Origin of the sequence: Candidatus Njordibacter sp. Uisw_056 (assembly GCF_047730085.1) — a bacterium.
GTDB lineage: Bacteria > Pseudomonadota > Gammaproteobacteria > Pseudomonadales > Balneatricaceae > Njordibacter.
Genome location: NZ_CP159830.1, coordinates 2,887,521 through 2,945,191, shown reverse-complemented (window position 1 = coordinate 2,945,191; position 57,671 = coordinate 2,887,521). Strand labels below are relative to the sequence as shown.

Below are 57,671 nucleotides of genomic sequence, written 5' to 3'. Positions count from 1 at the left end.
ATCATAAAAACAGATACTATGCTGGCGCCCGTGGCTGATATTTTACCAGGCGCAACAGTTCAGTTACTTTATGGTGAGGAGCGGCAATTAGCGGCAGATGAAATATTGCCACAAGTAATTTATTTGCCCGTGTTTGAGACTGATATCTTTCTTAAAGAACGCAGTTTAGACCACTTGGGGCAGCCTTTTACCCTTTCGATACAGCAACCTGCAGGGCTATATGCTCACCATTTAAAATTTATGGGAGTTGTGTTGTTAGCGATGTGTATTGCTTTTGGTGCCTACTATCGTAGGCTAAATCAGGAATACGGTCTTAAACTACAACGGGATGATGCGTTGGTAGAGCTGAATCAGCAGCACGCTACTTTAGAACGCATGGTCGTAGAACGAACCAAAGAACTTCAGAAAAAGAGTAACGAAAATACAAGTTTGGCACAACAGCTGATCCGAGTGCAAGAGGACCAAATTCTTCACATTGCTAGGGAACTACATGATGAGTTTGGCCAAACCCTCACCGCCATTAAAATTAACGCCCATATACTAGAACATGCAAAAAGCATAAACGAGGTGGCAACCTACGCCCAAGACATTACCTCTCAAGCAGATGCGCTGTATGAGACCATGCGTGATATGATTCAACGGCTAAGACCAGAGGCATTAGACATGTTTGGCTTAAAGGTAGCCGTTGAGCAGTGCATTCTAGCCTTCCATCTTGATGAGCAACATATTGAACTAGACCTTAATATTGATGATTCGGTAAATGGTATGGAGGAAATATATACCATTGCAAGCTATCGCATAGTGCAAGAATTAGTCAACAATGCAGTGAAACACGCTAAGCGAATAACTAAATTGAAAGTGCATTTAGCGGTGTATGAACAACACATGGTGATTAGGGTCAAAGATAATGGTATTGGCTTTGACCAACAAAAGAATAAGTGGGGTTTTGGTTTGTCTGGAGTGGATGAGCGTGCGCGTTCTTTGGGTGGTACCCTTGATATAGATACTTCAGTTAATAAAGGTGTAAAGGTTAGTGTACGTATTCCCTTAGTGGCAAGTTAGATCACACAAGTATATGGAGGAAGAGCCTTGGATTTAGGTGTCAGATTAAAAACCATTCGTAAGCGCCTAGGGCTTTCGCAACGCGAGTTGGCTAAGCGTGCAGGGGTGACTAATAGCACTATTTCTATGATTGAAAAAAATACCGTGAGCCCTTCTTTTAGCTCTCTGCTTAAGGTGCTCAAAGGTTTCCCTATGGGGGTGGAAGAGTTTTTCACCACCGACCTAGTCATGAGTAATCAAGTTGTTTTCAAGGCGGGTGAACAAGCAGATATGAGCGCCCAGGGGGTAGCTATAAAGCTTATTGGCCACAGCGTTGCAGATCGCAACATTTCTATGCTCAGCGAAACGTATCCGCCTGGCGCTGATACGGGTGAAGATATGATCAAGTACGATGGTGAGGAAGCTGGCATTGTTGTGCAAGGTGAAATTGAGCTCACTGTAGATCAGAAAGTTTATCAATTAGTTACTGGAGACGGTTACTTTTTTCACACCCACCTTCCGCACCGTTTTCGTAACCTAGGCGAGGTAACAGCTAAAGTTGTTAGTGCCAACAATGGTATCGTATCTCACTAATTAAACCCAACCCATCGGTTACTAAAGCATATCCCGTAAACGGTACCAAGCCATAGCCAAAACAAGGGCTGGGGTCTTAAATAATGTACCACCGGGAAAAGGCAAGTGGCTAATTTTATCAAACAGATCAAACCGTTCAGTTTGTCCTGCCACCGCTTCAGCTAGCAGCTTCCCAGCTAAACCTGTTGCAGCAATACCATGGCCAGAAAAACCTTGAGCAAAATATAAGTCTTTGCCCAGGCGACCAAAGTGAGGCCCACGGTTCATGGTAATGGCAACGTTACCACCCCAAGAATAGGCCATGGTAACGTCTGCTAACTGTGGGAACACCCCTAACATACGCTGACGCATAGAGTTTGCTAGGTTTGGGGGCGCTAAAGTGGAGTAGCTAACTCGGCCACCAAATAGCATCCGATAGTCAGCAGACATGCGGAAATAATCCAAAACAAAATTAATGTCAGCAACAGCCATGTTATTGTTTATCAAGGCCTCAGCCCGTGCCTTTCCAAGCGGTTCTGTCGCACCAATGTATGTGCCAACTGGCATTATTGTGTTGCTAATTTCAGGCACCAACTTGCCCATATAGGCGTTACCACAAAAAAGCACCTGCTCAGCAGTAACTTGCCCCTGTATAGTATGGCAAATATTGGCCTTAGATTTTCTGGTTACCTTAGTGACGGCAGAAGCTGTGTAAATGGTAATGCCTGCATCCAATGCCGCTTTAGCTAAGCCTAAGGTGTAGTTGAGGGGGTGAATATGACCTGAGTTAGCATCATATAGTCCACCTATGTAACGCTCACTTGCCATTTTTGACTGCACTTGCTGTTTATTCCAAAGGCTTAAGCTGGCATAGCCATACTGTTGTTCTAAAGAGCCCTGCCATTCTTCAAGTTCCCGCATTTGCCTTGGTTTTATTGCAGCATGCAGGTGGCCTTGCTGGAGGTCACATTGAATTTGATGCTGGTCTACACGCTGGCGCAGTATATCAATGGCCTCTACAGACATATCCCACATTGCTTTAGCTGCGATTTGCCCCGCAGATTTTTCGATCACTGACATATCGCAACCAAACCCAAAAATCATTTGCCCACCACTACGTCCAGACGCACCCCAACCTACTAAGTTGGCTTCCAAAACAGTCACTTTGTAACCTCGTTCTGCCAAATTTAGCGCAGCGCTAAGCCCAGTAATGCCGGCACCTACAACGCATATGTCGGCTGCATGGCTACCTTGCAATGTGGAGCACTTAATCTGCTGATTAGCACTGGCAGCGTAGTAAGAGTGAGTGTGTGCTTGGCTCATAAAAATCCTGCAATTTAAAGGGTGCGTTGATACCAATCAATTTCTAAGCTGCTGACATGGCGATTAAACTCGGTGTATTCTTGCTGCTGAACCTGGGTGTATACCCACAGGAAATCCGCACCAAAGGCGTTTGCAGCAAATTCACTATTGCCTAAAATACCGTAGGCATCTGCCCAATTCAATGGCAAGCTAGGTGCTACTTTCTCGGCCCCATTACCCGTCGTTTGGGGGCCTAATATTAGCTTATTGTCAATGCCATGAAGAGCACCTGAAAGCATTGCGGCCATGGCCAAATAGGGGTTGGCATCAGCACCAGCGACCCTGTGTTCAATGCGTGTTGCAGACATAGAACCGTTAGGGATTCGCAAAGCAACGGTGCGGTTGTCTACCCCCCATGTAGGTGCCATGGCCACAAAGAAGTCAGGCTGAAAGCGGCGGTATGAATTAATCTTGGGGCACAGCAGGGCCATAGTTTCAGCCATGGTAACCTGCAAACCTGCTAAGGCGTGGCTCATTACAGCATTAGGTTGCTGATGATCACAGGCAAATACATTTGTTGCGGCATCATCCAGTAAGCTCATATGGATGTGCATGCCACTGCCAGCCTGGTTGGCATAGGGTTTAGCCATAAAAGTGGCATCAAAACCATGTTGCCGGCTCACACTTTTGACAATGCGTTTTAGGAGTATGGCTTGGTCACATGCCAATACTGGGTTTGCAACGTGTTGCAGGTTTATTTCAAACTGCCCAGGGGCATATTCTGCCACCGCTGTAGATGCGGGTATGTTTTGCGCTTGTGCAGCCATCATGATGTCATCTATGAGTGCGCTATAATCATCTAAATTGTCTATCGCATACACTTGAGTGTCAGACTCACGATGGCCTGTTATGGGGGCTATTGGGGGTTGTAACAGGCCTGATTTAAGGCGCTTGGTATCGGTGAGGTAAAACTCCAGTTCAACCGCAACTACGGGGGTTAAGCCCTGGATTTGATAGCGATCACATATTTGATCTAAAACGTGGCGTGGATTGGCGAAATAGGCTTCACCAGGGCTTTGTTCCATAGTGACCAAACACTGTGCCATAGATTTTGTTTGCCATGGCACTAAGGCTAAGGTGTTCGGAATGACCCTGCAGGGCTGGTCACAATCACCTGTATCAAACCCAATGCCGGTGCTTTCTACAGTGTTGCCATTAATATCAAGGGCGAACACTGAGCCAGGTAAATAGAGGCCCTGCTGATAAACCTTAAGTAATTCTTGTGCAGGAATACGTTTGCCACGCAAAACACCATGCTGATCTGGCAGTAATAAATCCACACTCACAAGGTCTGGGTGAACGGCAAGAAATGCTTCAGCTTCGCTACTTGATGCGATGGCATGGGACATGGGCTAAACTCTCATTAAGGGGTCTATGTAAGATGGTAGCAGAAAGGGAGGGATAGACAAGCTTCGAATAGTAAATGTGTGGAATAATATGATTATTTATTAAAAATAATTATAAAAATACCCATACAAAACTCATTTTTAATTTATTTATGTATATAAAACAAATTGTTAGCAAGTATTTTTTCACCTGCCAGTCGTTGGGTCTGAGTGTTCATAATAACATACGCTTTACTTGAAGGTTAAAACTGCTTTATGCTACTGTTAAAGGCTTCATGCTATGTTTCTTTATTACTACTTACGTCTGCTTAATTATGTCTAAACCTCTTATTGGTCTTGTGTGTGAAGTGAACCAAGACGGCTTACACCCCTACCACCGTGTGAGTGAGAAATATGCTCGTGCTGTGGTTGATGCAATGGGCGCGGTACCGGTGTTAATCCCAGCCTTATCTAATAGTGATAACCAAGTTGATATGGACCTAAACGCCCTATTAGGTCACCTCCATGGCGTATTATTACCGGGTGGTTATAGCAATGTAGAGCCATGCCACTATGGAGAAACCAGTCGTAAAGGCACTCAACATGATAAAGCCAGAGATAGCCTAGCATTGGCGTTAATTCCTGCGGCTATAAAGTGGGGGGTGCCCTTACTTGCTATTTGTCGAGGTTTTCAAGAAATGAACGTGGCCTATGGCGGCAGCTTACACCAGCATGTGGAAGAGCTAGGCGATTATAATGACCATCGGGAAAATAAAGCAGACGCTATAGAAATACAGTATAGCCATAGCCACAGCATTACCTTAGCTAGTGATGGCGTGCTAGAACAGTTGTATGGTAAGCCAAAAGCACGAGTAAACTCATTACATGGCCAAGGTGTTAATAGGGTTGGCAAAGGCTTAAGGGTTGAAGCAATTTCTGAGGATGGTCTAGTTGAAGCCTTTACAGACCCCAATAGCCAAAGCTTTAACTTAGCAGTTCAATGGCATCCAGAGTACCAAGTGACTGAGGATGATCTCTATCAATCTATTTTTTCTGCCTTTGCTAGCGCCTGTAATAAGCGCCTACAAAGCCAAGGTAGTCGGTGACCTATGACTAACTTTAATGGCCTAAAAACATGGCTAAAAGAACACAAAATAACAGAAGTTGAATGCATTGTTAGCGATCTCACAGGCATTGCCCGCGGTAAAATTATGCCTGCGTCTAAGTTTTGTGATGACGCGGGCATTCGTTTGCCAGAAGGTGTTTTGGTCGCCACTGTTACGGGGGATTATCTAGACGACTACAGTATGATCGATCCAGCTGAAATTGATGTCTACCTAAAGCCAGATCCTAATGCAGCACACTTATTGCCTTGGGCCACAGAGCCAACAGCCCAAATCATTCATGATTGTTATGATATTCACGGTGAGCTGGTTGATCTGGCGCCCCGAACGATATTGCGTAAGGTGCTTAAGTTATATGCAGACATGGGCCTTACGCCCATTGTGGCCCCAGAGGCTGAATTTTACCTTACCCAAAAGAGCTTAAACCCAGATTCGCCACTGCAGCCACCTGTAGGTAGAACGGGTCGTGCCGAAACTGGCCGGCAGTCGTATAGTATCGATGCTGTAAATGAATTTGATCCGTTATTTGAAGATGTTTATGACTATTGTGAAGCCCAGAATCTTGATGTAGAGACCCTCATTCATGAAGAAGGTTTAGGGCAGATGGAAATTAACTTCCGCCATGGCGAAGCCTTGTCTCTTGCTGATCAAGTGTTCCTATTTAAGCGCACCTTGCGAGAAGCCGCTTTCAAACACAACCTATCAGCCACCTTTATGGCTAAGCCATTACAAAATCAGGCTGGCAGTTCCATGCACATTCATCAAAGTGTGTTGGACGCTCACGGCAATAATATCTTTGTGGGGGAAGATGGAGGCATTAGTGAATCACTTAAACACTATATCGGTGGCTTACAAAAATACACTAAGGCGGTCACTGCATTATTTGCCCCCAATGTAAATTCCTATCGACGCTTTTTGAAGGACGAGTCAGCACCAGTTAATGTGCATTGGGGTTTTGATAACCGCACTGTGGGTTTACGAGTGCCAGAAAAAACAGGCCCTAATATTCGTGTCGAGAACCGAGTAGGGGGAGCTGATGCAAATCCTTATTTAGCGATGGCAGCAACCCTAGCATGTGGCTATTTAGGGATGAAAGAACAGCTGGAGCCTAGTGCTCCTGTGGAAGGCAGTGCCTATGATAAAGGCACTAGGGAACTACCCCGTAGCCTCACCGAGGCGCTCATTCAGCTAGATCGGTGCGAGCCATTACGAGAAATATTTGGTGACCGGTTTGTGAAAGCGTATATAGCCGTAAAAGAAAAAGAAAATGATAATTTTATGCAGGTCATCAGTTCATGGGAACGTGAATACCTGCTGCTAAGTGTGTAATAGGAAATTAATAAAATGAACGCAAAACAACACGACACTAAAGCCCTACAGGAGCTAGATCGCCAGCATTACATGCACCCGTTCACTGATTCAAAAGCCATGCATGAAAAGGGCACACGTATCATTACTGGAGCTGATGGGTGTTATATATACGATTCTGAAGGCGGCAAAGTACTGGATGGTATGGCAGGCCTTTGGTGTGTAAATGTTGGTTACGGGCGTCATGAGTTGGCGGACGTTGCCGCCAAGCAAATGCGCGAACTGCCCTACTACAACAGCTTTTTTGGCACTGCCCACCCTCCTGTTATCAAGTTAGCTGCACAGCTCAAAAAGCTAGCACCTAAGCACATTAGCCACGTATTTTTTACAGGTTCTGGGTCTGAGTCTAACGACACTAATGTGCGTATGGTGCGCCATTATTGGCAAGCCAAGGGTCAGCCAAGCAAGCGCATCATCATTTCGCGCGATAATGCCTACCACGGCAGCACAATGGCCTCTATGAGCTTAGGTGGCATGAAAGGTATGCATTCCCAAGGTGGAATTATTGACGGTATTGAACACATCATGCAGCCCCACTGGTATCACGAAGCCTTTGCTGGTGAAACGGAGGAAGAGCTGGGTTTGCGTGCAGCGCAAGCGTTGGAAACAAAAATTATTGAGTGTGGTGCAGAAAATGTGGCAGCCTTTATAGGTGAACCAGTGCAAGGTGCTGGTGCTGTTATTGTGCCACCATCAACCTACTGGCCAGAAATTCAGAGGCTATGTAAAAAATACGATATATTGCTTATTGCAGATGAAGTAATCACAGGTTTTGGGCGCACAGGTAATTGGTTTGCATCTGAAACTCTAGGCATTGAAGCCGACCTTATGACCATAGCCAAGGGCCTGTCTTCTGGCTATATGCCTATTGGCGGCGTACTAATTAGTGAGCGTGTAGCCAAGGTTGTGATCGAGAGTGGTGAGTTTGCCCACGGTTATACTTATTCTGGTCATCCAGTTGCAGCAGCGGTGGCATCAGCCAATGTTAGTATTATTGAAAATGAAGGCATGATAGAGAAGGTCCGGGATGTGACGGGGCCCTATTTACAGCAACGGTTAGCAGAATTAGTGGATCACCCACTAGTAGGACAAGTTCGTGGTATTGGTCTAATGGCGGCGATAGAGCTTGTGCAAGACAAAGAAAGTCACTCTAACTACCCTAAAGAAGTGGGTATTGGTGGTATTTGCCGTGACTATGCCTTAGCCAATGGCCTAGTTATGCGTGCCGTAGGGGATAGTATGATTATGTGCCCTCCGTTGATTATTAGTAAATTAGAAATTGATGAACTGATTGAGAAGATAAAAAAGTCTCTCGATCAGACCTTAACCCAAGTGGAAAGGTAGACTTTTAAGTGCTAGTAAGTCCCAGTAAGAGCTGGGCTACTGCAGTTATACAGTTTAATGCATACACAACACCCTGCTGAAACGGCTGAGCGACTAAACCTATAGGTTAAGATCAATGACTTGTTGGTTATTTCCATCCAGTTGAAACCTTATGCCGTCGCATTTTGGTGGACCAAAATTAGGTGTCGCATTGTTGGAAAATCCGCAGGGCTCTTTTGGCATGCTCACAAAATTTGCGTCTAACTCGCCATTGCCAGTGAGGTCATGCATTACCCGAACGCCATAAAAACCGGCTGGCAGATCGACTATGGTAAAGCGCCCTTTTAATGCCTCTGCTGTGAGCATAAAAATATGTAATATGATGTAGGCCAAAACATACGATTGAGTCGCCTAAAGAACCTAAAGGCATCACTAATGCTACTCATTAGAACTCGTTAGCCACAACTAAACAGCAGGAAAAGTTAAATATGAGCGTTAGTGCATGTTTTTGCAGCATCATAGTGCAAATGATAGAATTCAGTTAACCCATTCAACGCTGCGGCAAGCTAAAGGCAAACATGAGTTTGAAAAATAAGCTAATTGCACTGATATTTTTCATGAGCGTTATACCAGCTCTAATCGTCGGGGTAATCAGTCTCCAATACTCTAGCCACGCATTAGATACGCTAGCATTAAAGCAGGCAACAACGCTTCAGAAGATCAACGCTAATCAAACCACGCAGCACTTCATTGATATCCAAAATAACATCGAGTCTCTAGCAGACAGCCTTTCCCTGCTAATAGAAAAACAAGGCTTAGAGACGGCCATCGTCGACGTAGACCCATATGGACAGTCGCTGTTTAGTCGTTACATTGAACGCAACAACTATGATGACTTGTTTTTACTCGACCTAGAAGGATACTGTTTCTACAGTGTTACTCAACAAGCAGGCTGCCAAACTAATCTGGTTTCTGGCAGATATAAAGACTCTGGCCTTGGTGAAGTAGTGCAAAAAACCATAGCTCATAGCCGATATCATATGTCTGACGTAACTTCTTTATCGGCAAGCAATACTGCCCCTGAAGCATTTATTGCTGCGCCAGTTTCAGTACAAGGTGACGTTGTAGTTATTTTAGCCATGCAGTTATCTGCTGCCAGCATGGGCCATATTACCTCTGAACGCTCTGGCATGGGTAATATAGGTAAAGCTGATCAGTTAGGCGCACTTGCTACTGCAAGCGTATTAAAAACCACGACGTTAACTATGGCTACTATAGGCATAGTGGTGGTTGCTCTTTTAGCTTTTATCTTCGCCGATATTATTACTAAACCCATGCATTTGTTGGCTAGTGTTATTCGCAAAATTGAGCGCACAGGCGATCTCTCAATTCGTTATCCAGATTTTACTAGAGACGAGACTGGTCAAACAGGGCATGCCTTAAATAGCCTATTAGAGAGCCAACAAAAAGCTATCGAACAAATTCATTTGCTTATGGGAGCTATTGCTGTTGGTGACTTTACTGCGCGAATAAAAACGGCATCACAGGGTGATTTAGGTCACTTAGAGCAGACCATCAATCAGTCTGTCAGCACCTTAGAGCTAGCAGTACAGGAAATAACGAGGATGGCCTGGGTAATGAGTGAAGGCGACTTAACCCAAGTCACACGTAACGACTTAGAAGGCGAGTTTGATAATATTGCCCTGGCACTCAAGTGTGTCAGTATTAGTGTAGAAGGTATTGTAGATGATGTAAGAGCTATTGCCGAAGACATGAAACAGCGAGGGGAGGCAGTGGGGATATCTACCAAGCACGCTATAGAGCTTAATAACCTTATGAAGTTTTTTAGCACTAATGCTCAAGATCCAAGTAGTGTCAAAGCCAAACAAATGTTACAAAGTGAAGAAATAAAACGCCTAGTCTCCGACCTTAATGGTTAACAGTGTGCCCGCTTTAATACGTATGAGAAAAGATTAAAAAATGAGATTAATGCCAAAATTTTTGTCAGTTAAAGAAGTCCCATCACTTTTCTGGAGTTCGCCAAAAGCACTGACCTTAAGACCCCCTTTAGTTTCTGTTTTATTCCTTATAATGGGGCTTACTCTTTTTGGTGTAGGAGAAGCGTTGCTTGTCGCTGCAGGTGTTGGAGTTAGCCCTTGGACAGTGTTAGCTCAAGGCATTATGCACATTACTGGGTGGAGTATTGGCTTTGCCACTTTTATTACTAGTTTTGTGGTTTTAGTTTGTTGGATACCACTTAGGCAAACACCAGGCATTGGAACAATTCTAAATGCTGTGATTATTGCCTTAGTTCTTGAGTTCTTGCTCCCATTTTTACCTACCTTTGATCACGTTATGCTTCAGCTTGGCGAAGCAATACTTGGTGTGTTAGTGACGGGGTTTGGCGGTGGGCTATACTTAATTGCGAATTTAGGGCCAGGGCCACGAGATGGATTAATGACTGGCCTCCAAAGAGTGACAGACTTACCTATTGCATGGGTTCGAAGTGGGCTTGAGCTGTCAGTGATCGCAGCTGGGTGGGTATTAGGTGGCACGGTTGGGCTTGGAACGGTGTTATTTGCATTAGGCATTGGCCCGTCTGTAGCGGCCAGCATGTACGTTTTAAAAAAGGTGTTTAGGCAGGATGTAATCACCTGTTAGGTATAGCAACACCGGCCTAATGCTTAGTCACTAAAAAGGCAGTAAAAGGAACACATGCAATCAATAAAGCAAGCAACCAAAACGCCATGGGCAAACTCATTAAATCAGCTGCAAAACCGATCATAGCTGGCCCTACCAAAACGCCAGCGTAAGCTATTGTTGTTACTGAAGCGATAGCAAGGCTAGCGGGCATCAGTGCTTGCCTTCCAGCAGCACTGAAGAATATCGGCACTAAATTAGCAGACCCTAAGCCGATTAGTACGAATCCACCCAAAGCGACTAAGGGTAAATTTGCAACTAGAGTTGTGGCAATCCCTAGGATCGTTATAATGCCACCCAAAATAAGTACCCATAACTCTCCTAAAGCAGCAACAATACGATCTCCCGTTAAACGCGCAATCACCATGGCAGCTGAAAATAGGATATACCCTACACCAGCACTTTGTGGTGTCGTTAATTGGCGTTCGATGATCAATAAAGCGCCCCAATCTAGCACAGCACCTTCAACTAAGAATGCAATGGCAGCGAGCAACCCTAGCAAAAGAACAATGCCGTGAGGGAATACAAACCTGCTCTGTTTTGCAACTTTGACATGTAAAAGTCTTGGGATGGTTAGCAGCATCGCCAAAAGGGCTAATGTAGCCCCTATGACTGCAGTCATCACTAGTGGTACGCCCACTGATAAAAGCAAGGTCATTAACCCAGCGCCAAACAGCCCACCAATGCTAAATTGAGCGTGAAAATTTGACATTAAGGAGCGATCTTCTTGAGCCTCTACAGCCACACCATGGATATTCATCGCCACGTCAATGGTGCCAAGTGATGCGCCAAAAAGGAATAGAAAAGACCCAAGTGCAAAGGTCGTTTCAGCCATTGTTAAAGTAGGAAGAAAAATGATCAGGCCAAAGCCACCCAATAACACCATAGACCTAGGGCCATGGCGTGCCGCTACAAACCCAGTAAGTGGCATGGCAACAATAGAGCCAAGCCCAAAGCAAAGTAACAGAAGGCCAAACTGGGTTTCATTAGCCCCAACATTATTTTTTATAAATGGAAAAAGTGGGGCACAGCAGGCCATTGTAAACCCAGCAGTAAAAAACGTAAGCCGAGTGGCAAGTCGTGCAGGCGCTGTTGCAGAAAATGTGGCCACTATAGATCCTATTGATGGTCAAAATTAACGAGGCAAAACAGCCAACAAACATCCCATCAGAGGGGCACCAAGAAATGAAATCCTTGGTACCTAGCCTAATGGTTAATTGAGTATCAACGGTTTAGCGAGTGATAATCTCTGGACCCATAAAATAGGTGGGTAAGAACGTCGACAAGGCAGGGATGTAAGTTACCATAATCAAGAATATAAACAAGATTCCAAGCCATGGTGTGGCAGCCTTCACGACCCGCATCACAGACATTCCCGCCACCCCTGATGTTACAAATAGATTAAGGCCTACGGGAGGGGTAATCATGCCAATTTCCATATTCACCACCATAATAATGCCAAGGTGAATAGGGTCTATGCCTAATTCTATGGCAATGGGGAATACCAACGGAGCCACAATCACTATGAGGCCTGACGGCTCCATAAATTGACCACCAATCAATAAGATCAAATTCACCATAACTAAGAACATAATCGGGCCTAAGCCTGCTGCTAACATCGCAGTAGCAATAGTTTGTGGAATTTGTTCGTCTGTTAGTACGTGTTTTAGGATTAAGGCATTGGCAATAATGAACAATAATGTGACAGACAAGCGGCCAGCATTGTAGAGAGTTTCGCGTGTATCCGCATGAAACCATGCGGTAAAAAGCGCCTGAGGATTCTTTCTAAGTGATAACGGATTTTTACCTTCTGCTGTTTTTAGTGGGCCCATATCACGATAAATAAAAACCGACACAATAAAGGCATACACAGACGCCACCGCCGCGGCCTCTGTAGGGGTAAAGTAACCGCCATAAATACCCCCTAAAATGATAACTACTAAAAATAAGCCCCAGCTGGCTGCTCTTGCTGCACTAAATACTTCGGCCCATCCGGCCCACTGACCCTTAGGCATACCTTTATAGCGAGCGTAAAAATAGATGCTTATCATGAGCATGGTGCCGGCCAATAGGCCTGGAATGACACCCGCCAAGAACATACGCCCTACAGAAACGTCTGTGGCGGCGGCATATACCACCATGACTATGGACGGTGGTATTAAGATCCCTAAAGTACCAGCATTACAAATGACACCTGCAGCAAAATCTTTGCTATAACCCACCTTTGTCATAGCCGCAATGACAATAGAACCGATGGCAACCACAGTGGCAGGAGATGAGCCTGACAGGGCCGCAAACATCATGCAGGCAAAGACTCCAGCGATAGCTAAACCGCCATGGAAATGGCCTACACAGGCGATGGATAAGCGAATGATACGTTTAGCCACCCCCCCAGTAGACATAAAGCTAGACGCTAGAATGAAAAATGGAATGGCAAGTAAGGTGTAATGGCCTTCAAAGGCTGAAAATAGGGTTTGCGCAACAGACGCTAAAGAACTGTCTGAATAAACCAATAAAAACAAAATAGAGCTCAACCCTAGGGACACAGCAATTGGCACGCCCACTAAGAGTAATAAAATCACCAATACAAATAAATATAAGGCTTCCATGCGTTAATCCTTGTCTGCTTGTGCTGCAGCCTGATCAACTAGGTCTTCAGCTTCGTGGCTTGCAATAATCATGTTAGCTTTGCCTCTTACTATGTCACTGGCAACGCGAAGGTAACGCCACAACAACATTGTTATGCCAAGTGGGAGTGCAAAATAGGGGATAAAACGTGGAATTTTTTCGTATTCTTCGCCATCATTGAACCAGTCACTTAAAAACTGACCCCAGTTGGGCATCACAATGTCGTTGACTTCATAATAGCCTTGGCTCAAGTAACGCGCTTTGAACCCTTCTGGAATGATACGTCCTTCTGTAGGGGGCAAGTTTGCAAAGGGAGCCCAGTAGTCCCAGCTGCCTTTAAGTAGCAACAAGGTATAGAGAATGCATGCACTTATGGCAAATAAGGTCGCCACTTTTCGCCAAGTGGGAGACATGTAGTTAAGTGCTACATCGACGCCTAATTGGGCATTGATCCGCACCATATAAGCGGTGCCAACAATGCCTAGCCAAGCAAAAAGGAATACGGTGGTTTCTAATGATTGTAATCCGAAGGTAGATAAAGGTTCGGCCCAAGGTTCAAACCAATCACTGCGCCAAAAGTCCATTTCTTGTAACTTGCGAATCACCACATTGGTGAAGGTGATCATGGTCATTAGCCCTAACAAGAGGGCAATAAAATTACGCTCAATACGGTCACCTAGGTTGATTTTTAGCAATGGTTGCGCATTCATAATGTCACCTTAAGGCCATTAATACGGGGTCTAACAACAAATTAAAAAAATCAGGGCCCTAAAAATTAGGGCCCTGATTTTAGTGGATTACTATAGAATTAGTACTGAGCGTTGATGGCTTGCGCCGCATCAATATTTTCTTGGCCCACGTCATCTTTAAACTCATCCCACACAGGTAGCATGGCCGCTTTCCATTGGGCGCGCTGCTCATCTGTTAATACGTGAATGGTCTTGCCTGTAGCTAAAATAGCTTCTTTGTTAGCTTCGTTTACTGCAAACGATTGAGCGTTACGTGAAACAGTCACCTCACGTAAAATAGTCTCTAACTGATTACGGATGTCATTAGGTAAACCATCCCAAAATTCTGTAGATGTGACTACCATGTAATCTAAAATGCCATGGTTTGACTCTGTTACGCTATCTTGGACTTCGAAGAATTTTTTACCATAAATATTAGAGTAAGTATTTTCTTGACCCTGAATCGTGCCAGATTGTAACCCTTGATACACTTCACTAAAGGCCATTTTTTGAGGTACAGCATCAAGGGCCTTAAACTGAGCAACAAGTACATCTGATGCCATTACGCGAAACTTCATGCCAGCAGCATCAGAAGGCGTTAGTAGGGGTTCAGTAGCTGATAGCTGCTTCAAACCGTTGTGCCAAAACTCAAGTCCTAAAATCCCACGCTTCACCATGGCTGATTTCATTTCCTGGCCAGTTTCTGATGATTGAAATGCATCAATGGCGTCCATATTTTTAAACATAAAAGGCAAGTCAAACAAACGATATTGCTTGGTGTACTTTTCAAATTTTGACAAAGATGGCGCCGCCATTTGAACGTCACCCAATAACATGGCTTCTAGAACTTTTCCGTCACCATATAAAGTTGAATTAGGATAGACCTCCATACAAACCTTGCCGTCCATTTCACTATTAACACGCTCTGCTAAGGCGGTTGCCGCGATTCCCTTAGGGTGCTTGTCGGTATTAGTTACATGGCTAAACTTAATGACGATTTCGCCATCTTGACACACTTCACTAGCCTGGGCTGGAGCGGACACAAGAGCGACTGCCATGGTGCTTGCCAAAGCAGTTTTTAGAAAAAATTTCATAATGAACCTCGTTATTACAATTATTAGTGATTCTGTAGTTAGACTACTGATCTCTTAACTGCAACTCTTGTGCCAAATATTAACCATTTGATACGTATGGCTATATTTTTTAATATTGATCAATAGTGTAGTGCAATCTATACATTAATTTAGGCGAGTGTGTAGATATCTACACACTTATTTAGGCTCCCGCAAGTGGTGAACTAGGTAACATTCAATAGCTCCTAATCATCCATAAACCGGTGACGATCAAGGCCATACTTGGCTAGCTTGTCATACAAAGTTTTGCGGGCAATGCCTAAGCCTTGGTAGGTGCGTTTAATTGAGCCTTGGGCTTGGGACAGCGCTTCTTCAATGAGCCGCTTTTCATAGTGCTCCAAACGATTAGGCAGGCTGCTGCGGCTGCTGTCAGATTGCCAGTTAGCTAAGGAGCGCTGATCAATAAGTGTGTCTGTTAGCACAAAACGCTCGGCCACATTAATAAGCTCACGCACATTTCCAGGCCAACCATGTTGCATCAAGGTATCAATCACGTGCAAGGACAAGTCAGGAGCGACAATGTTAAAACGGCTACTAGCCTGGCTAACAAAGTAGCGAAACAGTAGCACAATGTCTTGGTCCCGTTGGCGTAATGGCGGCAAGTGCAGCTCAACTACGTTAAGGCGATAGTATAGATCTTCCCTAAAAGCACCTTGTTCAGATAGCTGTTTGAGGTCACTTTTAGTGGCCGCAATGACCCTTATATCAATATTAATAGATTGGTTTGAGCCTAGCCGCTCTATTTGGCGCTCTTGTAATACACGTAATATTTTTACCGCCAATGATAAGGGAATACTTTCCACTTCGTCTAAAAAAATGGTGCCCTGGTGTGCGTACTCAAATTTACCAATGCGGGCTTTTTTTGCGTCAGTAAAAGCGCCTGCTTCGTAGCCAAACAACTCTGCCTCCATCATTGACTCGGGCAATGCTGCACAGTTGATTGCCACAAAGGGGCCTTTATTTCGGTCGCTTTGTTCATGCAGGCTCCTCGCTGCTAATTCTTTACCAGTGCCTGTTTCACCACAAATAAGCGTATTAACATCTGCTTTAGCCAGGCGGGTAATTTTTTCTTTAAGGCCATTAATGGCAGTTGAGTGGCCTATAATTTTTTCCTTGTACTGAGCTGCAATAGTATCTTTTAGTTGTCGGTTTTCACTAACCAGCTGCCGCTTATCTAGCCCGCGTCTAACGACTTCTAATAAATGCTCGCGACGGAATGGTTTTTCTATAAAATCATAAGCACCGCTGCGGATAGCACTAAGAGCCATTTGTACATCGCCATGGCCAGTGATTAATATGACCGGCAAGTCTGAATCTAATGTTTGTAGTGCTGCTAATAACTCAAAGCCGTCCATTTTGGGCATACGAATATCGCAAATGACGATGCCCTGCCAGCTCCGGTCAAGAGTTTTTAAAGCATCTTCTGCGCTGGCAAAGGCAACAGCCGCATAATCTGCTAGGTGCAGCATTTCAACCAATGCATTGCGGATATCTTGATGGTCGTCGATTACACAGATAGTGGGTAGGTTCATGTATTTTCTCTAGTGGCCATCATGTAGTGATGCCTAATGTCTATTTCGGGCCTGCAATTGGATAGCGAATACTGCACCCTCAGTCGAATTTTCAGCACTAAGTTCGCCGCCCATAGTTTTTATAATACTGTACGAAATTGTGAGACCTAAACCTAATCCCACGCCCACATCTTTGGTGCTAAAAAATGGATCAAATAAGTGATGTAAGTGCTCACTATCAATTCCAGATCCTGTATCAGTGACATAAATGGTGGCTTTTTTTAATTTATTGGGTGAGCTTCTTTGAAAGTATATCCTAATAAGCTTGCGAGGACTTTTGTGCATAGCGTCCAAGGCATTGGTTAATAGGTTAATAAATACTTGTTCCAGCCTCACGTCATTGGCCATCACTTGTATGCAGGACATGTCTTCCAAAATAGTTTCAACCCTTTCGTGACTGATACGAGGTAAAAGCAAAGATAAAGCATTGTCCAGGGCAGTTTGAGGGCACACCCATTCAGTTTTATCATCAGTTTTGCGGCCAAATGTTTTTAAATGAGCCGTAATGAGGCCCATTTTGTGGGCTAAATTTTTTATCTGTAAAAGTTTTTCCTGTGCTTTTTCTGGTTGTGATCTTGCCAACCACTGTTCTGCGTTGTCTGCAGAGGCCATGATCGCAGTTAATGGCTGGTTGATCTCATGGGTGACGCTGGTGGCTAACTGGCCAAGCGCTGCAAGCTTAGCTGAGTGAATAAGTTCTTGCTGGGTTTGCTTGAGTTCTTGGTTGCTTTGTTGCAGGGCTTTTGTGCGCTCAGCGACACGGTATTCGAGTTGATCCTTAGCTTGTTGTAGGCGGTTTTGATTAACTTCTCGACGGTTTAAAGTCTCCAAAAGTTGAAGGCGACGCTGAGTGACCACGTAAGCTAAACTGAGTAGCAAAGCCCACAATAATGATGAAATGGCTACACCTTGAAACACACTCTTTTTTGCGGCTACAAGATCACCTTGGCCATAAATGGTCCAGTTTAACTCTGGCATCCGCTTGGTAACTTCTAACACTCGCTTAAAGCCAGCCTTTGGTAAGCTTATAATTTGGCCATAAGGGGTATTTTTATGCACCTGTGTTTGTAAGAGAGGAAAAGAAACCATTGGGTATTTGCTGCTTGCGCGAATGGCCTGTTTTTGTATGTCCGTCAGTGGAGAGCGAGTAAGGAATAGCCAGCTAGGTATGCTTGATGCGATTACTACGCCATATTCGTCGGTAATTAGCATCGGTGTGGCTTTATTGAGCCAGGTACGCTCCAGGCGCGCCATATTTACTTTTACTACAATAACGCCAACCACTTCACCGGTTTCAGGTTCAAATAAAGGTTCGCTAAAATAGTATCCCCGTATGCCTGCATATAGGCCTAAAGTAAAAAAACCACCGGACCCACCAGCCTTAGCTGAACTGTAAAAGGGACTATTCTCATAACGATTACCAACATTATCTAGGTTGGTTGAGTCAACTGTAGTGCCAGTAGAATTCATGACAAACACTTCATCGGCATTGGTAGCTTGGCGAATATGTTGCAGATGTTGGTTAGGCAGGCTACTTGCAGTTGCTAAGTTGGGGTTAGATACTTGAGCTACGAGGCTGGCGTCAAGCATGAGTACTTTGGGGATGAATCGGTATTTTTCGAGTTCACTATTGAGGCTTTCAGCAAACAGTGACAAGTCGTCGTACACCTTTTGGTGCAGGTCTTTATGGGCTTGTTCATCTAAAGTTATCCAACTAATCCACAGCCAACTTGGTAGCGTCACTAAAAGGGCTGCTAAGTACATAAACTTTACATTTCTTTGCAACCAACTTGGTTTTCTGTAAATGATGTCGTTTTTGTCTACCATAGTAAATTAGGTTCTAAGCCCTTTAAATAGTCGATTACAGCTGTTTTTGCCTGCCATCAATGAAAAAAAATGTGGCGGTTTTGTATTTGACGCCTGCATAACTTCATGGTTAATATGATGGATGTTAGATAAGAGTATATCGTTTGTGTCGATATACTTATATCTCTCATCGCATGATTAATGCGCTAGTGACCTTAAAATAACAACAAAAAAGTGGAGGGAGACAATGACTCCTGAAGAAATGCAGGCAGCAATTGAGGCGTTACAGGGTTTAAGTAACACTAACCTCGAAATATTTTATTATTGGTGTACCGCCATAATGATCTTAATCCATGCGGGCTTTCTCATGTACGAGATGGGCGCTTCACGAGTAAAACATTCGTTGGCTTCTGGTACTAAAAACATTCTCGCATTTGCGTTTATGATTCCTACGTTTTATATGTTTGGCTGGTTAATCTACTTGTCTATGTGGCAGGGCTTTACCTACGACCCTGTTTGGGGCGAATTTGGCTTACCTATGTCAGCTATTATGGGACCTAACATGGCAGACCAAGCCACAGGTGTATTCTGGGGTGCGTTTACTCTGTTTGCCTGTACTACGGCTTCCATCTTGTCAGGTGCGGTTATTGAACGTATCCGTATGGCATCCTTCGTTGTACTAGCAGTTATCTTGGGTTCTGTAGTTTGGAACTTGGCAGCGTCTTGGGGCTGGCATCCAGCCGGTTGGTTGGTAACTGAATATGGTTATCACGATGCTGTGGCTTCTGGTGTGGTACATACAATCTCTGGCTTCTTTGCTTTAGGTGTGTTGATCAACCTTGGCCCACGTATTGGTAAGTTCAATGCAGATGGCAGTGCTAACGTCATCCGTGGGCATAGCTTACCTATGACCATTACCGGTTTGATGTTGATCGTTGTAGGTTTCTTCGGCTTCATCGGCGCATGTGTGCTGTATAACTACGGTGTAGGCGGTGGCTGGACAAACATCTACGGTGGTCCCACCACTCTTTCTGCATACCTCTTTAACACCTTAATGGCTGTTGCTGGTGGTATTATCGGTTGTTACGCCTGTACCCGTGATCCTTTCTGGATGATGTCTGGTGCTTTGTGTGGTGTTATCTCCGCTGCAGCTGGTCTTGACTTATGGTACCCACCATTGGCATTTGCAATTGCCTTCGCTGGAGGTTACTTAGGGCCTTGGGCTGCTAAGCAATTGGAAAAAATGGGCATCGACGATGCTGTTGGCGCTGTATCTGTGCACGGTGTGTGTGGTGTCTGGGGCTTATTGGCTGTTGGTATCTTCCTAGGCGGTTACCCAGGCTTTAGCTCTTGGGACGGCTTTGAAATTCCACCGATCAACATGACAGGCCAAGTTATTGGCGCTGCAGTAATGATCGCCACAGGCTTTATCCCGGGTTATGTTTTATCTTGGATCTTCAACAAGTTGGGTGTACTTCGTGCTGGTGACGGCGTCCAACGTGACGGTATGGATAACGAGTTGGAAGGCGTTGCCTATCCAGAAGAGATTCGTTCTCAATAAAGTAAGTTGTGCAAGCTAAGCCTATTCAGGTTTAGCTTGTATCCATTAAGAATAAGAGGATATACCTATGTTTAATTCATCACCAATTACCAGCTGGGAAGGTGCAGAAGCCATCTTCAGTTATGCTGACAGCCCTATGGGTATGGCGGTATGCTTTTGGATAATGACGGCGATGCTTATCATTCCGCTTGTTGTGTCTTATAACGCGGAAGAGAGAGCTGAGATTGCTCATCAGTAAATAACGATCAGTACCATGGTCTAAAATAAAGGCCTAAAAAAACCGCCCTTTGGCGGTTTTTTTGTTTTAGCCAAATGCTAAATCAGACTAAATGAGAAATAGCATCGCGCTCTTCTTCTAGCTCTTGGCGAGTCTTATCGATGTAAGTTTGGCTTGCAGCATCAATTGATAGGCCTTGAACAATGCTGTATTCACCGTTCTGGCAAGTGACAGGGAAAGAGAACATTAAATCCTTTGGGATGCCGTAGCTTCCGTCACTGGGGATGCCCATGCTGGTCCAATCACCATTTTCTGTGCCGGCAGCCCAGATACGCATGTGGTCAATTGCTGCGTTGGCTGCAGAGGCTGCGGAAGACGCACCACGGGCTTTAATGATAGACGCTCCCCGTTGAGCGATTACTGGAATAAAGTCTGTGTCGATCCAGTTTTGATCCACTAGGTCTGTTGCTGCCTGGCCCTTCACTGTGGCATTAGTTACGTCGGCGTACATAGTGGCTGAATGGTTGCCCCAGATGCATAGGTTCTTCACGTCACTTACGCCAGCATTAGTTTGGTTAGCAAGTTGGGTAAGGGCGCGGTTGTGGTCTAAACGAGTCATGGCTGTAAACTGCAATGGGTTTAGATCTGGCGCGCTCTTCATGGCAATATAAGCATTGGTGTTGGCAGGGTTGCCAACAACAAGCACTTTAACGTTGCTGTTAGCGTTGTCGTTGATTGCCTTACCTTGGGCGGTAAAGATGTTTGCGTTAGCTTCTAGCAAGTCTTTACGTTCCATACCTGGGCCACGTGGACGAGCGCCAACAAGTAAACAATAATGAGCATCATTAAAGGCCACTGCCGCGTCATCGGTAGGCGTGATAGAGTTCACTAACGGGAAGGCGCAGTCTTCAATTTCCATAACCACGCCATTGAGTGCGCCAAGGGCTGGGGTAATTTCCAATAACTTTAGGTTTATTGGCTGATCGCTACCTAACATTTCGCCTTTGGCGATACGAAAGATAAGGGAATAAGAAATCTGGCCGGCGGCACCGGTGATAACAACGTTAACTGGGCTCTTCATTAGATACTCCGAAGCGTGGACCTTTTGATTGACTGCTCAGTGACAGGTAAAAGGTATTGAAATAGACCACAATGTCGCATTAATGCGGCTTTGGGTCTTAAATGAAGCGGCATTATACCTAACATTGTTTAACTTCGGTATGCGACAAAGGGCTATTTAACTGATACAGATTATTAAGGAGTAATTTACATGCATTATGTCACTACCAAACGCGGCCGTTTAGGTGCTGTTATCCAGGGCTGCTTAATCGATATTGATGCGGCCAGCAGCGCTTTAGGTTTAGCGGTTCTGTGCCCCGACATATGGTCTTTGCTGGATAGCCCCAAAAACGTGCAGGATGAGTTTGAAAAACTGGCTAATATGGCTTATGTAGAGAATGTTGCCTGTGTTACTTACATGCCAGAATTGGTGGGTTCACCGCTACCGCAGTTGCGCCGTAACGTATTTTGTATTGGCAAAAACTATGCTGACCATGCGTTAGAAATTGCTGATAAAATGGGAATTAGCGCCGATCTACCAAAATATCCTATAGTATTCAGTAAGGCAACAAATACGCTTATTGGGCCACTTGATACCATACCCCTTCATGAGGGTGTGACAGGCAAGATAGATTATGAGGGGGAGCTAGCCCTGGTAATTGGCAAGGCTGGGATCAATATTTCTAAACAGGATGCGTGGAGTCACATTTTTGGGTTTAGCTGTTATAACGATGTGTCTGCTAGAGATTTACAAAAACGCCATAATCAATGGCACCTTGGTAAATGTTTAGATGGTTTTGGCCCCATGGGCCCCGCAATTACACCTACTTACGGTAAGCCATTAAGTGAGGATACGCGCCTTACCTGTAAAGTGAACGGCGAACTAAGACAAGATGCTACTTTGGCACAAATGATTTTTGATATCCCTACGCTAATAGCAACATTATCGGCAGGTATTACCCTGGAAGTGGGTGATGTGATTGCCACAGGAACCCCTGCTGGGGTGGGCATGGGATTTAACCCCATGCGTTTTTTAGCCCCTGGTGATGAGGTGGAAGTGGCCATCGACGGCACACTCCCCCTGATTAATAGGCTAGCGTTAGCCTAGCATTAAGCCTAGTTCTCGCCCTTGCCCAAATAGCATTCTAGAGAGTCATCCAGTGCATCCACCCATGGGGTGTGATGAGGCGGCGCAATTTTACCACTCAGTGCGGACTTATAACCGTGGTTACGGAAGGTCATGATGCCTAGTTTCTTGTGCTTTTTCCATTGATAGAAGGCTTGGTTACAGTCTTCTAAGTCGATGGCTGGATAGTCAGTTTTAGCCATTAACTCCATGGTGTAGCGACCTTGAAAAGCAATGGCTGCATAGTCGTCGGCACAGGCGTCTTCTTCGGCCCGCCAATTATTAATGTCTTGCTGCATTTCTGGCTGTGTTGGTAAACCCACGCGCCCCATAACAACATCCCTTGCATACCAAGCTTGAGCGTCAAACATGTTAAAGGTGTACCACTGATCCTGCATGCCAAGATAAAGCAGCTTAGGGTTATGTTGCCATACCACGCCATTGTAAAGATCTACTGGATACAGGCGGTTATTAGTTTTGAGTTTGAGAGACTCTTCCATAAATGGGAAGTGGTGAATGTAACCCGTGCATAGGATTATGGCATCAACTTGCTTTTGTGTACCATCAATAAAGTAGGCTGTACTTTCATCCACTCGCTCCAAGGCCGGGACTTCCTGCCAGTTGTCTGGCCAGTCGTAACCCATGGGGGCTGTACGATGGGCCACGGTAATGGTTTTGGCGCCATACTTCCAGCACTGAGAGCCAATGTCTTCTGCTGAATAAGAGGTACCTAGAATCAACACGTCTTTATCTTTAAACTCTAATGCGTCACGGAAGTCGTGAGCGTGCATAATGCGGCCGCTAAAGTGATTGAAACCAGGGTATTCAGGCACATGGGGTGTGGAAAAGTGGCCGCTAGAGACAATAACGTAGTCAAATTCTTCTTGATACTGCTTATTTTTAGGCAAATCTTCTGCAGTAACAGTGAAGGTGTCTGAGCTATCGTTATAAGAAACATTACGAATAACGTTAGAAAAACGGATGTACTTGCGTACGTCAGCCTTTGCAACACGACCTTCGATGTAGTCAAACAACACCGCACGTGGAGGGAATGAGGCAATCTCTCGGCCAAAGTGTTCGTCAAAAGAGTAGTCAGCAAACTCTAACCCTTCCTTAGGGCCGTTAGACCAAAGGTAGCGGTACATGCTGCCATGAACAGGTTCGCCATACTGGTCTACCCCTGTGCGCCAGGTGTAATTCCACAATCCACCCCAATTATCCTGTTTTTCAAAACACACGATTTCTGGAACTTCTGCACCCTTAGCTTGGGCAGACTGGAAAGCTCGTAATTGGGCTAAGCCGCTCGGCCCCGCGCCAATAATAGCAACACGTTTTTTACTCATGACACACCTCGTTAATTAATCTATGGCAAGTTCTCACTCATGTAATACCAGCCTAGACGAAATAATCGCCGTTGCATATTGTGGGAAACCCGTAGTTTAGATGCTGTTTAAAATTACTCATGTTCTTCAGCATAGTGAGAACTGGAACAGCGCCAAAGTAGGGGTTTGATGACAGTTAACGGCGACTACTCAGTAATTTTGAGATAGCTTTTCACAAGCTCTGGCAGGGTTTTTGCCTCTAGTTTCAACATTACGCTAGCGCGATGTACTTCAACTGTTCGTTCACTAATACTAAGATCAGACGCAATTACTTTATTGGCAAGGCCGTCTACAACGAGTGCTGCAATCTGTTGTTCTCTTTTTGTGAGGCTATTGAGTTGGGTTTGGTGTTCAAGCGTTTGCTGACGCCGTTGGCTATTGGCTTCATCAGTGGCAAAAGCTTCTTCCACCTTGAGTAATAACTGCTGTTCATTTACTGGCTTCCGCAAGTAATCCAGTGCGCCATTGCGCATGGCTTCAACCGCCATAGGCACAGTGCCATGGCCAGTAATGAATATCAGCGGTAGTTGACAGCCCATTTCGTTGAGATGTGCCTGTAGCTCTAAGCCATCCATACCGGGCATGCGAATGTCTGCAATAATGCAACCGCTTAAGTCTGCAGTGAATTGTTGTATAAACTGCATAGCGTCTTCAAAACAAACACTGTTATAGCTATGGCAGGACAACCACAAGCTTATGGAATCTCGCACGGCAGGATCGTCATCAACAATGAAGACAGACTGGTTCATGCTTGTGCCTTTGGAGCAATGGTTAAATTAAAGAAAAATTCTGCCCCACTTGGCACTAAATTACGGTAATTCAAACGACCACCATGGGCTTCAATAATGGCCTTACCAATGGTTAGGCCTAAGCCCATACCTGCAGTTTTACCCGTGTGTTTATTCGAAGCAAAGGCTAAAAACAACTTATCAGCCATGCTGTCTTCGATGCCAGTGCCTTGATCGGTTACTTTTATCCATAGCTGCTGCTGATCAATGACTGCCCGCAGCTCTATGGCGCTGCCAGAGGTACATTGATTGGTTTGCATAGCCTGCATGCCATTACGTAATAGGTTCAAAATAACCTGTTGAATTTGAATCGGGTCGCAAGAGACTAAAGGTAAATTTTGGGGAATTTTTAAGTCAATAGTAAAGTGCCTTACTTGAGCTTCAATTTCGGCTAAGTCTTTAATCTCCTTCAATAAATCTGTTGTGTTTACCTGATCTTGCTGGTGACTGGATTGGTAGCTCATGGCCTGCATGCGCTCAATCACTGCGCCAGCACGGTGGGATTGTTGAGCCACCTTATCCATGACATCCATTAGCTTATCTTGTTGGCCCTGCTGAGCTAACAGTTTTGCTGACTTACTGTACATGGCGATGGCTGTTAGTGGTTGGTTAAGTTCATGGGCAATAGCGGCAGTCATTTCACCAAGAGTATTGAGGCGCTCTACGTGCGCTAGTTGTTCGCGCTGTTCATTCACCATGCGCTCTGCATGGCGCAGGCTGGTAATATCAGTGATAAAGCCTTCAATAATTGCCGTGCCATCATCGAGCCTGCCCACTACTCGCCCCCTTTCCCATACCCACTTATGGGGGCCAGAGCGCGGCACTATGCGGTATTCAATTTCAAACGGGCGATTAAAATCGGCTGCGGCACGCACTTGCCTGTCTACCTCAGCTACATCATGTCGGTGAGTAAAATCGCCCCACAAAATAGACTGAGACTCTAACTCTTGGCTGCTATAACCACATAAGGCTTCGCAACCTTCGCTGACAAAACTCATGGGCCAATGGGGTAGATTAAGGCATCGATAGGCCATGCCAGGCAAGTTTTTAAATAACGTCTGTAAACCGTCATTAGCGTTGTCGTGGGTGTCTGTAAGTTGGGTCATGGTGGCGAATTAGAGTTCGGCTGCTATGCTTTAATCTTAACCTAATAGATTAGGAGCATGGATGCAATGGCGATTTCACATTGGCCTATGGCAGAAAGACCACGGGAGCGAATACTAAACCCTGGCCCTAAATATCTCACAGATGCAGAGCTGGTGGCTATTTTTTTACGCACAGGCAGTGCGGGGTTATCAGCAGTAGATGTGGCGCGCCAGTTACTATCTCGTTTTGGGGGGCTGCATGAGGTATTAGCTGCAAATGTAGGTGATTTCTGTTTGCAAAAAGGTGTGGGACCAGCAAAATATGCACAGTTACAAGCGGTCAGGGAATTAGGTTTAAGGCTTCAAAAAGCGCAGCTTAAAAAAAGTGTAGACTTAGGCACTAGCAATAAAGTGGGTACTTACTTACAGTGTGAGATAGGCCAGTATAGTAGAGAAGTTTTTTGTGTTTTATTACTCGACAACCAAAACCGTTTAATCGAGTGCGTGGAATTGTTTCAAGGTACAATAAATAGCGCTAATGTTTATCCCCGTGAAGTGGTTAAGTTAGCTTTAGCTAAGAATGCAGCTGCGGTAATACTAGCCCACAATCATCCCTCTGGTGTAGCGGAGCCTAGTGCCAGTGATAAGCTCATTACTCAGGCGCTGGTGGATGCGCTTGCACTGGTTGATATCGGCATCTTGGACCATTTTGTAGTAGCCCGCGCTGAATGGGTGTCATTTGCGGACAGAGGGATGATGTGAAACCCCACGATCCTTGCCAATTCTTTGCTAATCTGCTAAAGTCCGGCCTCCATATTTCCACCCCCAGAATTCAGGTGGTCATGTGGCTGGTACGGATAATGGCCCGCTGGAGGGCTGCTCCGCCTGAGAGCTAAGCACAATGTTTAGTTCAATACTAAATTTGAGGAAGTTAAAATGTCCAGAGTATGTATGATTACCGGAAAGCGCCCTGTCGCTGGTAACAATGTGTCTCACGCAAAAAACAAAACACGTCGTCGTTTTTTACCAAACTTGCATTGGCATCGTTTTTGGGTAGAAAGCGAAAACAAATTCGTTCGCCTTCGGATATCGTCTAAAGGTATGCGTATTGTTGACAAGAAAGGTATTGATTCCGTTCTAGTTGATGTCCGTGCCAACGGCACCAAGGTTTAAGGAGAAGACTAATGCGCGATAAGATTAAGCTGGTTTCCAGCGCTGGTACTGGTCACTTCTACACCACTACTAAGAACAAGCGTACCATGCCTGACAAAATGGAAATGATGAAGTACGATCCACGAGTCCGTAAGCATGTGATGTACAAAGAAGCTAAAATCAAGTAATTGCTTTTGCTTTATAAAACCGGCCTCTAGCAATAGATGCCGGTTTTTTTATTTAGGCTATGCTTCAGTGACGCAGGTGTTATGGAACTAAGGCTAATAACTTGGGTTTATCAAGGCGGTGAGTATGTGGTCTTCCCACACACCTGCAATATTTAAGTAAGATTTGGCATAGCCTTCCTTTTCAAACCCAAGCTGCTCCAACAAAGCTGCACTGCGCTTGTTAGCAACAGTATACGTAGCCATAACCCGGTGGATGTTAAACTGGTTAAACATATACTCTAAACACGGCGGCATGAACTCTTGCATCATCCCCTGGCCTTGGTGCTGGGCATCAATGGAATACCCTACAAAGCAGGCTTGCAATGGGCCACGAACAATTTGAGAAAAATCAATACTAGCGATCATGTACCGGCTCTGCTGGCAAAAAACACCTAACTTAACTTGTTTATCAGCGTGAAACTCACCCTCTGCTTCCAAGATTCGGTTAAGCATGGTTTGGTGCTGATAGAAATCGCTTCCACGCTTAGGTTCCCAGGGCGACAAATGAGTGCGGTTACGCAAATAGTAATTCGCCAGCTCGCCACTGTCTGCAGCATTAATGAGACGGATATGCCCGCTAGGGGTGATAATGTTTGGCTTAACAGGCATGAGGCAGGCCCTTTTATTATTATTGTGATGTTATGACACAGGAGGTCATAGGCTATAAGGCCTCTAGCGCTTCTTGCAGTGTTCTCACACCAATAATTTCCATAGCCCCCAAGCCATCGCCATTTTTTGCACTTGGTGCATTGGCTTTAGGCACATTTGCAATAGGCACAATGGCTCGCTTAAAGCCGTGTTTAGCGGCTTCTCGAATACGTTCTTGGCCACTAGGTACGGGGCGAATTTCACCAGAAAGTCCAACTTCACCAAACACCACTAAGGTTTGATCTAGCGCTCTATCTCTTAGGCTAGAAACAATAGCTAACAACATAGCTAAGTCAGCCCCAGTTTCAGACACTCTTACGCCGCCTACAACGTTAACAAACACATCTTGATCACCCGTGTGTAAACCCCCATGACGATGCAAAACGGCTAGCAACATGGTGAGGCGGTTCTGGTCTAAGCCAATGGCTACCCTGCGAGGGTTGTTCATACTGCTATCATCAACGAGTGCTTGTAGCTCAACTAACAGTGGCCTTGTGCCTTCCCATATTACCATCACCAAACTGCCTGCAGCACTGGTATCACTGCGAGAAAGAAAGATAGAGCTCGGGTTTTTAACTTCTTTTAGACCGTTTTCCATCATCGCAAAAACACCCAGTTCATTCACTGCACCGAAGCGGTTCTTATGGCTCCTAAGAGTACGATAGCGGCTATCGTTATCTCCTTCTAGTTGCAATGAGCAATCGATCATGTGTTCCAGCACTTTAGGGCCAGCTAAGCTGCCATCTTTAGTGACGTGACCCACCAATAACAATATTGCGTCAGACTGTTTTGCATAACGAGTAAGCGCCGCTGCACATTCTCTTACTTGGGACACGCTACCAGGAGCAGAGGTAATGTCAGCTAGTTGCACCACTTGTATGGAATCAACCACAATAAGCTTAGGCTGCAGTAGAGTGCAGGTGGATAAAATCGACTCGACGTCTGTTTCGGTGAGCATCTTTAAATTACTAGTGGGTAATTCTAGGCGCTGAGCCCTTAAGGCAACCTGCTGTAAGGACTCCTCTCCAGTAACGTATAAGGCTGGCATCTGTTGGGCTAAACTGCACATGAGCTGCAATAATAAAGTACTTTTGCCAGCCCCAGGGTGCCCACCTATAAGGATAGCAGAGCCTGGAACTAAGCCACCACCAAGTACGCGATCTAGTTCACCAATGCCAGTACTTAATCGAGGCATGCTAGCCACATCTACGTCACTTAGGTCCTGTAATTGGGAGGTGACCCCAGCGTAACCTTTAGCAGCATTTACCCGTGTGCTTGCACTGACGTGACCACCAGCAGGCGCTAAACGAATCTCTTGAAGGGTATTCCAAGCACTGCAGTCGGTGCATTGGCCCTGCCATTTGCTGTAGTCAGAGCCACATTCATTACACACATACGCTGTTTTGGCTTTGGCCATGTCGCTGTCTCGAGGTTATCATCATGAATAAGATTGAAGAAGTATAGCTGCATCTTTGGCAAAATAGGTGAGGATGCCATCTGCACCAGCACGTTTAAAGCCTAATAACGACTCCATCATAACGCTGTCTTTATCCAACCAGCCGTTTTGGAAGGCCGCCATATGCATGGCGTACTCACCACTGACTTGATAGGCAAATGTAGGCACTTGCAGTTCACGTTTAACGCGGCTGACGATGTCTAGGTATGGCATTCCAGGCTTTACCATGACCATGTCAGCACCTTCGCTAAGGTCCATTGCAACTTCGTGCAGGGCTTCGCCACTATTGGCGGGGTCCATTTGGTAGCCAAACTTATTACCCTTGCCTAAGTTGCCTGCAGAGCCGACAGCATCACGAAAGGGCCCATAATAGGCGGAGGCATACTTTGCAGCATAAGCCATAATCCGCGTATTTGGGTAGTTTGCTGCTTCTAAAGCATTACGAATAGAGCCAATGCGGCCATCCATCATATCAGAGGGCGCTACTACGTCTGCGCCTGCTTCTGCGTGAGATAAGGCTTGCCGAATAAGGATATCTACAGTGATGTCATTAAGCACGTAGCCATCATCGTTAATAATTCCATCTTGGCCGTGTGTGGTAAATGGATCTAGCGCCACATCGGTAATGACGCCCAGTTCTGGGCAGGCATTTTTTACTGCCTTTACCGCGCGTTGAGCTAAGCCATCTGCGTTATAAGCCTCTTCTGCCATCATAGATTTAGCTGATAAAGGGGTGACAGGAAATAGTGCAATAGCAGGAATTCCCAATGCCACAAGCTCTTTCGCTTCAGCGACGAGAAGATCTATGCTCAAACGTTCTACACCAGGCATGGACGCAACGGCTTGGCGCTGATTGTGACCTTCAATAATAAACATGGGATAAATCAAGTCATCAGTAGTCAGGTGGTTTTCACGCATTAAACGGCGGGAAAAGTCACTGGATCGCATCCGTCGCATGCGGCTTTTAGGAAACTGACGTTGGCTAGGTTGAAAGCTCATAGTTGCGCCTCTAGTGTTAAGTTTTCTAGGTCTCATTACCTGAGGTATTTAATTGCGTATCTGGTCCGCAAAGGCTCAGTGTTCTGCTGCTAAGATACCATAGACTCAAGTTCATCATTTTTTTCAAGCCAAAGCTCTTCGTTATGTTCATGTTGCTGGCTGGCATGGGCTTGTTGTGTTAATAAATCTTTTAGTTTGGCCTTATTTTCCATTTCGTACAAGCTAGGTTGGGCAAGCTCTATTTCTAGTTGGTCTAATTTAGCTTGCCATGCATCAATGTCTTTTTCGTGTTTGGCGATCGCTTTTTTTAATGGGCTTAATTGTTTACGTTTTTCTGCTTGCAGGCGTTTTTGTTCCTTGCGCTCTGCAGGTGTTAACGGTTCAGATTCACAGTGGACAGCTTTGCTTGGGTTTAAGCGCATAGTCTCTTGTCTTTGTTTCATCTTAGCCTGTGCTTGGGCTTGAGCCAAAGCTTGAACTTGTGCTTGGTAATCCTGCAGGTCACCCTCAAATTCTTTCACTTTACCATCAGCTACTAACCAATAGTTGTCTACTACTTGGCGCAGTAGGTGGCGGTCGTGAGAAATAACCACGATAGCGCCTTGATAGGCTTGCAGCGCCATAGTCAACGCATGGCGTGCCTCTAAATCTAAGTGGTTTGTGGGCTCATCTAGCAACAGTAAGTTAGGTTTTTGAATGGCAATCATGGCTAAGGCTAAGCGTACTTTTTCACCACCTGAAAAGTGTTTTACTGGTTCAAATATACGCTCACCTTGCCAGCCAAAACCGCCTAAAAAATTACGCAGATCTTGTTCACTCGCCGTGGGTTTTAGTCGCTGTAGATGTAATAACCCATTGGCCTCCATGTCTAATGCTTCCAACTGGTGTTGGGCAAAGTAACCTATTTTAAGGTGTTCGCCAGGCACAACTTGGCCTGATAAAGGCGCGATATCTCCAACCAACGTTTTGATTAAGCTTGATTTGCCAGCCCCATTAGGGCCTAGCAACGCATAGCGCGAATCATGTAATAGTGTAATGTTGGCACTAACAATGGGCTTATCATAACCAATGCTCACTTGGTCTAGGTCAATTAAGGTAGAACTGGTTTTGTCAAATTCTGGAAAACGAAAGGTAAAAGGTGAATCAGCATAGGCTGGTGCGATCTTCTCCATACGCTCTAGTGCTTTCATACGGCCTTGTGCTTGTTTGGCCTTGCTGGCTTTTGCTTTAAAGCGCTGGATAAAACTTTCAATGTGAGCAATTTCGGTCTGCTGCTTGGCATACATGACCTGCTGTTGGGCCATACGCTCTGCCTTTTGACGTTCAAACGCAGCGTAGTTGCCCCGGTAGGAGGTTAGTTGCTTTCGATCTAAGTGGACAATCACCTGCACTACTTGGTCTAAAAAATCGCGGTCGTGGGAGACCAAGAACAAAGTGCCTGGGTATTTTTGTAACCACGATTCGAGCCACATAGTGGCATCAAGGTCTAAGTGGTTAGTGGGTTCGTCTAATAATAATAAATCTGACGGGCACATAAGCGCCTGAGCCAGATTTAAGCGCACACGCCAACCTCCCGAAAAGCTGCCCACAGGCTGGCTCCAATCCTGTTCTGGAAAACCTAAACCTTGCAACAATTGCTGCGCACGGTTGACAGCGCTATAACCACCCACGTGGTCATAATCCGCATAAACGTGGCTCAGGGCGGCTTCATCATGTTTAGTTTCGGCCACAGTAATGGCAGCCTCGGCGGCTCTTAAGGCCTGATCCCCATCCAGCACATGGTCTAAAGTAGATCTATTAACATCACCTATTTCTTGCGCCATGTGGGCCATGCGCATTGCAGGTGGCCACGTGAGTTGGCCTGCATCAAGCTGAAGTTGGCCGAGTAACAACTTAAATAAGGTGGTTTTACCAGCGCCATTGCGGCCAATTAAACCATACCTTTGGCCAGAATTTAGAGTCAAGTTGGCCCCCTCAATAAGAGGCTGACCACCGCGTTGTAGTGTGATTTTGTCAAATTTAATCATGGCCGCGGATGATACCACAGGCTTAGCTCGCTATAAGCCTAAACCCAAACAAACAAATGTAATCAAATGTAAACAAGTAAAAATATTTTTGCTTCGGGTTTGACTCTTATATATCCTATGCAACGCGCTGAATGATAACGTTTAGCACTATTACTAAGGAATACTATGAAAACTTTAATTAGCCGCTTGGCTGTTACTAGCGCTATTGGCCTTGCTGCTACACCTGCTGCTGCCGAAATCGACCTAAACAATGCAGAACAAAAAGTAAGCTATAGCCTAGGTACTTTGGTTGCTGGCCAACTTGCTAACGACTTTGATAATCTTAATCTTGAAGCTTTCGTAGAAGGCTTTAATGCCGCTTACCTTGGTCAAAAGACGTTGGTAAACGAGCAGCAAGCAGTCACTGCGGTGCAGGAGTATCAGCGTAAAATGGCATCATCGAAATTTGAAGGGGCATTAAATAATAGTGAAGCCTACCTAGCTGAGAATGCTCAACAAGAAGGTGTTGAAGTCACTAAAACTGGCTTACAGTATCAAGTGTTGTCTGAAGGCGAAGGTGCGATGCCGGTTGCTACAGACACTGTAACTGTGCATTACCATGGTACCACTATGGATGGGCGTGTATTTGACAGTTCTGTAGACCGTGGTGAGCCTGCACAATTCCCATTAAACGGCGTGATAGCAGGTTGGACAGAAGGTGTTCAGTTAATGCGTGTTGGGTCTAAGTTTAAGTTCTTTATCCACCCAGACTTAGCTTACGGCACTCAAGGTGCTGGGCAGATGATTGGGCCAAATGACGCGCTAATTTTTGAAGTTGAATTAATAAAAATAGGCCAGTAAGGCTAAAACACCTTGTCGAACAGCATGAACCGCTCAAATAATGGCAAAAATAGGTAAAACTCAGAATTTTTCCTATATTTATTAAAACATCATGGGCGTATGTTAGAGCCTCAAGGAACGTTGTTAGTTTAATAGCTTGCTATTTAGGCTAACAAGGAAGGACATGGAGTCTACAGGATGTACTCGTGCCTAGGATGGGCACTTCAAATTTGGTGATATTGTTAATGACACGTTGATATTATGACCATTAAAAAACCCCAGCACGCTGGGGTTTTTTATGCCTGCTATTTAGCTTTGTGGTTATACGAAGTTAAATACCAATACCATTACAGCCGTTAGACCTAAAGAAGCGTGAATTACACCCTTAACAGTAGTCAGTGGGCCCTGCTTGCCAAACATAGCGTTAGCTTGAAGAGCCGCAATAATAACTAGCATAACGATCATTGAGTTACTCATGCTAAACGCGTTGTAGCCCATGCCACCAGAAGGATGGCCAGATGCCAGCATACAGAATGTCATAGGCGCTGAGTAGAGCACGTTGTGGCGTGAAGCCAGCAATGCTTTAGCACCCGCTGCAGGTGCATCGCCTTCAACCATGCCTAGAGCAATTTTCTGGTTAGGCCAGATAATGGTCCACACGTTTAAAAACATCAATGTGCCAAAGATAACACCAACAACAATGTAGTTATTTAGTGCTGCCCCAAGGTAGCCAAGTAGCACTATGCCGGTAATGAACGTACCCATGGCGCCCCAACGGAACCACCACAAAGCACTTGGAGCTAGCTTAGCTTTAGCGTCTGCTAGGCCTTCAGGGCTGGCCTGTTTAAAATAGCCGCCCTGAACAAAGTTGAAGTAGTACAGCATACCGATCCAGGTAATACCGAATAAAACGTGTGACCATCGGAATAAAAATCCTAATAAATCCATAGTACGCCTCTCATTTAAGTTATTGTGTTTAAGATAATGGTTCTAAAAAGGCTTTCGAAGCACTTTAGACCCAAAGGGTGATGGCCGCTATTGTACAGTTAATATAACGGCCTGTTCTAGTTTTTTGCGACAAAAAACTACTGTTCGTCTAGGTAACGCTCAGCATCTAAGGCCGCCATACATCCAGTACCCGCCGAGGTAATAGCCTGACGGTAAATATGGTCCATAACATCACCGGCGGCAAACACCCCTTCAATGCTGGTTTGAGTGGCATTACCCTGAGTGCCGCTTTGTACCTTAATATATCCGCCCGCCATGTCTAATTGGCCTTCAAACAGGCCGGTATTAGGCACGTGGCCAATAGCGATGAACACGCCATCTACGTCTAAATCCTTAGTGCTGTCGTCCTTGCTGCTCCTAATGCGCATGCCTGTGACACCCATGTCGTCACCAAGGACTTCATCAAGGTTGTGATACCATTCTACGTTCACATTACCATTTTCTACTTTATCCATTAAACGATCTGATAGAATTTTTTCACTGCGGAACTTGTCACGGCGATGAATAATGGTTACTTCTGCAGCAATATTACTGAGATAAAGGGCTTCTTCAACGGCAGTATTGCCTCCACCGATGACAGCGACCTTTTTGTTGCGGTAAAAGAAACCATCACAGGTAGCGCAAGCAGATACGCCTCGGCCTTGAAATGCAGTTTCGCTGTCTAAGCCGAGGTAGCGAGCACTTGCGCCAGTACAAATAATTAAAGCATCACAGGTGTAGTGGGTACCTTGGCCTGAAAGTTGGAACGGGCGCTGGCTTAAATCTACAGCATCAATGTGGTCAAAAATTATTTCGGTTTCAAAGCGTTCTGCATGGGCTTTCATGCGTTCCATTAGATCGGGCCCCTGCAAACCCTCAACATCTCCAGGCCAGTTGTCTACTTCTGTAGTAGTGGTTAACTGACCACCCATTTGCATGCCTGTAATTAACACTGGGTTAAGGTTAGCGCGTGCTGCATATACAGCAGCAGTATAGCCTGCAGGGCCGGAACCTAAAATTAGTAATTTACAGTGTTTTACTTCGCTCATGGGGAGTCCTATATAATGGTATGGTACAACAAGAAATATGCGGCTGACCTTAGCATAATTCAACCCATAGAGCAGGCAATTTATGCTGTGGATTTGGAAACTAACAGGAATGTAACATGGGCAACAAAGTCGACAAAAACACTGATGATAAAGTTCGGTTAGACAAGTGGCTATGGGCTGCCCGTTTTTATCGAACCAGAGCGCTTGCAAAGCAAGCTGTAGAAGGTGGAAAAGTGCATTATGAAGGCGCTAAAGCCAAGTGCAGTCGCGTGGTTGAGCTTGATGCAAAAATAACCATTCGTCAAGGCGCTGATGAAAAAACCATTGAGGTAAAAGCTATTTCGGGAAGCCGGAGAGGGGCGCCAGAAGCGGCTCTTTTGTACAGCGAAACTGCAGGCAGTGAAAAGGCGCGATCAGACCTAGCTGTAGGTCGCAAAGCGATGGGCCAAACAACTATTTCAGACGGTAAACCCACTAAAAAGCAGCGTAGGGATCTGCAACGTTTTGAACAACAGCAATTGTAGTTTACAATTAGCAGGTATTTATTTCAAAGACTTCTGAACCCCATGACCAATGACACAATGCAAGGCTTCATGTTCGACGATATGGACATTCGTGGTGTTCACTTGCGGCTCGATCAAGGGGTAAAGACCTTGTTAGATCAACAAGATTATCCGCCCTGTGTGGCTAGCCTGCTCGCTGAAATGCTTATTGTTGCCTGCTTGTTGAGTGCAAACCTTAAGCTGCGCGGGCGTTTAAGTGTGCAAATACGTGGTGCTGGCCCACTTAAGTGGGTAATGGCTGAGTGCCGACAACTGAGTGATGATCTTGAACAGCCATTTAGAGTAAAAGGCATGGCACAGGTTGATGGCACTGTTAGCCCTGACGCAAGCCTTATTGAGATGGTGGCTGATGGCCGCTTAATTATAACCATCGAACCAGACCAAGGCCAGCGATACCAAGGTATAGTAATGGTTGATCAAGCCACTCTTGCCGAGTGTATTGAAAGCTATTTTTACCAATCGGAACAATTACCCACCCATATTCAGCTAGTGAGCACCGGGGAGGGAGCCGCTGGCTTTATGTTACAACGGCTGCCTCAAACTGAGGCCAATGAAAGTCAGTCTGACCTAGATTGGGAGCTTGTCCACGCATTGGCAGCCACCCTGAGCCAGCATGAGCTCGCCCATCTCCCCGCAGATCAGGTTCTGCATAGGCTGTTCCACGAACAGCAAGTTAAAGTGTTTAGCCCAAAACCAGTTTTACAACAGTGTGACTGCAGTAGAGAACGCTGTGGCGCAGCTATTATTGGTTTAGGTAAAACAGCGGTTGATGAAATTTTAGATGAGCAGGAAGCCATTATTATCGATTGCCATTTTTGTAATGGTCACTATGCTTTTGATAAGGTGGATTGTTATGTTCTTTTAGAGCAGGATGCTATGCCAACTACAGCTGATCCAGCCTTGCATTAAAGCTAAGCTGGCTGGCACATTTCATAGTAATATTGTGGGCTTATTAGTAGCTGCATTATTAGTTAAACAGATGTGACGTATTTTGGCATTTTTTATACTTTTATACCCTTTTGTTGTACTTTTCTGACATAATTCATCTTCATTTTTCACGTCAAAATGGCGTACCCCCGCTTAGGTTAGTGGATTTTTTTCTAAAAACCTAAGAAATTCAAAGGTATTGATACATGAACGCAACTGTAGCTGCTGATACTGGCACCACCTACACGCAACTTTCTCCTGCTAGCTTAATCCAAAAAGCCATCGCTAACGGAGAAGGCACTCTGGCCAACACTGGCGCACTCAATGTGATTACTGGTGCTCGTACTGGTCGATCTCCTTTAGATCGTTTTGTTGTTCAAGAACCGAGTACTTCAGACCAGATTGAATGGGGTGCCGTAAATCGTCCTGTAACTCCAGAAATATTCAGCGCATTATGGGAGCGTGTGGAGGCCTCGTTAGTTGGCCAAGACAAGTATGTTGCCAATGTGCATGTAGGCGCAGACAGCAATCACTATATTCCGATTCAAATGACCACTCAAACAGCGTGGCAAAATTTATTTGGCCAAAATCTATTTATCGTACCAACACAATACAATGGGGCTGATAAAGATGAATGGCAGATTCTTAACGTAGCTAATTTTGAGTGCTTGCCAGAACGTGATGGCACTAATAGTGATGGCTGTGTGATGATTAATTTTGCACAACGCAAGGTATTGTTAGCGGGCATGCGTTACGCAGGCGAAATGAAAAAAGCCATGTTTTCTGTGCAAAACTTTCTTTTACCAGCAAATGACGTACTGCCAATGCACTGCTCTGCTAACGTTGGTGATGATGGCAAAACAACCTTATTCTTTGGTTTGTCTGGTACTGGTAAAACCACTCTATCTGCAGACCCAGACCGTTACTTAATAGGTGATGACGAGCATGGCTGGGGCGAAGGTGTAGTGTTTAATATCGAAGGTGGCTGTTACGCCAAAACGATCAACCTTAGCAAAAAGAATGAACCTATTATTTGGGATGCCATTCGGTTTGGCGCTATTGTTGAAAACGTTTGGTTAGACGAAGACAGTAAAGCAGCAGACTACGATAATACTGACATTACAGAAAATGGCCGTTGTGCTTACCCTCTGGAACACATTGAAAAACGCACTAAAAAGAATTTAGCGGGTGAGCCAGAAGCCATTATTTTCTTAACCTGCGACTTAACAGGTGTATTGCCTCCAGTCTCTATCTTGACTAAAGAAGCCGCTGCATATCACTTTTTAAGTGGGTACACTGCTTTAGTTGGCTCTACTGAAATGGGATCTAGTGCAGCTATTCGCTCTACATTCTCCACTTGTTTTGGCGCCCCTTTCTTCCCCCGCCCAGCGGGTGTTTACGCTGAGTTGTTGATGAAGCGCATAGACGCCTTTGGCAGCAAGGTGTACCTTGTCAACACTGGCTGGACGGGTGGTTCATATGGTACTGGCAAGCGTTTTAGTATTCCTACTACCCGTGCCATTATTGCAGCCATTCAAAGTGGTAACATTGCAGAGGCAGCGACACAGCACTTAAATGGGCTAAATGTAGACGTGCCTACTACCTTAGAAGGTGTAGACAGCTACTTGCTAAACCCACGTAATACTTGGCAAGACCAGGATGCATATGACACCGAAGCAGCCACTTTAATTGGTAAATTCAATGAAAATTTTAAACGCTTTAGCGTTTCAGAAGACATCGTTAAAGCAGGTCCGCAACAGGGCTAAGCACTTGCGGCCTTAACACAAGGTTAATACGAGGCTCCATTTGGGGCCTTTTTTTTGCTTTAACAAAACACGCCTTTAAAAATCATCCAATGGCCCCATTGAATAACGCTATGCTGTTAAAATAAGAAGGATGCTAAGTTCGTGATAAATCGACAAATAGCCACCGAACTTGCGGTACAAATTTGGCAAGTTAATGCCGCCATTAAATTATTGGATGAAGGTTCTACCGTGCCCTTTATCGCCCGCTATCGCAAAGAAGTGACTGGGGTGTTAGATGATACTCAGCTGCGTACACTGGAAGAACGGTTGGGTTACTTGCGTGAGCTTAATACTCGTAGGACAACTATTTTAGACAGCATTGAGAAACAAGCGAAACTTACACCACAACTGGCTGCACTCATTAATGCTGCAGAAAGCAAAACGCGTTTAGAAGATTTATACCTACCCTATAAGACCAAGCGTCGTACGAAGGCTCAAATTGCTATAGAGGCGGGCTTATTGCCGTTGGCTGATGCTATTATAAAAGACCCTACCCTTGACCCAGAACATATAGCAAAGGGTTATGTTAACGCAGAGCTGCACATCCATCAGTCAAAAGACGCCCTAGATGGCGCCAAACAAATACTCATGGAGCGTTTTAGTTTATCCGCTGACTTGCTTGCAGAATTACGTAACATGGGTTGGCAAGATGCTCAGTGGCAAAGCCAGCTAGTGGACGGCAAGCAACTTGAAGGGGCTAAATTCCAAGATTATTTTGAATTTAAAGAAGCGCTAAAGACGATTCCTTCCCACCGCGCCTTAGCCATATTAAGAGGCCGTAACGAAGGGTTCTTGCAGGCCACTATTATATGGTCTGAGCATGAGCACTTACCCTATGAATCTAAAGTGGCTTCTTATTGGGGAATTAAAGACCAGGGTCGAGCAGCAGATAAGTGGCTCAACGAAGTGGTACGTTGGACGTGGCGTGTCAAGCTCGCCAGCCAGCTAGAAACGGCCCTTATTAGCCGTGTTAGGGAAGCATCGGAAGATAGCGCCATAGGTGTATTTGCTAATAATCTACAAGATTTGTTGCTAGCAGCTCCTGCTGGAGACAAGGTGACCTTAGGGCTGGATCCTGGTTTGCGCACAGGTGTAAAAGCCGTGATAGTAGACCCCACGGGTAAGCTTTTAAAAACTGAAACCATATTTCCCCATGTGCCACATAACAAATGGCATGCGGCTCTAGAGCTAGTGGTGCAATGGTGCCAAACCTATCAAGTTGAATTAGTGGCTATTGGTAATGGTACAGGCTCGCGAGAGACAGACAAACTAGTTAAAGAAGCTCAAGCAAAGCTTGGGGTTACAGCCCCGCAACGCATTATTGTCAGTGAGGCAGGCGCCTCAATTTATTCTGCATCGGCCCTTGCTGCAGCAGAATTTCCAGACCTAGACGTGAGCTACCGTGGCGCGGTTTCTATTGCTCGGCGCCTACAAGACCCATTGGCAGAGCTGGTTAAAATAGAACCCAAGGCCATTGGTGTGGGCCAATATCAGCACGACGTAAGCCAGGTACAGTTAACCCGCAAACTAGACAATGTGGTGGAAGATTGTGTTAATAATGTGGGCGTAGACCTAAATACTGCGTCAGCGCCATTACTCCAGCGAGTGGCTGGCCTAAACAAAACCATGGCAGAAAATATCGTATTTTATCGCGATATTAATGGGGCCTTTAACAACCGTAAGCAGCTGCTCAAAGTGGCCCGTTTGGGTGATAAAGCGTTTGAGCAATGTGCAGGATTTTTGCGTATTCGGGGGGGGGATAACCCGTTAGATGGCACGTCTGTGCACCCGGAAGCCTATGGCTTAGTGGGCCAGTTGGCTGGGCAGTTAAACCTCACTATTGCAGAACTTATAGGGAGTGAACAACTTAAACAGATAAGCGTTAAGCAATTGCACAACCAAGGGTTTGGGGAACATACCTTACAAGACTTACTGAACGAGTTACAAAAGCCTGGGCGTGACCCAAGGCCAGAATTTCGTATGGCTAATCTCACTGATGGCGTAGAAAGCATTAAGCAGTTAACCCTAGGTGCCATCATGGAAGGCACCATTAGCAATGTCACCAATTTTGGTGCCTTTGTCGATATTGGCGTCCATCAGGACGGTTTGGTGCACATTTCGGCACTGTCTCACCAGTATGTGAAAGATCCCCACGACTTAGTAAAGGCTGGAGAGATTGTTAAAGTAAAAGTGATGCAAATAGATGTGGTCCGCAAGCGTATTGGCTTAACTATGCGATTAAGTGACGAAGTACCCACGCACGATGCTCCCTCATTTTCTAGTAGGCCATTCCCTAGTAAGGTGCAAGCAAATCACTCACCAAAAGGGCAACACAATGCCCAGTCACCAAAGCCTTTGGGCAGTATGGCGCAAAAATTAAAGGATGCTCAAGCACAGGTAAAAAAGTAATCGCTACACAGAATTTGAATCCAAACTAGACTAAACTCGGTACCTGTCTAGTTATTAGCCAAAAAAGAACACTTGGAACTACAGATGCTTATATATTTACAACAACGCTTACAGCAGGTGAAACACTCTCCCGTAGCCAAGACCTTGGAGAGCCTACAATGTGGTATTGAAAAAGAAGGCTTACGAGTAGGTCTGAGCGGCCGTGTTAGTCATCAAGACCATCCAAAATCCTTAGGGTCTAGCCTGACTCACGGCAGCATCACCACAGACTACTCTGAAGCGCTGTTGGAATACATTACGCCAGTATTCCAAAGCCCTGCAGCAGCTCTTGAATTTATGCAGGAATTACATAGTTTTAGCGCTAGTAAGTTACAAAATATAGGTGAGTATATATGGCCTGCTAGCATGCCCTGTTACCTTGACGGCGAAGCTGATATTCGTATCGCTAATTTTGGTAGCTCAAATACAGGAAAGCTTAAACATACTTATCGTGTTGGTCTAGCGTGGCGCTACGGTAAAATTATGCAGTCGATTGCTGGGCTGCACTTTAATTTTTCACCACAAGACAATTTTTGGCCAGCCTATCAAAAGTTGCTGAGTGATGAACAGTCTTTATGTGATTTCAAATCTGAGCAATATTTTGGTTTGATTCGCAACTTTAGACGCCATTCATGGGTGTTGTTATATCTTTTTGGGGCCTCACCTGCCCTAGATGCAAGTTTTGTTAAAGGGCGTGACGTTGACTTAGAACAAGGTCCGGGTGGCTGCTTAGTTGGCCCCTATGCCACTTCACTGCGCATGAGTGACTTAGGCTATAATAACAAGGTGCAATCGGTATTGAACTTGTGTTTTAACGACTTAGACACCTACTCCAAATCTTTAGAACATGCTATTTCTACACCCTTAACTCAATATGAAAAACTAGGGGTAAAGGTTGATGGTGAGTACCGGCAACTTAACTCCAACTTGTTGCAAATTGAGAATGAATACTACAGCGATATCCGACCTAAGCGAGTAGCTAGGCCTGGACAAAAGCCAGTGCATGCACTGAAAGAAAGTGGTGTAGAGTATGTGGAAGTTCGCAATATAGATCTTAACCCTTTTTTGCCTTTGGGCATTGATGCGCAACAGAGTCAGTTTATTAATGCGTTTTTAACCTGGTGTTTGTTCTCACAGAGCCCAATCATCAGTAACCAAGAATGCGAGGTGATCGGCATCAACCAAGCGATTGTTGTGCGCCAAGGCCGTAATCCTGACCTTATGCTTCAAACCTGTGGAGGGGAAAAGAGTTTGCAAGCCCTAGGGCTTGATATGATGACAAACCTTCGCCTAGTCGCTGATGTAATGCCTGAAAAAGAGCAAGTGATGGCAGCGATAGAAGTGATGGAGGCCCGTCTTAAAGACGCATCTCTAACACCCTCGGCGCAAGTTCTGGCAGCCATGGAACAGGGCGGTTTGTCGCATCAAGAGCTATCCTTAGCGCTAGCAAAAAAACATCAAGCGTATCACTTGCAACAAAGCCTGTGCTTAGGGCGCAGGCAAGAGTTAAATGAGCAAGCAAGCGAGTCTATAGCTAATCAAGAGCGCATAGAAGCGGAGCAAACTGAACCTTTTGATGATTTTCTTGCGGCTTACCTAGCGCAGTAATCAGGCTGACCCATGAGCGCAGCTAATGGCTTAAAAAGATCACCCCGCTACCAATCACTACTAGTGCAGCACCTAGCCATGCGCCACGGCTAGGGCGCTGTCCGGTGATGAACCAGATTACTGGTAATATGAGCACTGGCGTTATGGCTGATAAGGTCATCACAATGCCCACTTCACCTGCACCCAACGCGTAAACTAGTAAAGTCATACCCAGCACCAAGCCCAAGGTTGCACTAGAAATAGTACGCCATATAAACGCTGGTGTGGGTGCTGCATTAGCTTTGGCCCACGCAAAAGGCAGGGCGCGCACAAGCAATAATACTAATGCTGCAAATCCTACTCTAATGGCCGAAGCCGCAATAGGGTCTGCACCCGCCAGTACTACTGGTTTAGCCAATACTGCCCCGGCGGCTTGGCCAAATGCGGCAGTGAGCCCAAGTAAAATGCCAAAGCCGAGGTGGCCGCTGACTTTTTCTAAGCGATGCTGACCACCTGCTTTACGCCCCCACCAGACCGCGTTTACTACGCCTGCTAGAATTAGTCCACAGCCAATCAAGAGATTAGCACTGAGGGTTTCTCCTAGCCAAATAAAACCCATACCTGCAGCCATAGGCGCGCTAGTGGCAAATAGTACTGAATTACGCCTGGGGCCAATGCGTTTTAATGCTTGCATCAAGGCGGTATCGCCAACCACAATGCCCACTAAGCTTGAGCCTATAAGAGCGCCCATGGCGTTATTTGGTATACTGGACCATAAGCCCATAAAACTACTGATGGCAATAAGCACTGTACCAGCAAACACTACTCTGTAGCGGTTAAACGCCACAGCACCAAAGTGGTGAACGCCAGGGGCAGCTAAAATAGCAGTGAAGGTCCAACACACCGCTGCAGCTAATGCGGCTAGCTCAGCGACAGGTAAATTACTCATGTTACTCCCTTAAACTTTAGCAGAGCGCAAGAATAGCAGTTCTTGGCTAAAAATCCATTATATTAGATGCCCTTTGGGCTGCATTAGCCCACTGGCCCAAAAGTAAATATTAAGGCTATAATGCCCTATATCACTGTCTTCTCAGACTATTAACAGAGACACCTATGTATTGCCCTTTTTGTAGTAACCCAGAAACCAAAGTTATCGATTCACGTCTAGTGGGTGACGGGGAGCAAATTCGTCGCAGGCGTGAATGTTTAACCTGTAATGAGCGTTTTACCACCTTTGAAGCGGCGGAACTAATGATGCCTCGAGTGGTGAAACAAGATGGCACACGCCAACCCTTTGATGAAGAAAAATTACGTGCAGGCATCTTGCGGTCATTGGAAAAACGGCCTGTTAGTATCGAAGCTATTGAGGCGAGTATTAACCGAATTAAGCACGCTCTTCGTGCTGGTGGAGAGCGAGAAGTTGGCACGCAGCTAGTGGGAGAGGCAGTAATGGTAGAGTTGCGTCAGTTAGATGAAGTTGCCTACGTGCGCTTTGCTTCGGTATATCGTAGTTTTAAAGACCTTAACGAATTTCGTGCCGAGATTGAACGGCTTGAGCAAGAGCATCAAGGTAACTAATGACCGAACAATTCACCCATGATCAATTTATGGCTTTGGCCTTAAAGCAAGCCAGCTATGGTCAGCTAATCGCTCGGCCAAATCCAGCGGTTGGGTGTGTTTTAGTAAAAGACAATAAAGTGGTGGGTGCTGGGTTTACCCAAGAAGCTGGTGGCCCCCATGCCGAAGTGATGGCAATGCGAGCTGCAGGTGACCTTGCAGTAGGTTCGACAGCCTACGTAACCTTGGAGCCTTGCAGTCATTATGGTCGTACACCTCCATGCAGCTTAAGCCTTATAGAGGCTGGCGTGAGCTGTTTAGTCTACGGTTGCCAAGACCCAAACCCCCAAGTTTCTGGGCAAGGTTTGGCCCAGCTGCGTGCTGCCAACGTAGAAGTGGTTGGCCCTGTTATGCAGGCAGAGTGTGAAATGTCTAACGTTGGATTTTTGCAACGCATGGGCACTTTTAAACCCTATGTTATTAATAAGATGGCCATGAGTTTAGATGGCCGGACAGCAATGGAGTCTGGTGAAAGTCAATGGATTACTAGTGCGGAATCGAGAGCCCAGGTACACCTATTACGAGCACAAAGCTGTGCAGTAATTACGGGCATTGGGTCAGTGCTACGAGATGACCCTAGTATGAATGTGCGGGCTGACGAACTCGTGCTAGCGGGGGTGCCCCAGGCCACAATTGATCGCATCCAACAGCCTCTGCGAGTGGTGTTAGATAGCCAGTTGCGTCTGCCAGTTAGTGCAAGATTAGTGCAGCAAAATGGCCCAGTGCTTGTCGTGACATGTGTGGTGGACCCAAAGCAGCATCAAAGCTTAGTGAGTGCCGGTGTAGAGGTAGTGGTTTGTGCTGCCGATGATAATGGTAAAGTGGATTTGGCAGCGGTGTTGGCGTTACTGGGTCAGCGTAACTGTAATCAAGTGCTGGTAGAGGCCGGGGCAGGCTTAAGTGGCGCTTTTCTTCAGGCTGGGCTCACAGATCATTTGGTGGTGTTTATGGCGCCTAAGCTATTGGGCAATAAGGCCAAAGGGCTATTTAACCTACCCCTAGAAAAAATGGCTCAAGCCCATGACCTTGATATTAAACAGATCTCACAAGTGGGGTGTGATTGGCGTATCGATGCTGCCCCAAAACGCCCCGATAACTAGCCACTGCCAACGAAATCTGGCACAATAGCTCGCTAAATTGCCTACCCACAGCTTCTTTGGGTAGGCCTTGTATTTAAGCATGGGTTATCACATGAACATGAACACCTCAGTCGAACTCATCGAAGACCTACGACAAGGCAAAATGATCATCCTGATGGATGATGAAGATCGTGAAAACGAAGGTGACCTTGTTATGGTGGCGGAGCAGGTTCGGCCAGAAGATATTAACTTTATGGCCAAGCATGCCCGTGGTCTTATTTGCCTCACTTTATCTCGAGAGCATTGTGAAAAACTTGATTTGCCCTTGATGGTTAAGAGTAACGGCGCTGCCTACGAAACCAACTTTACTGTGTCTATTGAAGCTGCCGAAGGGGTGACCACAGGTATTTCTGCTGCAGACCGAGCGTATACTATACGCACAGCGGTGGCAGGAGATGTTAAGCCAGAAGACATTGTTCAACCCGGGCATGTATTTCCATTAATGGCAAAAGAAGGTGGTGTATTAACCCGTGCAGGTCATACAGAAGCAGGGTGCGATTTAGCTCGTCTTGCTGGCTATAGCCCAGCAGCCACTATTGTTGAAATTATGAACGATGATGGCACTATGGCACGCCGTGATGACTTGATGAAATTCGCAGTGGAACATGATTTAAAAATTGGTACTATTGCAGATCTAATTCACTTTCGTAATTTAAATGAAAAGACTATTACCAAAGTGAGCCACCATACTCTGCCTACTCGCCATGGAGAGTTTAGCCTGCACACATACGAAGACAGTATTTACGGTGGAACTCATGTTGCACTGACCATGGGTAACATTACGCCACAAGACTCTACTATTGTTCGGGTGCACATGGCCGATGTGTTGCGAGACCTAGTGGGTGCAGTGCCGTCTACACCCAAGTGGACCATTGATTCTTGCCTTGAGCGTATTGCCGAAGAGGGCCAAGGTGTTTTAGTGTTGTTGGGTCAAGCTGATGATCGTAATCTACAGGGCAGCATAGATGCTTTTTTTGAAACGGCTGTTCCTAAGCAGTTCAACACAGACGGCTCTGGTGCATACTTAAATGTAGGAACTGGGTCACAAATTTTACGGGACTTAGGGGTTGGTAAAATGCGTCTTTTGAGCCAAGAAATGAAATTCAATGCCATTTCTGGTTTTGATTTAGAAATTGAAGAATACATCGACTGCAACCAACAAGTGGCTGCTGCACGATAATTGTAAGGAAAATATATGTCTGTAACACACATTGAAGGTCGTTTTAACGATGCCAATGGCCACTACACTCTTGTTGTTGGCCGTTTTAATGCATTTGTAGTAGAGAGCCTTGTTGAAGGCGCTCTAGACACGCTAAAGCGCCATGGTGTTGACGCGGATAAGATCCGTGTTGTGCGAGTGCCTGGTGCTTTTGAAATCCCACTTGTGGCGCAAAAGATTGCCCAACAAGGCAAGGATGACGCGATTATTGCCCTTGGTGCAGTGATCCGTGGCGGCACGCCTCATTTTGAATACGTGTCGGGTGAAGCCTCTTCTGGTATTTCCAAGGTAGGTATGGATCACGGTATCCCGGTTGCAAACGGTGTATTAACGGTTAACTCTATAGAGCAAGCTATTGAGCGCTGTGGCACAAAAGCCGGTAACAAAGGCGAAGAGGCGGCCATGTCTGCTCTTGAAATGGTTAGCTTGTTACGTCAGTTAGAGGCATAAATGAGCGCAAATAAAGGTCGTCCAGACCGTCGTCGTGCAGCCAGAGAATTAGCTCTCCAGGCTTTGTATCAAATGCATATGAGTGGTGCGAGCGCTGTGGATGTGCAGGCTGAATTTTTAGTTGACCAAGACTTTAAACATGCAGACAAACGCATGTTTGGTCAACTTTTGCGTGGTGTTGCCGCACAACGAGAAAGCCTTGATGTAATGATTGAAGAATTCTTAGATCGTAAGCTAAGCGACTTAGACCCAATTGAGCTTAACGTATTGCGTATGGGCGCTTATGAATTAAGTGATTCAGTGACGGTGCCTTACCGTGTTGTCATCAACGAATGCATTGAGCTGGGTAAAGTATTTGGCGCCACCGATGGGCACAAGTACGTTAACAGTATTTTAGACAAGGTTGCACTAAACCATCGTTCGGTAGAAATTGCCGCAAAACAAAATACTAGCGCTCGCTAGTTACAGTCTATGACGACCATGGGCGAATTTGATCTAATCAAACGCTACTTTAACCGCCCAGAACTTCGACCTGGGCTGCCTATGGCCCTTGGTCCAGGAGATGATTGTGCTTTACTCCAAATCCCCTTTAAACACCAATTAGCCATTAGCAGCGACACCTTTGTCTCGGGCGTGCACTTTTTTGCCGATATGGCTGCTAATCAAATAGCACAGCGGTGTTTGGCTGCCAGTGTTAGCGACCTAGCCGCAATGGGAGCTACTCCTGCGTGGTTCAATCTGTGCATCACTATGCCTAGTGCAACTACATTGTGGGTTAACAGTTTTAGTGAAGGTTTGGCTGCCCAAGCCCAGTCATGTGCTATTAGTTTAGCCGGTGGTGATACCACCAAAGGGCCGTTAAGTATCAGTATCCATGCGATGGGTTATGTACCTGTTGGCCAGGCGATAACCCGCAGTGGTGCTCAAATAGGCGACGTTATTATGGTGTCTGGTACCTTGGGTGACTCAGCAGCTGGGTTGCAGTTGATGCAGAGGCAACGTAGTGGCGCAGATCCTTTGAGTAAGCGGTATTGGAACCCAACTCCCCGCATAGCTCTTGGTCAGTGGTTAAGGCGCAAGGCAACGGCCTGCTTAGATATCTCAGATGGTCTAGTGCAGGACTTAGGTCATATTCTTACAGCCAGTGGTTGTGGTGCAGATCTAAATACACAAAATTTGCCCTTGTCTGATGAATTGCTTGCCCATGTCTCAGTAAGTCAGGCACGTGACTATGCGCTTAGTGGGGGAGAGGATTTTGAGCTTTGCTTTACCTTACCAGCGTGTCTTATCGACGATGCACAAGCCTACTCAAAGTCCCACAGTATTCCTCTTACAGTAATTGGCCATACCAGTGCTGAGTTGGGTTGTAGGGTCTGGCATGGCGACGAAGGCCCGTTTACGCCCCCTCAAGGCTACCAACATTTTTAAGGAATTGCGCCATGAAAGCAGTTAATGTAAAACCCAATTGGTTAAACCCAGTGCACTTGTTAGCTTTTGGTTTTGGCAGTGGTGCTGCACCAAAAGCCCCAGGTACCTTTGGTACTATAGCTGCCGTTTTATTTTATTGGCCCTTATCGCAATTAAGTTTGGATTACTATTTACTGATGATTCTAGTCACCAGTGTCATGGGTATTTATCTATGTGGTAAAACAGCAGAAGATTTAGGAGTGCATGATCATGGTGGCATTGTTTGGGATGAGTTTGTAGGTTTTTGGATTACCATGATCGCAGCACCAGTAGGCTGGATATGGGTGTTAGTTGGGTTTGTGCTGTTTCGTTTTTTCGACATTATTAAGCCATGGCCTATCAGTTGGATAGACAAAAAAATATCAGGTGGCCTTGGCATCATGCTAGACGATGTGATTGCTGGGGTAATGGCAGCCTTGGTTCTACAAGGCTTGGCGTGGTGGCTTTAAACCAGTAAAATTTTTGTACGAACTATGGTCAAGCGTAAGCAATAAAGTGCTAGCATCGCAAATAATACCAAGCTCCACCCCGCAATGGATAACCCTAAAAAGCTCCACTGTACTTCTGCACAAGACCCTGAACCTTTAATCATGGTGATTAAAACTTCGGTAAATGGAAATGCATCAACCATATAGCTAAAGCCTGGGCCACAAGCGGGAACCAGATCTGCTGGCAGGCTTTGTAAGTAAAGTTGGCGAGTTGCGAGCGCCATGCCCACTAAACTAAGTACAAAAAGTAAAAAACCGTAACGCTTGTGACCACCAAAATAGGGGTTATGCAAGGCTGCCATCATGAAAACAAAGGCAATGGCCAAGTAGACGAAACGTTGACTCATGCATAGCATGCATGGGTCTAAGCCCATGGCAAATTCCATATATAAAGCAACTCCTAAGACTGCCGCACAAGCGACTAAGCCAAGGATAAACTCCCCTCGGAAACCAGCGTATTTCATGATGATTCGTCAACTCTTGTTATGTTGCAGCCGATCCTAAGTTATTCTCTAATGTTTTCCAAAGCTACTTCAGGTGAATACACTTTAATCTACAACAAGTTTAATAAGTTAATATACAAGATAAATAGGAATCATTAAACCCTACACACTTTTAAGCGCTATAAATAATGAAAAACATGAGGGTTTTAGCGCAATAAAATTCCTTTTATAGCGCTTCTGGGCCTGTTTCGCCTGTGCGAATACGAATAGCTTGCTCAAGGTTGACTACAAAAATTTTGCCATCACCAATTTTCCCCGTATTGGCAGAATTGCTAATAGCTTCTATAACTTGATCAACCAGATCATCATCTACGGCCGCTTCAATTTTCACTTTAGGTAAAAAATCGACCACATATTCAGCACCACGGTAAAGTTCAGTGTGGCCTTTTTGACGGCCAAAGCCCTTCACCTCAGTAACAGTGACGCCTTGTACGCCCATATCCGAAAGAGCTTCTCGAACATCATCTAATTTAAACGGTTTAATGATTGCGCTAACCAATTTCATTGGGAGTTCCTTTGCACTAATAATTTATAAATGGCGTATCGCCTAGCATAGGACTTTGCAGGGATTGTGCCAACTTTATTAGCCAAAAAATGGCCAAATAACCACTATTTGCCTGTTTCATCTGTTGGTAAGCTCTAAAGTGGCGCAATGATGAGACTTTTGCGCACTCAATTGGGGCATGCAGGGCGCAGTGTCAGTACAACATGGCAATCACCTGCTAGACTTATTGTTAGTAGCAGCCTGCCAAGGAAAAGGCCATGTCTTATGCACTTACTTATAGCCGCGCTTATGTGGGAGTAGAAGCCCCCCTAGTGAGGGTTGAAACACATTTAAGTGGTGGTTTGCCTGCGCTAACTATAGTGGGTTTGCCTGAAACAGCCGTAAGAGAAAGCAAAGACCGCGTGCGCAGCGCTATTATAAATGCTGGCTTTGAGTTTCCTGCCAAACGCATCACTATAAACCTTGCCCCTGCAGATTTACCCAAAGAAGGGGGTCGCTTTGATCTGGCTATCGCCATTGGGCTTTTGGCGGCTAGTGGCCAGCTGCCTGTGAAGGAAGTTAAGGGGTATGAGTTTGTAGCAGAACTGGCCCTTAGTTCTGAACTCAGGCGTTGCCCTGCCATATTGAGCGCTGCATTAGCGTGCCAAAGATGCGACAGAGTTATGGTAGTAGCGCCAGATAATGCCGCAGAAGCGATGATGCCAAAAGCCAGCCGGGTTCTTTGCCCAACGCACCTAAACCAGCTTAGTCAGTGGCTTCACTACCCAGAAAAGCAACAACAGCCCAAACGTCCAGATCGCTTTATTGAACAGTTACCAAGTACAGAGTTGTTAGACGTTCGTGGCCAAGAGCAAGCTAAACGTGCTTTGATTATTGCTGCAGCTGGGCATCATAATCTATTGATGTGTGGACCACCTGGCACTGGTAAAACGATGCTGGCTCAGCGTCTGCACGGCTTATTGGCACCGCTAACTGAAGCTCAAGCATTAGAACTTGGGGCCATTAATTCCAGCTTGGGTTTATTTAATCCAAAGACATGGCTGCTAGCTCCTTGGCGAGCACCACACCACAGCGCATCTGCAGTGTCTTTAGTGGGTGGTGGCCGAGTGCCAAGGGCAGGAGAAATTAGCCAAGCACACCATGGCGTTTTATTTTTAGACGAGCTCGCAGAGTTTCCACGCCATGTGCTAGACAGCCTGCGGCAGCCATTAGAAAGTGGAGAAATCCATTTATCAAGAGCGGCCTACCAAAGCACCCTGCCTGCTCAATTTCTATTAATTGCAGCCACCAACCCATGCCCTTGTGGCTACTATGGAGACGAGCACAACAGTTGTCGCTGTACACCGACAAAGGTGGCAAACTACCTGCAGCGCCTGTCAGGCCCACTGCTTGACCGCATAGACCTTCAAGTTGCAGTGCAACGCCCTTCAGCAGCTGCACTTATGTCCCATAAAGGTGGAGTCTCCACGCACCAGGCTGTGCAATGTATTTTGACGGCTCAAGAGCGCCAACTTAAACGCTCTGGCCGGCTCAATGGGCTACTCTCGGCATCAATGTTAACGGGGTATACCATGCTTAAATCAGCTGATGAACAGCTGCTAGCAAATGCTATTGCTAACTTAAAACTCTCTCCACGTGGGGTTCATAAAGTGCTTAGGGTGGCACGCACAATTGCAGACTTGGAGGCGGTTGATCATATCCAAAAAAACCATTTACTAGAGGCCTTAAGTTACCGAAGGCTAGATATGTTGAGTACCAAGAGCCAGCAAATATAGGGCGCATCCAAGTTAAAAAACACCTATAATGCGCAACTGATTTTTGACACCTTTATGCTGAGTTATTATTCTGTGAGCCGCCTTAATCCACGCCAACAAGAAGCTTTAGAAGCCATTACTGGACCCGTTCTGGTGCTAGCCGGTGCTGGTTCAGGTAAAACCAGTGTAATTACCCAAAAAATTGCTTACCTAATAGCTGAATGTGGCCTTAAAGGGCACCAAATTATTGCCCTAACATTCACCAATAAATCTGCTCGAGAGATGAAAGAACGAGTGGGAAATTTGATGACAGGCAAAGAAGGTCGTGGCCTTACAGTGTCTACCTTTCATAACTTAGGCCTTAATATTATTCGCAAAGAAGTTAATGCTTTGGGTTATAAGCCTGGTTTTTCCATCTTCGACTCCCAAGACGTCTTAGCGTTGCTAAAAGACCTTACCCATAAAGAATTTGAAGCTGCAGAAGATGCTTGTGAGCCGATTCAGCACCTTATCTCTAATTGGAAAAATGATTTAATTAGCCCAGCTAGAGCTATGGCTGGTGCCAATGGCCCAGAACAAGCATTAGCGGCTAGGGTTTATGAGTCTTATCAAAAAACACTGAAGCTCTATAATGGTGTAGATTTCGATGATTTAATTCTGCAACCGGTTGAGCTATTTAAGGCTCGTCCAGATATTTTAGAAAAGTGGCAAAACAAAGTGCGCTACTTGCTAGTAGACGAATACCAAGACACTAATAGTTCTCAGTATTTATTAGTGAAGCAGCTAGTGGGACATCGCAGTAACTTCACCGTGGTGGGTGATGACGACCAATCTATTTATGCATGGCGTGGCGCAAGGCCAGAAAACTTGGCCGAGTTGCAGGCAGACTTCCCCTCTTTAAAAGTGGTTAAGCTAGAACAAAACTACCGTTCAACTGGCAGAATTCTAAAAGTAGCCAACCAACTTATCGCCAACAATCCTCACGAATTCAGTAAGGCGTTGTGGAGTGATAAAGCATTTGGCGACCCTGTCCGTGTGATTAGTTGTCGCAACGAAGATGCAGAAGCAGAACGTATTGCCACTGAAATACTGCAATTTCAATTACAAAACGAAGCTGAATTTAGAGACTTTGCCATTTTATACCGCAGTAATCATCAAGCTCGGTTAATGGAATTAAAACTACAGTCCTACAAAGTGCCCTACAAGATGAGCGGCGGGCAATCTTTTTTCTCTCGTACTGAGGTGAAGGATATTATGGCCTACCTAAAGATTCTATTAAACCCTGCAGACGACAACGCCTTTTTACGAATTGTGAATACCCCAAGGCGGGAAATTGGCGCGGCAACGTTGGAAAAACTTGTGAACTATGCCAACCAGCGTGGTGAAAGCCTTATTCGGTCATGCCAAGAAATTGGGTTAGAGCAGTTCATAAGTGGCGCGGCCTTAACAAGAGTAAAAGAATTTGGTGGCTGGATTGAGCACCTATCACAAAAATCTCAACGGGAAGACCCAATAGCCAGTGTGCGGCAAATGGTACGTGACATGGAATATCAAGATTGGTTGTTACAGACCAGTAGTGGCCCGCCAATGGCAGAGAAACGGATGGCTAATGTTGAAACCCTCATTTCTTCTCTACAAACATCCTTAGAAAAAGCAGTAGAGAAAAACGATAGTGCTGATATGGGGGACGCTGTAGCGCGCTTAGTGCTGATGGACTTGTTAGAGCGACAAGAGGAAGAAGACGAAACGGATAGGGTGCAGATGATGACCCTGCATTCAGCTAAAGGGTTAGAGTTCCCACATGTTTTTTTAATGGGTATGGAAGAAGAGTTGTTGCCCCACAGAAATGCAGTAGATGAGGGCAATGTAGAGGAAGAACGACGTCTGGCCTATGTAGGCATCACCCGAGCCAAACGCACTTTAGCCATCACATTAGCGCGTAAGCGTAAGCAATATGGTGAACTCATAGAGTGTTCGCCTAGCCGCTTTTTAGATGAACTGCCTGCAGATGATCTAGAGTGGCAAGGGCGAGGTGACGATGATCCTAAGAAAAACGTAGCCCAAGGCCAAGCCACATTGGCCGGACTCAAAGGCATGTTTGCAGACCTTTAAGCCACTCGCAGCCGGTTACGGCGCCACTGGTATAAGCTGTGGAGAAGCAAAGTTGCTATCACTAATGAGCCACCTTGCAAGGCTGTAGCGCTAGGCTCTTCACTCAAAACCAGCCATACCCAAAGAGGCCCTAGAGCAGTTTCCAGCAACATCAACATGCCCACTTCTGCTGCAGGTATACGCATTGGGCCAATAGTGATAAAAGCAAAGGCTAGCGGGCTCACAAGCAGGCACAAAGCCACCATGTACCACCAAGAATCGCCTGACAATGCCATAGGGCTGCCAGCAAAAAAACTCACTAAAGCCGTAATAAGGCCTGCTGAAATTAATGCAGGGGTCATATCTCTGTGACTTACTGCACGATCATTAACAAACTTTGCAGCTAAAGCGATGCAGCAAACTAAAGCCAGTAAGTCCCCTGTAAAGTTAGGCTCAGACCAAGAACCCGATAGCACCCAGCCTATTCCTAACATGGATAAACCAATAGCGACCCAAGTCACAGGTTGAGGCATTTCACGTAAAAACACCCACCCCAACACGGCAGCAAATAATGGCTGGGAACTAATAATAACTAGCACATTGGCTACACTGCTCAAGTTAATAGCCATCACAAAAGTAATGGTGCATACCACCATAAAAAAAGAAGACCTAAGAGAGGCTGCGTCCACTGGTAACCATGAGCTAGTGGACTTTTGTAGCATAAGAACAACAGCAATGGTAACGCTCATCAAGAGCCCACGCCAAAATAATAGATCAAAAGCATCTGCCGAAATTAAGCGAATTAACAAACCATCTATACTTAGTATCAGCACACCTACAGAAGTAAGCAAAATACCCTTAATATATTCAGACATAATGCATATTCCTTTTTATTCATGCACAAAAAACCCGGCTAAGGCCGGGTTTTTTTGGCCTGTCGCTAACTACTTAGAGCTATCAACCAGATGTATTACAGCATCTTTAATTTCGTCTTCAGAACACCTTTTACACATTCCTTTAGCGGGCATTGATTTGTAGCCATACCAAGCGTTAGAAAATAACTTCTCTATACCCTTATCAATACGAGGTGACCAAGCGGCAACATCACCGAACTTAGGTGCTCCAGCAGCACCACTATCGTGACAAGCAGCACAACCACTGGCATAAACTTCTTCACCTGTCTTTGGCCCGGCAGCAACTTCTATAACCTTAGCAACGGGTGCCTTACAGCTTTCACCCTCTATGCATATTCTACCCACCGAACTAATGCGCTCAACGATACTTTCATCACTGTCGTGGTTAGCCACAACAGTTAATGAACCTAAACTCAAAATAACACCAGCTAAAAGGCTGAAAAGGGCTGCAGGCTTAAATTTAATCACGTGAAATGCCTCATACTAAAGAGTGAAAGAAAGTGAAACGACATATTCGCCGACCACCTTAAAAAAATTCAAACGTATTATAACGGCATTACAACCAAACGGGAAAGGGCCAAAGTATAATCTCCAACATCTGATGGACAAATAGCTAAAAAAGCCTCCTTATAACAAGTAAAAATGCCTTAATAGAGGCCTTGAACCTCAACCCTAACACACGTATCATACCGCTTCTTTGCAGTCGCCCTAAGTTTCTTCAGGGCTGTGCAATATGCGCCAGTAGCTCAGCTGGATAGAGTAGCAGGTTCCGATCCTGTTGGTCGGGGGTTCGACTCCCTCCTGGCGCGCCATTTAAATCAATTACTTAGCTATAATTCAAAAACTAATAGCGAGCTAATTATTAAATCTGGTTCCATATTAGGTTCCATCTAAAAATAATCGTACATTTGCCCTCATCCAGCCTATCTATGGGGCTTTTGCACGCCTGTAGATTATGGGCTGCAATAGCGTCAAGTGAGAAGTTGCCATATATTTCTTCAAGTTCTCACTGAATAACAACCTGATATTTGTATTTAATTGTCGTTGTCATCAACCAAGAGTCACGACTATGAATATTTCAAAAAATCATCACCTTAATCCTGCCAAATACCCTAGTCCGCACTGTGATACTCACGGCGCAGCAAGTTACTTAGGTTTTGGTTCATCCACAATGAGGGTATCACGAGTAACTGGCACGCTGGCTGGCGTTCCAGCACCCACCTACCGGAAAATAGGCCGCAAGGTTATTTATGACCGAATGATTTTGGATGAGTGGATAGATCAGTTCGCTAACCAACAGAAGACAGCAACTAGAGAGGTGTTATAAATGAAAAATGCCACCCCCAACGGAAGCAGCACTATTCACCTAGACAGTGATAATTATAACAAACCCCATACTAGCCGCAAGCCTAGCTCTCCCCCTTATGTATCACTAGTCGAAAAACAGGATGCCTGTATAAGTTTGAGTCGTAAGTTGATTCATGTCCCGGATGCAATATTACATGTTCTAAAAACAGGTTACATAGATCAACTCCATATTTTCAAATGTGATTGTCCAGCCAAGCAGCATATTGTTGATCTTGCTCCAATAGTCGAAAAGCTTCGGGACCAAGGCCACAATATTATAGACGAACCAGGTGCTTTAATAAGTGGCTCTATAACTATGAGACAGCGTTTGTATTTTATGCGCATGCAGGGGAGCAACTAATGATTAGCCCAAAGTATCAGACGAATGCGCAATCCATGCTAGATGCTGCCAGGCAATATGCAGCACAAGGCATTAGTATTATTCCAGTTTTAACGCCGACCACCGATAAGCCCCACGGCGAACTCAGCGAAAAAGAGAATGACGGACTAGGTAAAGCCCCGGCTAATTGCCCCAATTTTTATCATGGTTCAAAAGACGCCACCACAGACCTGGAGAAAATACAGGGTGCATGGGGAAGCCCACAAGGCACTACACCTCGTAACATCGGCATAGCCACTGGGGAAAAATATAACTTAGTGGTCGTCGATGTAGATGACCCTGCTAAGTGGAACGAACTGTTAGATAACCACGGATATAAAGCACCCACGTGTCCGAAAGTCACAACTGGGAAAGGGTTCCACCTTTATTTTTCATACCCCAAAAGCCGAGGTATTTCTAACAGTACAAATAAATCTATGGGATTTGATATTCGCTCCAATGGTGGCTATGCAGTGGCGCCACCGTCTAATCATCTAAGCGGTGAAGTCTATACACTCGAAAACAATGAGAGCTTAGTTAATTGCCCAGAGTTACCAAATTGGGTATTTGATTTACTCACCGAGGATAAAGCGAACAAAGCAGCCGCAAAAAAAACAGCTAATACGAAGTTGGATTTTAACGCCTCTATACCGGCCGTTAACGACCCCTCCCCCTATGGCATGAAAGCCTTAGAGCGAGAGTGCCAGGCCATTGTGAGCGCCCCACAGGGCACTAGAAACGACCTACTTAATAAGTCGTGCTTTAATATTGGACAGTTAGTCGCTGGGGGTGCAATAGAAAGTGATTTAGCACTTAATTACCTAACCCAGGCAGCGAAACAAAGCGGCTTACCTACCGAAGAAATAGCCAAGACGTTAGCCAGTGGGTTTAAGGCAGGCAAGGCCAACCCCAGGAACGCACCAGAAGCCCAGGGGAGTATTTCGCAAGGGGTAGCCGAATCATTAACCTGGGACCAACCGAAGGGATTAAAGGCAGAGCTATTGCCAGTAAAGCCATTAGACCCTGCAATGTTGCCTGACAGTATGCGCGATTACATAACCGACATAGCAGAACGGATGGATAATTCATCACCGGATTATGTAGCCGTGGGCGTTATGGTAGCCCTAGCCACTCTTATTGGGCGCAAGCTATCCATATTACCTAAGCAGCATGACACATGGCTTGTGGTCCCTAATCTATGGGG

55 protein-coding genes and 1 tRNA gene (2 of these 56 cut by a window edge) are annotated in these 57,671 nt (G+C 45.5%); 32 read left to right on the top strand and 24 right to left on the bottom strand.

The features are described 5' to 3' along the window. Both ABXT60_RS14015 and ABXT60_RS14010 read left to right on the top strand, forming a co-directional pair. Positions 1-1,062, top strand: partial view of an ATP-binding protein gene (locus ABXT60_RS14015; protein WP_443630712.1) — the 3' portion only. Its footprint begins 702 nt before the window's first position; the window shows 1,062 of its 1,764 coding nt (coding positions 703-1,764); its start codon lies beyond the left edge, outside the window; it ends in the stop codon at positions 1,060-1,062. Between the two features lie 27 nt (positions 1,063-1,089). Then, positions 1,090-1,635, top strand: a complete 546-nt coding sequence (locus ABXT60_RS14010; protein WP_443630711.1) for a helix-turn-helix domain-containing protein — start codon at positions 1,090-1,092, stop codon at positions 1,633-1,635. Between the two features lie 21 nt (positions 1,636-1,656). On the opposite strand, the gene ABXT60_RS14005 is transcribed toward ABXT60_RS14010, so the two are convergent. Further along, complete coding sequence (locus ABXT60_RS14005; RefSeq protein WP_443630710.1) at positions 1,657-2,937, bottom strand: NAD(P)/FAD-dependent oxidoreductase; 1,281 nt, start codon at positions 2,935-2,937, stop codon at positions 1,657-1,659. 14 nt (positions 2,938-2,951) lie between these two features. Next, the gene (locus tag ABXT60_RS14000; RefSeq protein ID WP_443630709.1) at positions 2,952-4,325 is read right to left on the bottom strand and encodes a glutamine synthetase family protein; all 1,374 of its coding nucleotides are present in this window, start codon (positions 4,323-4,325) and stop codon (positions 2,952-2,954) included. A gap of 311 nt (positions 4,326-4,636) precedes the next feature. On the opposite strand from ABXT60_RS14000, the gene ABXT60_RS13995 reads away from it, so the two are divergent. Genes ABXT60_RS13995 through ABXT60_RS13985 form a run of 3 tightly spaced genes read left to right on the top strand, consistent with a single transcriptional unit; the run spans position 4,637 to position 8,137 of the window. Beyond that, positions 4,637-5,407, top strand: a complete 771-nt coding sequence (locus ABXT60_RS13995; RefSeq protein WP_443630708.1) for a gamma-glutamyl-gamma-aminobutyrate hydrolase family protein — start codon at positions 4,637-4,639, stop codon at positions 5,405-5,407. A 3-nt stretch (positions 5,408-5,410) separates the two neighbouring features. Further along, positions 5,411-6,754: a glutamine synthetase family protein gene (locus ABXT60_RS13990; RefSeq protein ID WP_443630707.1), complete on the top strand. Its 1,344-nt coding sequence runs from the start codon at positions 5,411-5,413 to the stop codon at positions 6,752-6,754. A gap of 15 nt (positions 6,755-6,769) precedes the next feature. Further along, positions 6,770-8,137, top strand: a complete 1,368-nt coding sequence (locus ABXT60_RS13985) for an aspartate aminotransferase family protein (RefSeq protein ID WP_443630706.1) — start codon at positions 6,770-6,772, stop codon at positions 8,135-8,137. 99 nt (positions 8,138-8,236) lie between these two features. On the opposite strand, the gene ABXT60_RS13980 is transcribed toward ABXT60_RS13985, so the two are convergent. Beyond that, positions 8,237-8,482, bottom strand: a complete 246-nt coding sequence (locus ABXT60_RS13980; protein WP_443630705.1) for a DUF2141 domain-containing protein — start codon at positions 8,480-8,482, stop codon at positions 8,237-8,239. A 251-nt stretch (positions 8,483-8,733) separates the two neighbouring features. On the opposite strand from ABXT60_RS13980, the gene ABXT60_RS13975 reads away from it, so the two are divergent. Further along, a complete protein-coding gene (locus tag ABXT60_RS13975) occupies positions 8,734-10,056 on the top strand; it encodes a HAMP domain-containing protein (RefSeq protein ID WP_443630704.1) in 1,323 nt (440 codons plus the stop codon). Between the two features lie 40 nt (positions 10,057-10,096). After that, positions 10,097-10,777 (top strand): membrane protein YczE, encoded by a 681-nt coding sequence (yczE, locus tag ABXT60_RS13970; RefSeq protein WP_443630703.1) that lies wholly within the window; start codon positions 10,097-10,099, stop codon positions 10,775-10,777. Positions 10,778-10,793: 16 nt separating this feature from the next. On the opposite strand, the gene ABXT60_RS13965 is transcribed toward yczE, so the two are convergent. The 6 genes from ABXT60_RS13965 to ABXT60_RS13940 form a co-directional block, all read right to left on the bottom strand. Continuing rightward, the gene (locus tag ABXT60_RS13965) at positions 10,794-11,927 is read right to left on the bottom strand and encodes an MFS transporter (RefSeq protein WP_443630702.1); all 1,134 of its coding nucleotides are present in this window, start codon (positions 11,925-11,927) and stop codon (positions 10,794-10,796) included. Positions 11,928-12,048: 121 nt separating this feature from the next. Next, positions 12,049-13,425 (bottom strand): TRAP transporter large permease, encoded by a 1,377-nt coding sequence (locus ABXT60_RS13960; RefSeq protein WP_443630701.1) that lies wholly within the window; start codon positions 13,423-13,425, stop codon positions 12,049-12,051. Positions 13,426-13,428: 3 nt separating this feature from the next. Then, complete coding sequence (locus ABXT60_RS13955) at positions 13,429-14,154, bottom strand: TRAP transporter small permease (protein WP_443630700.1); 726 nt, start codon at positions 14,152-14,154, stop codon at positions 13,429-13,431. Positions 14,155-14,252: 98 nt separating this feature from the next. Further along, on the bottom strand, positions 14,253-15,266 hold the full coding sequence (locus tag ABXT60_RS13950) for a DctP family TRAP transporter solute-binding subunit (RefSeq protein WP_443630699.1): 1,014 nt from the start codon (positions 15,264-15,266) through the stop codon (positions 14,253-14,255). Positions 15,267-15,490: 224 nt separating this feature from the next. Then, positions 15,491-16,837, bottom strand: a complete 1,347-nt coding sequence (locus ABXT60_RS13945) for a sigma-54-dependent transcriptional regulator (RefSeq protein WP_443630698.1) — start codon at positions 16,835-16,837, stop codon at positions 15,491-15,493. A 33-nt stretch (positions 16,838-16,870) separates the two neighbouring features. After that, positions 16,871-18,703, bottom strand: a complete 1,833-nt coding sequence (locus ABXT60_RS13940; protein ID WP_443630697.1) for a sensor histidine kinase — start codon at positions 18,701-18,703, stop codon at positions 16,871-16,873. A gap of 226 nt (positions 18,704-18,929) precedes the next feature. Here ABXT60_RS13940 and ABXT60_RS13935 point away from each other — a divergent pair, with 226 nt between their 5' ends. Beyond that, complete coding sequence (locus ABXT60_RS13935; protein ID WP_443630696.1) at positions 18,930-20,243, top strand: ammonium transporter; 1,314 nt, start codon at positions 18,930-18,932, stop codon at positions 20,241-20,243. Positions 20,244-20,310: 67 nt separating this feature from the next. Then, positions 20,311-20,481, top strand: coding sequence for a hypothetical protein (locus ABXT60_RS13930; RefSeq protein ID WP_443630695.1), 171 nt, complete (start codon positions 20,311-20,313; stop codon positions 20,479-20,481). Positions 20,482-20,563: 82 nt separating this feature from the next. On the opposite strand, the gene ABXT60_RS13925 is transcribed toward ABXT60_RS13930, so the two are convergent. After that, complete coding sequence (locus tag ABXT60_RS13925; protein ID WP_443630694.1) at positions 20,564-21,541, bottom strand: malate dehydrogenase; 978 nt, start codon at positions 21,539-21,541, stop codon at positions 20,564-20,566. A gap of 189 nt (positions 21,542-21,730) precedes the next feature. Between ABXT60_RS13925 and ABXT60_RS13920 the strand changes: the two genes are divergently transcribed. Beyond that, positions 21,731-22,627 (top strand): fumarylacetoacetate hydrolase family protein, encoded by an 897-nt coding sequence (locus ABXT60_RS13920; RefSeq protein ID WP_443630693.1) that lies wholly within the window; start codon positions 21,731-21,733, stop codon positions 22,625-22,627. An 8-nt stretch (positions 22,628-22,635) separates the two neighbouring features. Here ABXT60_RS13920 and ABXT60_RS13915 read toward each other — a convergent pair whose 3' ends face one another. The 3 genes from ABXT60_RS13915 to ABXT60_RS13905 all read right to left on the bottom strand — a co-directional run bounded on the left by ABXT60_RS13915 (position 22,636) and on the right by ABXT60_RS13905 (position 25,921). Then, positions 22,636-23,988, bottom strand: coding sequence for an NAD(P)-binding domain-containing protein (locus ABXT60_RS13915; protein WP_443630692.1), 1,353 nt, complete (start codon positions 23,986-23,988; stop codon positions 22,636-22,638). Positions 23,989-24,173: 185 nt separating this feature from the next. Next, entirely contained in the window at positions 24,174-24,776 is a 603-nt protein-coding gene (locus ABXT60_RS13910; RefSeq protein ID WP_443630691.1) for a response regulator transcription factor, read from the bottom strand. Next, positions 24,773-25,921 (bottom strand): ATP-binding protein, encoded by a 1,149-nt coding sequence (locus ABXT60_RS13905; protein ID WP_443630690.1) that lies wholly within the window; start codon positions 25,919-25,921, stop codon positions 24,773-24,775. The genes ABXT60_RS13910 and ABXT60_RS13905 overlap by 4 nt, the downstream gene beginning before the upstream one ends. Before the next feature lie 66 nt (positions 25,922-25,987). Between ABXT60_RS13905 and radC the strand changes: the two genes are divergently transcribed. The 3 genes from radC (at position 25,988) to rpmG (ending at position 27,240) form a co-directional block, all read left to right on the top strand. Beyond that, a complete protein-coding gene (gene radC / locus ABXT60_RS13900; protein WP_443630689.1) occupies positions 25,988-26,662 on the top strand; it encodes a RadC family protein in 675 nt (224 codons plus the stop codon). Positions 26,663-26,836: 174 nt separating this feature from the next. Next, positions 26,837-27,073, top strand: coding sequence for a 50S ribosomal protein L28 (gene rpmB, locus ABXT60_RS13895; protein WP_046485740.1), 237 nt, complete (start codon positions 26,837-26,839; stop codon positions 27,071-27,073). A gap of 11 nt (positions 27,074-27,084) precedes the next feature. Continuing rightward, a complete protein-coding gene (gene rpmG, locus ABXT60_RS13890) occupies positions 27,085-27,240 on the top strand; it encodes a 50S ribosomal protein L33 (protein ID WP_046485738.1) in 156 nt (51 codons plus the stop codon). A gap of 93 nt (positions 27,241-27,333) precedes the next feature. Here rpmG and ABXT60_RS13885 read toward each other — a convergent pair whose 3' ends face one another. The 4 genes from ABXT60_RS13885 to ABXT60_RS13870 all read right to left on the bottom strand — a co-directional run bounded on the left by ABXT60_RS13885 (position 27,334) and on the right by ABXT60_RS13870 (position 32,409). After that, on the bottom strand, positions 27,334-27,888 hold the full coding sequence (locus ABXT60_RS13885) for a GNAT family N-acetyltransferase (RefSeq protein ID WP_443630688.1): 555 nt from the start codon (positions 27,886-27,888) through the stop codon (positions 27,334-27,336). A gap of 52 nt (positions 27,889-27,940) precedes the next feature. Next, a complete protein-coding gene (radA, locus tag ABXT60_RS13880; RefSeq protein WP_443630687.1) occupies positions 27,941-29,344 on the bottom strand; it encodes a DNA repair protein RadA in 1,404 nt (467 codons plus the stop codon). A gap of 21 nt (positions 29,345-29,365) precedes the next feature. Then, a complete protein-coding gene (hemB, locus tag ABXT60_RS13875) occupies positions 29,366-30,382 on the bottom strand; it encodes a porphobilinogen synthase (RefSeq protein ID WP_443630686.1) in 1,017 nt (338 codons plus the stop codon). Between the two features lie 89 nt (positions 30,383-30,471). Beyond that, complete coding sequence (locus ABXT60_RS13870) at positions 30,472-32,409, bottom strand: ABC-F family ATP-binding cassette domain-containing protein (RefSeq protein ID WP_443630685.1); 1,938 nt, start codon at positions 32,407-32,409, stop codon at positions 30,472-30,474. A gap of 165 nt (positions 32,410-32,574) precedes the next feature. Here ABXT60_RS13870 and ABXT60_RS13865 point away from each other — a divergent pair, with 165 nt between their 5' ends. Continuing rightward, positions 32,575-33,249, top strand: a complete 675-nt coding sequence (locus tag ABXT60_RS13865) for an FKBP-type peptidyl-prolyl cis-trans isomerase (protein WP_046485730.1) — start codon at positions 32,575-32,577, stop codon at positions 33,247-33,249. A 300-nt stretch (positions 33,250-33,549) separates the two neighbouring features. On the opposite strand, the gene ABXT60_RS13860 is transcribed toward ABXT60_RS13865, so the two are convergent. Both ABXT60_RS13860 and trxB read right to left on the bottom strand, forming a co-directional pair. Continuing rightward, positions 33,550-34,176, bottom strand: a complete 627-nt coding sequence (locus tag ABXT60_RS13860) for a urate hydroxylase PuuD (protein ID WP_443630684.1) — start codon at positions 34,174-34,176, stop codon at positions 33,550-33,552. A 137-nt stretch (positions 34,177-34,313) separates the two neighbouring features. Next, entirely contained in the window at positions 34,314-35,264 is a 951-nt protein-coding gene (trxB, locus tag ABXT60_RS13855; RefSeq protein WP_443630683.1) for a thioredoxin-disulfide reductase, read from the bottom strand. A gap of 116 nt (positions 35,265-35,380) precedes the next feature. On the opposite strand from trxB, the gene hslR reads away from it, so the two are divergent. The 5 genes from hslR (at position 35,381) to gshA (ending at position 42,615) form a co-directional block, all read left to right on the top strand. After that, positions 35,381-35,788 carry a ribosome-associated heat shock protein Hsp15 gene (hslR, locus tag ABXT60_RS13850; RefSeq protein ID WP_443630682.1) on the top strand — a complete coding sequence of 136 codons (408 nt, stop codon included), beginning with the start codon at positions 35,381-35,383 and terminating at the stop codon, positions 35,786-35,788. A 42-nt stretch (positions 35,789-35,830) separates the two neighbouring features. Beyond that, on the top strand, positions 35,831-36,736 hold the full coding sequence (gene hslO, locus ABXT60_RS13845) for an Hsp33 family molecular chaperone HslO (protein ID WP_443630681.1): 906 nt from the start codon (positions 35,831-35,833) through the stop codon (positions 36,734-36,736). A 224-nt stretch (positions 36,737-36,960) separates the two neighbouring features. After that, positions 36,961-38,520 (top strand): phosphoenolpyruvate carboxykinase, encoded by a 1,560-nt coding sequence (locus ABXT60_RS13840; protein ID WP_443630680.1) that lies wholly within the window; start codon positions 36,961-36,963, stop codon positions 38,518-38,520. 141 nt (positions 38,521-38,661) lie between these two features. Continuing rightward, entirely contained in the window at positions 38,662-40,968 is a 2,307-nt protein-coding gene (locus ABXT60_RS13835) for a Tex family protein (RefSeq protein WP_443630679.1), read from the top strand. An 84-nt stretch (positions 40,969-41,052) separates the two neighbouring features. Continuing rightward, positions 41,053-42,615, top strand: coding sequence for a glutamate--cysteine ligase (gshA, locus tag ABXT60_RS13830; protein ID WP_443630678.1), 1,563 nt, complete (start codon positions 41,053-41,055; stop codon positions 42,613-42,615). Between the two features lie 22 nt (positions 42,616-42,637). Here gshA and ABXT60_RS13825 read toward each other — a convergent pair whose 3' ends face one another. Further along, positions 42,638-43,543, bottom strand: a complete 906-nt coding sequence (locus ABXT60_RS13825) for a DMT family transporter (RefSeq protein ID WP_443630677.1) — start codon at positions 43,541-43,543, stop codon at positions 42,638-42,640. Between the two features lie 164 nt (positions 43,544-43,707). Here ABXT60_RS13825 and nrdR point away from each other — a divergent pair, with 164 nt between their 5' ends. From nrdR to ABXT60_RS13790, 7 genes are all read left to right on the top strand, one after another. Further along, positions 43,708-44,172 carry a transcriptional regulator NrdR gene (gene nrdR / locus ABXT60_RS13820; RefSeq protein ID WP_443630676.1) on the top strand — a complete coding sequence of 155 codons (465 nt, stop codon included), beginning with the start codon at positions 43,708-43,710 and terminating at the stop codon, positions 44,170-44,172. After that, positions 44,172-45,311, top strand: a complete 1,140-nt coding sequence (gene ribD, locus ABXT60_RS13815) for a bifunctional diaminohydroxyphosphoribosylaminopyrimidine deaminase/5-amino-6-(5-phosphoribosylamino)uracil reductase RibD (protein ID WP_443630675.1) — start codon at positions 44,172-44,174, stop codon at positions 45,309-45,311. Before nrdR ends, ribD begins: the two co-directional genes overlap by 1 nt. A gap of 91 nt (positions 45,312-45,402) precedes the next feature. Beyond that, entirely contained in the window at positions 45,403-46,530 is a 1,128-nt protein-coding gene (ribBA, locus tag ABXT60_RS13810) for a bifunctional 3,4-dihydroxy-2-butanone-4-phosphate synthase/GTP cyclohydrolase II (protein WP_443630674.1), read from the top strand. A 15-nt stretch (positions 46,531-46,545) separates the two neighbouring features. Continuing rightward, the gene (ribH, locus tag ABXT60_RS13805; RefSeq protein WP_443630673.1) at positions 46,546-47,019 is read left to right on the top strand and encodes a 6,7-dimethyl-8-ribityllumazine synthase; all 474 of its coding nucleotides are present in this window, start codon (positions 46,546-46,548) and stop codon (positions 47,017-47,019) included. Beyond that, the gene (nusB, locus tag ABXT60_RS13800) at positions 47,020-47,481 is read left to right on the top strand and encodes a transcription antitermination factor NusB (RefSeq protein ID WP_443630672.1); all 462 of its coding nucleotides are present in this window, start codon (positions 47,020-47,022) and stop codon (positions 47,479-47,481) included. A 9-nt stretch (positions 47,482-47,490) separates the two neighbouring features. Beyond that, a complete protein-coding gene (gene thiL, locus ABXT60_RS13795) occupies positions 47,491-48,447 on the top strand; it encodes a thiamine-phosphate kinase (RefSeq protein ID WP_443630671.1) in 957 nt (318 codons plus the stop codon). A gap of 11 nt (positions 48,448-48,458) precedes the next feature. Next, positions 48,459-48,935: a phosphatidylglycerophosphatase A family protein gene (locus ABXT60_RS13790; RefSeq protein WP_443630670.1), complete on the top strand. Its 477-nt coding sequence runs from the start codon at positions 48,459-48,461 to the stop codon at positions 48,933-48,935. Here ABXT60_RS13790 and ABXT60_RS13785 read toward each other — a convergent pair. Both ABXT60_RS13785 and glnK read right to left on the bottom strand, forming a co-directional pair. Further along, complete coding sequence (locus tag ABXT60_RS13785) at positions 48,932-49,438, bottom strand: disulfide bond formation protein B (protein ID WP_443630669.1); 507 nt, start codon at positions 49,436-49,438, stop codon at positions 48,932-48,934. The two genes, ABXT60_RS13790 and ABXT60_RS13785, sit on opposite strands and share 4 nt — an antisense overlap. Positions 49,439-49,643: 205 nt before the next feature. Beyond that, the gene (gene glnK, locus ABXT60_RS13780) at positions 49,644-49,982 is read right to left on the bottom strand and encodes a P-II family nitrogen regulator (RefSeq protein WP_443630668.1); all 339 of its coding nucleotides are present in this window, start codon (positions 49,980-49,982) and stop codon (positions 49,644-49,646) included. Positions 49,983-50,239: 257 nt separating this feature from the next. On the opposite strand from glnK, the gene ABXT60_RS13775 reads away from it, so the two are divergent. Together ABXT60_RS13775 and rep are read left to right on the top strand one after the other, a co-directional pair. Then, positions 50,240-51,757 (top strand): YifB family Mg chelatase-like AAA ATPase, encoded by a 1,518-nt coding sequence (locus tag ABXT60_RS13775; protein ID WP_443630667.1) that lies wholly within the window; start codon positions 50,240-50,242, stop codon positions 51,755-51,757. A 54-nt stretch (positions 51,758-51,811) separates the two neighbouring features. Beyond that, on the top strand, positions 51,812-53,848 hold the full coding sequence (rep, locus tag ABXT60_RS13770; protein ID WP_443630666.1) for a DNA helicase Rep: 2,037 nt from the start codon (positions 51,812-51,814) through the stop codon (positions 53,846-53,848). On the opposite strand, the gene ABXT60_RS13765 is transcribed toward rep, so the two are convergent. Both ABXT60_RS13765 and ABXT60_RS13760 read right to left on the bottom strand, forming a co-directional pair. After that, entirely contained in the window at positions 53,845-54,702 is an 858-nt protein-coding gene (locus ABXT60_RS13765) for a DMT family transporter (RefSeq protein ID WP_443630665.1), read from the bottom strand. The two genes, rep and ABXT60_RS13765, sit on opposite strands and share 4 nt — an antisense overlap. Positions 54,703-54,771: 69 nt before the next feature. After that, entirely contained in the window at positions 54,772-55,209 is a 438-nt protein-coding gene (locus ABXT60_RS13760; RefSeq protein ID WP_443630664.1) for a c-type cytochrome, read from the bottom strand. Positions 55,210-55,476: 267 nt separating this feature from the next. Between ABXT60_RS13760 and ABXT60_RS13755 the strand changes: the two genes are divergently transcribed. The 4 genes from ABXT60_RS13755 to ABXT60_RS13740 all read left to right on the top strand — a co-directional run. Next, positions 55,477-55,553, top strand: a tRNA-Arg gene (locus tag ABXT60_RS13755). Between the two features lie 257 nt (positions 55,554-55,810). Beyond that, on the top strand, positions 55,811-56,068 hold the full coding sequence (locus tag ABXT60_RS13750) for a hypothetical protein (RefSeq protein WP_443630663.1): 258 nt from the start codon (positions 55,811-55,813) through the stop codon (positions 56,066-56,068). Next, positions 56,069-56,449 carry a hypothetical protein gene (locus ABXT60_RS13745; RefSeq protein WP_443630662.1) on the top strand — a complete coding sequence of 127 codons (381 nt, stop codon included), beginning with the start codon at positions 56,069-56,071 and terminating at the stop codon, positions 56,447-56,449. Then, positions 56,449-57,671: the 5' portion of a DUF3987 domain-containing protein gene (locus ABXT60_RS13740; protein ID WP_443630661.1), read on the top strand. It continues 1,210 nt past the right edge of the window; 1,223 of the gene's 2,433 nt are visible here — the first part of the coding sequence; its start codon is at positions 56,449-56,451; the stop codon falls past the right edge of the window. Before ABXT60_RS13745 ends, ABXT60_RS13740 begins: the two co-directional genes overlap by 1 nt.

Bases quoted from the DNA above. Each gene is read 5' to 3' on its own strand.
- ABXT60_RS13940 (WP_443630697.1), bottom strand. From the start codon at position 18,703: ATGGTAGACAAAAACGACATCATTTACAGAAAACCAAGTTGGTTGCAA.
- ABXT60_RS13765 (WP_443630665.1), bottom strand. From the start codon at position 54,702: ATGTCTGAATATATTAAGGGTATTTTGCTTACTTCTGTAGGTGTGCTG.
- hslR (WP_443630682.1), top strand. From the start codon at position 35,381: ATGGGCAACAAAGTCGACAAAAACACTGATGATAAAGTTCGGTTAGAC.
- rpmG (WP_046485738.1), top strand. From the start codon at position 27,085: ATGCGCGATAAGATTAAGCTGGTTTCCAGCGCTGGTACTGGTCACTTC.
- ribH (WP_443630673.1), top strand. From the start codon at position 46,546: ATGTCTGTAACACACATTGAAGGTCGTTTTAACGATGCCAATGGCCAC.
- ABXT60_RS13980 (WP_443630705.1), bottom strand. From the start codon at position 8,482: ATGCTCACAGCAGAGGCATTAAAAGGGCGCTTTACCATAGTCGATCTG.
- ABXT60_RS13915 (WP_443630692.1), bottom strand. From the start codon at position 23,988: ATGAGTAAAAAACGTGTTGCTATTATTGGCGCGGGGCCGAGCGGCTTA.
- nrdR (WP_443630676.1), top strand. From the start codon at position 43,708: ATGTATTGCCCTTTTTGTAGTAACCCAGAAACCAAAGTTATCGATTCA.
- ABXT60_RS13775 (WP_443630667.1), top strand. From the start codon at position 50,240: ATGTCTTATGCACTTACTTATAGCCGCGCTTATGTGGGAGTAGAAGCC.
- rep (WP_443630666.1), top strand. From the start codon at position 51,812: ATGCTGAGTTATTATTCTGTGAGCCGCCTTAATCCACGCCAACAAGAA.
- ABXT60_RS13960 (WP_443630701.1), bottom strand. From the start codon at position 13,425: ATGGAAGCCTTATATTTATTTGTATTGGTGATTTTATTACTCTTAGTG.
- ABXT60_RS13910 (WP_443630691.1), bottom strand. From the start codon at position 24,776: ATGAACCAGTCTGTCTTCATTGTTGATGACGATCCTGCCGTGCGAGAT.
- ABXT60_RS13745 (WP_443630662.1), top strand. From the start codon at position 56,069: ATGAAAAATGCCACCCCCAACGGAAGCAGCACTATTCACCTAGACAGT.
- rpmB (WP_046485740.1), top strand. From the start codon at position 26,837: ATGTCCAGAGTATGTATGATTACCGGAAAGCGCCCTGTCGCTGGTAAC.
- ABXT60_RS13860 (WP_443630684.1), bottom strand. From the start codon at position 34,176: ATGGATTTATTAGGATTTTTATTCCGATGGTCACACGTTTTATTCGGT.
- gshA (WP_443630678.1), top strand. From the start codon at position 41,053: ATGCTTATATATTTACAACAACGCTTACAGCAGGTGAAACACTCTCCC.
- ABXT60_RS13995 (WP_443630708.1), top strand. From the start codon at position 4,637: ATGTCTAAACCTCTTATTGGTCTTGTGTGTGAAGTGAACCAAGACGGC.
- thiL (WP_443630671.1), top strand. From the start codon at position 47,491: ATGACGACCATGGGCGAATTTGATCTAATCAAACGCTACTTTAACCGC.
- hemB (WP_443630686.1), bottom strand. From the start codon at position 30,382: ATGAGCTTTCAACCTAGCCAACGTCAGTTTCCTAAAAGCCGCATGCGA.
- ribD (WP_443630675.1), top strand. From the start codon at position 44,172: ATGACCGAACAATTCACCCATGATCAATTTATGGCTTTGGCCTTAAAG.
- ABXT60_RS13990 (WP_443630707.1), top strand. From the start codon at position 5,411: ATGACTAACTTTAATGGCCTAAAAACATGGCTAAAAGAACACAAAATA.
- ABXT60_RS13785 (WP_443630669.1), bottom strand. From the start codon at position 49,438: ATGAAATACGCTGGTTTCCGAGGGGAGTTTATCCTTGGCTTAGTCGCT.
- ABXT60_RS13930 (WP_443630695.1), top strand. From the start codon at position 20,311: ATGTTTAATTCATCACCAATTACCAGCTGGGAAGGTGCAGAAGCCATC.
- nusB (WP_443630672.1), top strand. From the start codon at position 47,020: ATGAGCGCAAATAAAGGTCGTCCAGACCGTCGTCGTGCAGCCAGAGAA.
- radA (WP_443630687.1), bottom strand. From the start codon at position 29,344: ATGGCCAAAGCCAAAACAGCGTATGTGTGTAATGAATGTGGCTCTGAC.
- hslO (WP_443630681.1), top strand. From the start codon at position 35,831: ATGACCAATGACACAATGCAAGGCTTCATGTTCGACGATATGGACATT.
- ABXT60_RS13950 (WP_443630699.1), bottom strand. From the start codon at position 15,266: ATGAAATTTTTTCTAAAAACTGCTTTGGCAAGCACCATGGCAGTCGCT.
- ABXT60_RS13825 (WP_443630677.1), bottom strand. From the start codon at position 43,543: ATGAGTAATTTACCTGTCGCTGAGCTAGCCGCATTAGCTGCAGCGGTG.
- ABXT60_RS13865 (WP_046485730.1), top strand. From the start codon at position 32,575: ATGAAAACTTTAATTAGCCGCTTGGCTGTTACTAGCGCTATTGGCCTT.
- ABXT60_RS13840 (WP_443630680.1), top strand. From the start codon at position 36,961: ATGAACGCAACTGTAGCTGCTGATACTGGCACCACCTACACGCAACTT.
- trxB (WP_443630683.1), bottom strand. From the start codon at position 35,264: ATGAGCGAAGTAAAACACTGTAAATTACTAATTTTAGGTTCCGGCCCT.
- ABXT60_RS13925 (WP_443630694.1), bottom strand. From the start codon at position 21,541: ATGAAGAGCCCAGTTAACGTTGTTATCACCGGTGCCGCCGGCCAGATT.
- ABXT60_RS14000 (WP_443630709.1), bottom strand. From the start codon at position 4,325: ATGTCCCATGCCATCGCATCAAGTAGCGAAGCTGAAGCATTTCTTGCC.
- ABXT60_RS14005 (WP_443630710.1), bottom strand. From the start codon at position 2,937: ATGAGCCAAGCACACACTCACTCTTACTACGCTGCCAGTGCTAATCAG.
- radC (WP_443630689.1), top strand. From the start codon at position 25,988: ATGGCGATTTCACATTGGCCTATGGCAGAAAGACCACGGGAGCGAATA.
- ABXT60_RS13885 (WP_443630688.1), bottom strand. From the start codon at position 27,888: ATGCCTGTTAAGCCAAACATTATCACCCCTAGCGGGCATATCCGTCTC.
- ABXT60_RS13905 (WP_443630690.1), bottom strand. From the start codon at position 25,921: ATGACCCAACTTACAGACACCCACGACAACGCTAATGACGGTTTACAG.
- ABXT60_RS13935 (WP_443630696.1), top strand. From the start codon at position 18,930: ATGACTCCTGAAGAAATGCAGGCAGCAATTGAGGCGTTACAGGGTTTA.
- ABXT60_RS13870 (WP_443630685.1), bottom strand. From the start codon at position 32,409: ATGATTAAATTTGACAAAATCACACTACAACGCGGTGGTCAGCCTCTT.
- yczE (WP_443630703.1), top strand. From the start codon at position 10,097: ATGAGATTAATGCCAAAATTTTTGTCAGTTAAAGAAGTCCCATCACTT.
- ABXT60_RS13975 (WP_443630704.1), top strand. From the start codon at position 8,734: ATGAGCGTTATACCAGCTCTAATCGTCGGGGTAATCAGTCTCCAATAC.
- glnK (WP_443630668.1), bottom strand. From the start codon at position 49,982: ATGAAATTGGTTAGCGCAATCATTAAACCGTTTAAATTAGATGATGTT.
- ABXT60_RS13955 (WP_443630700.1), bottom strand. From the start codon at position 14,154: ATGAATGCGCAACCATTGCTAAAAATCAACCTAGGTGACCGTATTGAG.
- ABXT60_RS13985 (WP_443630706.1), top strand. From the start codon at position 6,770: ATGAACGCAAAACAACACGACACTAAAGCCCTACAGGAGCTAGATCGC.
- ABXT60_RS13920 (WP_443630693.1), top strand. From the start codon at position 21,731: ATGCATTATGTCACTACCAAACGCGGCCGTTTAGGTGCTGTTATCCAG.
- ABXT60_RS13790 (WP_443630670.1), top strand. From the start codon at position 48,459: ATGAAAGCAGTTAATGTAAAACCCAATTGGTTAAACCCAGTGCACTTG.
- ABXT60_RS13945 (WP_443630698.1), bottom strand. From the start codon at position 16,837: ATGAACCTACCCACTATCTGTGTAATCGACGACCATCAAGATATCCGC.
- ABXT60_RS13750 (WP_443630663.1), top strand. From the start codon at position 55,811: ATGAATATTTCAAAAAATCATCACCTTAATCCTGCCAAATACCCTAGT.
- ribBA (WP_443630674.1), top strand. From the start codon at position 45,403: ATGAACATGAACACCTCAGTCGAACTCATCGAAGACCTACGACAAGGC.